This window comes from Pseudonocardia sulfidoxydans NBRC 16205 (assembly GCF_007989085.1).
GTDB lineage: Bacteria > Actinomycetota > Actinomycetes > Mycobacteriales > Pseudonocardiaceae > Pseudonocardia > Pseudonocardia sulfidoxydans.
The window spans coordinates 1-55,300 of record NZ_BJVJ01000042.1 but is presented as its reverse complement, the minus strand read 5'-3'; the positions used below and the strand labels follow the sequence as shown (position 1 = coordinate 55,300).

The window sequence follows — 55,300 nt, the reverse complement described above, 5'->3', positions numbered from 1 at the left end:
TGTGCCGTTCGTGCGCGTCCGGGCGCCGCCTTCTCAGGTTTGATTCAGGCAAATCGGGCACTTTGGGTGGGTGGCCGACTGGATTTTCGCGATCGTCGACCGGCTGGGCGCCGTGGGCGTGGGGCTGCTCATCCTGCTGGAGAACCTGATCCCACCCGTCCCGTCCGAGCTGATCCTGCCGCTGGCGGGGTTCCGGGCCCGGGCGGGCGCCATGGACGTCGTGCTGGTCTGGGCCTGCGCGACCGCGGGCTCACTGCTCGGCGCGGTGATCCTCTACGCCGTCGGCGCCGGGCTCGGATACGAACGGCTGCAACGGCTCGCGTCGAAACCCTGGTTCGTCCTCGTCAGCGTCACCGACCTCGAACGCGGGCGGCGGCTCTTCGACCGCTGGGGCGGCTGGATCGTGCTGATCGGCCGCTTCGTGCCCGTGGTGCGCAGCGTCGTCTCCGTCCCGGCAGGTCTCGCGCGGCAACCGATCGGCCGGTTCGTGCTGCTGACGGCGATCGGCAGCGGGATCTGGAACGCCGTCTTCATCGGGGCCGGCTGGACGATGGGGGAGCACTGGGACCAGGTCGAGGGCTGGCTCGGGCCGGCGAGCTACGTCGTGGTCGGGCTGGTCGTGGCGGGGGTCGTGTGGTTGGCGATCCGACGCCGCCGATCGGGCTACCAGGGCGTGCACCGCCTGCGCAGGTGAGGACTCGCGAGGTCGTGGGGTTCACCGAATCCGGGTACCTTGTCGAGCCGGGTGGCGTGGAGGAGAGTTCCGCCCGCGACGTTCGGCGATCGGAGTGGCGTGGCGACTGAGCAGGACTGGGCGAACGACCGCTACGCGTTCGTCGAGGGTCGTGAGGGAGCCTCGACGGGGCTGCTGGCCGGTCAGTTCGTGAGCCTTGCCGAGCGGTTGCTCGAGGCGACCACGGTTCACGACGTGCTGCGCCGCGTCGTCGACGCGGGCAAGGCCGTCGTCGCCGGGGCGGACCTGGTGAGCGTGACGATGCGGACGTCCAGTGGTGGGTTCCACACCCCCGTCGAGACCGACCCGCTGGCCACCCGGCTCGACGAGCTGCAGTACTCCCTCGACGAGGGCCCGTGCGTGGAGGCGACGCGCACGCCCGGCCTGGGCCTGGTCGCGAGCGCCGACCTGCAGGCCGGCGCCGAGTTCCCGCGCTGGGGTCCCGCCGCCGCGTCCGCGGGGGCGCGCAGCGTGCTGGCCGTCGGCCTGTTCCCGGCGGGGCAGACCCCCCGGCTGGGGGCGCTGAACTTCTACTCGTTCGCCGTCGACGGTTTCGCCGCCGCCGACCCGGACGTCGCGCTGGTGCTGGCGGCGCACGCGTCGACCGCGCTGGCCGGGGTGCACGGCACCACCGCCGCCGAGCTGGAGGTGGCCCAGCTGAAGGAGGCCGTGGCCAGTCGCGACGTCATCGGCCAGGCCAAGGGCATCCTCATGGAGCGGCGCGGGATCAGCGCGACCGAGGCGTTCGACGTGCTGCGTTCGGCGTCGCAGTCGCTGAACGTCAAGCTCGCGCAGCTCGCCCAGACGGTCGCGTCGCGCCGCGCTGAGCTGTGAACCGGAGCGGCAGCGGGCGGGTCGCCACCAGGTAGCCGACCGCGACGAGAGCCGACCACGCGGTGGGCTCCGCGAAGACGGCGAGCAGCCCGGCGTCGACGCGGGGGGCGAACCCGTGCGCGGCGAGCCCGAGCATCCCGCCCGCGGCCAGCACCAGCCCGGTGTACACCGCGACCGGGGAGGCGCCGCGGCGGCCGGCCGTCGTCGACCGGGACTCGAGCGACCCGAACGCGCGGACCAGCACCACGAGCACCACGAGCAGCCCACCGATCCACAGCGGGGCCCCGGCCAGCCACAGCGGCCCGAACGGGTCGGGGGTGTGCGAGCCGACGCCGAGCGTCAGCACCCCGACCCCGACGACGAGCGCGCTCATGTGCCACAGGAACACCGTCATCGTGCGCGGAGCCAGCACGGCGAGGCCGCGCTCCACGGGCCGCCACGCCGCGAACCGGACGAGGGCGGGCTTCAGCGCGAACAGCACGCCGAGCTGGGCGATCGCGAGCGTCACCAGGCACAGGGTCGGCGGGCTCATGTTGGAGACGGGCGCGCCCGGCATCCCGATCATCGACGCCGGGTAGGGCCCGAGTCCGACGAGCGCGGCCGTCGCGGCCAGCCCGGCGACCCCGACGAGCGCAGCGCCGCGGCGACCGAGACCGGCGAAGCGGCCGTCGGCGTAGGCCACACCGACCTGGTGGACGGCGACCCAGACCAGGATCGCGTTGACGTAGCCGACGAGCGGGACACCGGCGAAGCGCAGCACGTCGACCGCGGCCGCGCCCAGGACGAGCGGGACCAGCACGGCGAGCCCGAAGCGGCGGTGCAGTGCGACGGTCAGCGGGGTGAGCGCGACCAGGATCAGCTGGACGACGAGGAACCACAACAGCTGCGGCACGGTGCTCGCCGCGAGGTGCAGCGGCTGGCCGGGGACGCCGAGCGCGAGCAGCACGACCGGCAGCGGCAGCCACACCACGACCAGCGCGGCGACGGGCAGCACCAGCCGGTGCAGCCGGCCCACGAGCCAGCCCGCGGGCTCCCCACCCTTCGCCCTCGTCCGCGCCCACGAGATCGCGCCCGCCGCGCCGGAGGCGAAGAAGACCAGCGGCATGACCTGCCCGACCCACGTCCACGCCCACGCACCGGGCGCCGACAGGGCGTTGCCGGCGACGAGCGCGTCGCCGTCGCGGGTGATCACCGGCATCAGCCAGTGCTGGACGACGACGAGCGCGATCGCGCCGCTGCGGATGAGGTCCAGCAGCACGTCACGACCCCTACCGGGGTGTGCCGCGGCCGGGGACCGGGGCGGAGCTGCGGTCGGCGTCGTCATGCATCGAGCCTGTCGGCGGGGCTGCGGGAACACAGCGGGGCCAGCAGGCGTCGTCGCAGCGGCTGACCCGACGTGCGGGGTGGGGCTGGCCCCACCCCGTGGGTGTGGCGGGTCGCGTGTGGCACCGTGGGCGCGTGATCCGAAACGTTGTGGTGGGAACCGTCAAGGACGGCGTGACGACCGAGCAGATCGAACAGGCCCTCGCCGCCATCCGTGGGATGCAGGTCCCCGGCGTCGAGCTCGACGTGCACACCGGTGTCGACCTCGGCCTGCGCGAGGGGAACGCGAACTTCGCGATCACCGTCGATGTCGCCGACGAGGCGGCCTACCAGGCCTACGACGCCGACGACGAGCACAACCGCATCCGGCGCGAGCTGTTCGCCCCGATCAGCGCCTCGATCCAGCGGATCCAGATCCGTCTCTGACGGCTTGCACGCTTTCCGGCGGCCTTTGGGCTTCCGACGCCTTTGGGCGCAGCGCGACCGTCCGCCGGGCGCAGCGGGGGACCGATCGGTGCCGGGCCGGGGGCACGATGAGCGCGTGATGCGTCTCGAGGGGGTGCGCAAGCGGTACGGCCGGCGGTCGTCGGAGGTCCTCGCCGGGATCGACCTCGACCTGGAGCCCGGAGGCCCCGTCGTGCTCCGGGGCGGCAACGGCTCCGGCAAGTCGACGTTGCTGCGCATCGCCGCGGGCGCGGCGTCGGCGTCGGCGGGCCGGGTCGTGGGACGCCCGCGCGTCGTCGGCTACGTGCCCGACCGGTTCCCGGCGCAGCTGCGCATGCCCGTCGGGGTCTACCTGCGCCACCTCGCCGCCATCCACGGCGCCGGGCCGGGCGCCGTCCGCGACGCCACCGAGCTGCTGGCCGAGATGTCGTTCTCCGCGGGCGCCGGCACCCCGATGCTGCAGCTGTCCAAGGGCAACGCGCAGAAGGTCGGGCTGGCCCAGGCGCTCACCTGCGGCGCCGGTCTGGTCGTGCTCGACGAGCCGTGGTCGGGTCTCGACGCCGAGTCGTCCCCGCTGCTGTCGGCCCGTCTCGACGCGGTGGCCGCCGCGGGCACGCTCGTCCTGGTCGCCGACCACACCGCGCACGGTCCGCGGCTCACCGGCGCGACCATCCTGCGCGTCGACGGCGGCACGCTACGGCCCGAGAAGGCGCCACCCCCGGTCGACGAGGTGACCGTCATCGAGCTGGCCGGCGACGGCGACCCGCGGTCGGCGGTGGGGTCGCTGCCGCCGGGGTCGGAGTCGCGGGTCGTGCCCGGCCCGGGGCCGGCGTCGTGGCGGCTGCGGCTGCGGGTGTCGTCGGCCGAGGGCGACGCGGTGCTGGCTGCGGCGATCGCCCGCGGGGCGACGGTGCTGTCGGTCAGGCGGGAGCCCTCGGTGGTCCCCGCGCCGCCGCGGCGGCGGGTGGAGGCCCGGCCGTGAGCACGATCGCCGTCTCCCGGTTCCTGCTGTCCGACCTGTACCGCTCCCAGCGGGTGGTCGTGCCGGTCATCATCCAGGCCGCGATCCTCGCGGTCCTGTTCGGCGGCGACCCCGGCCCGCTGCCCGCGCCCTGGGCGGCGTCCGCGCTGGCGCTGTACCCGATCGCGGCGTGGCTGGGCATCGTCGTCGCCAACACCGAGGACCCGGTCCAGCGGCACGTCACCGTCGTCGCGGCGGGTGGCGTGGGGCGGGTCGTCGGCGGCATCCTCGCGCTCGCCGTGGTGGGCGACGTCCTGCTGTCGCTGATCTCGGTGGTGTGGCCGATGGTCGCGACGCACTACCCGCACCCGCTGCCCGTCGTCGCGCTCGGCCTCGGCGGGCACATGGTCTGCGCGCTCACCGGGACGGCCGTGGGGCTGCTGTGCGCGCGGCCCGTCATCGGCAAGGTCGGCTGGTCGCTGCTGGCGGCGGGCACGGTCGTCGTCGTGACGGGGACGCAGTCGCACGTGCGGCCGGTCGGGACGGTCGTGCGGGCGCTGACCTCGGGCGGGCCACCGGGGTCGGGCACGGTCGTCGTCACCGGGCTGGTGGTCGCCGTGGTGCTGGTCGTGCTGGCGGCGGGGGTGTCGGCGACCGTCGCGCTGCGCTCGGACTGAGCCGGGGTCAGTACTCGTACGGATCGTCCGGAGCCGGGATCACCGTCAGGTCGGTGACTTCCAACGCCGGCGACCAGCGGTTGTCCTTCGCCGCCTGCGCCACCACCGTGCCCCGCACCCGCACCCAGGTGTCGACGGGCAGCTCCGCCACCTCCGGCCCGCTGACCCGCAGCGTGTACGGGCGGGCGTCCGCCGCGCAGCAGGCGATCGTCATCCGGGCGACGACGATCTCGCCGCCGCGGTGGGCGAGGAAACCCGTGACGGTGAGGTCGCGGCCGTCGCCCAGCGAACCGTCGATCGACCGGGCCACGGCCTCCGCGACGCCCAGCTCCGCGGGCCCGGGCGGCAGCCGCGGCACGTCGGCGATGACTGCGGTGGGCGTGGGTGTGTGCCGGGCGATCGCGTCGGCGCCCAGCGCCGGCGGCGCGACCAGCGCGATCACCATCACCGGCAGCACCAGCAGCCACGGCGACGGGCCCGTCCGGTGCTCGTGCCCGTCGGCGGCGTGGACGTCGCGACCGCGCAGGTCGCGGACCGTCGCCACCACCGCGAGGACGACCATGACCACGCCCGCACCGATCAGCCACCACCGCTGCGCGGGGCGGACGTAGCGCAGGAACGTGTCGTCGGCGGCGATCCGTACCAGGGCGGCGCCGAGCAGGAACAGCACCGCGTGCTGGGTCTCGCGGCGCATCAGCGGACCCCTTCGTTCGAGCGGCGCATCAGCGGACCCCCAGCACCACGACGCCCGCGGCGAGACCGCACAGGATCGCGACGACGAACGTCGCCGGGGCGAAGCGGGCCGCGAACGCCCGGCCGAACGTGCCGGCCTGCAGCGCGACGAGCTTGACGTCGACCGCCGGGCCGACGACCAGGAACACCAGCCGCGGCACCAGCGGCATCGCCGACAGCGACGCCGCGACGAACGCGTCGGCCTCGCTGCACAGCGCCAGCACCACCGCCAGGACCGCCATGACCAGCACCGCGAGCAGCCACTGGTCGGCGAGCCCGGCCGTCCACGACGCCGGGACCAGCACCGACAGGCACGACGCCACCACGGCGCCGACGACGAGCAGCCCGCCCGCCGACACCAGGTCGTGGCGCGCCGACTCCGCGAACACCGCCCACCGGTTCCCGCCCCGCGCGACCGGTGTGCGCACCCGCTCCGCGATCCACTCGGCCTTCCCGGCGCGCTGCCACAACCAGCCCATGACGCACGCCGTCGCCAGCGACCCGGCCGCCCGCGCCACCACCATGCCCGGCGCCCCGGGGAACGCGACTGCCGTAGCCACCAGGACGACGGGGTTCACCGCGGGCGCCGCCAACAGGAACGCCAACGCCGCCGCCTCCGGCACGCCCTGCCCGATCAGCCTGCGCGCCACCGGCACCGACGCGCATTCGCACCCCGGCAACGCCAGCCCGGCCAGCCCCGCCACCGGCACCGCCGCGCCCGTCCGGCTCGGCAGCACCCGGCGCAGCGCCGCGGGCGACACGAACGCCGCGATCGCCCCCGACACCAGCACCCCCAGCACCAGGAACGGCAACGCCTGCACGCAGATCGCGACGAACACCGTCGCCACCGTGCGCACCACCGGCGCGCCCAACGTCTCCACGATCCACGGCCGCGCGACGAGAGCCACCACCAGCAGGCCCGCGAACACGTAGAGCGAGTTCACCCGGGCCGGGCGCTCGGTCGTCGTCACGGGACCGGATCGTGCCGCATCGGGCTGCCCGGCCGGCGCGGAACCGCCGAACCGGTCGCACACGAAAACCCTTGTGAGTGGCGATAGTCGCTATAGCGACTATCGCCACTCACAGGCTTTCGGTACTCAGTCGTTCACGATCACCAGGTCCGCGTGCTCGGCGGTGCGTTCCCGCGCGTGCCAGGCGTTCTCCTGCGCGGCCCAGCGCTCCCGGAACGGGGCGTAGCCCGGCCAGTCGGGCCGCGCCGCCAGTCGACGCGCCCGCGTCGCCGGGTCGCACTCCACCCAGATCGCGACGTCGGTGAACGGCCGCAACGCCGCCGCCCCCGCGCCGCAGCCCTCCAGCAGCACCACCGGCACCGGCGCCAGCTCCCGCGCCCCCGTCCGGACCCCGCGCGTCCAGTCCCACGGCCACCACCGCGCCGGCCGGCCCTGCGCCAGCGGACGCGCGATCCAGTCGACGGCCAGCGGCACCGCCGCCGCCAGACCGTCCCACCCCGGGTACAGCTCTTCCAGGCTCAGCACCGGCGCGACCAGCGCGAGGCCCACCGCGTTCGCGATCCGCGACTTCCCCGACCCGGAGAACCCGTCGACCGTCACCAACCGCGTCCCCTCGCGGGCACCGGCCCGCACGGCGTCGACGACCAGCGCGACCTGCTCGTCCAGCCGTGCCCGCGTCACGTCGCGATCCTCTCCCCCCGAACTGCGGCACGCTGAACCGGTCGGACCCACGATCCGTCTGCAGGGAGGTGACCGCGTTGCGCCGTCCGCCGGACCCGGCGGAGGAGTACCTCCGAACGCTCTACGAGCAGCTCGGCGGCCCCCTCCACGGCTACGCGCTCAAACTCACCGGCGACCCCGGCCGGGCGGAGGAGATCGTGCAGGAGACGCTGGTGCGTGCCTGGCGTCGTGCCGACCTCCTCGACGCCGACCCCGCCGCCCTGCGCGCGTGGATGTTCACCGTCGCCCGCAACCTCGTCACCGACCAGTGGCGCGCCGCCCGGGCCCGCCCCCGCACCGTCTCCGACGACGCCGCCCTCGACTCCACCGCCGCCCCCGGCGACGACGCCCTCGACCAGGCCGTCCAACGCTGGACCGTCGCCGCGGCGCTGGACCGGCTCTCGCCCGACCATCGGTCCGTGCTCGTCGAGACCTACTACGAGGGATGCTCCGTCGCCGAGGCCGCCGCCCGGCTCGGCATCCCGCAGGGGACGGTCAAGTCGCGGACCTACTACGCGTTGCGCGCGCTGCGGTTGGCGCTGGAGGAACTGGGGGCGGCGCGGTGACCGGGGACGACCCGATGCGGCTGGAGCTGGGTGCCTACCTGCTCGGCAGCCTCGCACCCGCGGAACGCGTGGCCGTCGACAGCCATCTCGCGACGTGCGCGGACTGCCGCGCCGAGCTGGCCTCGCTGGCGCCGCTGCCCGGGCTGCTGGGGCGGCTGACCCCCGACGAGGCCCGCGAAGGGCTCGTCCTGCCGCCCGCCGACCTCCTGCCCCGCACGCTCGTCGCCGTCGGCGCCGAGCGACGCCGGGAACGCCGGACCGTCCAACGGTGGCGGCTGCTGACCGCGGCGGCCGCCGTCGCCGCGCTCGCCGGGCTGGGGATCACGGTCGTCCCGATGCTGGCACCGGGACCCGCCTCGACACCGATGGCGGCGGTGGCGGGGGTCGGCGCGTCGGGGTCGGGGGTGTTGGAGGCCCGCGCGTGGGGGACGGCGCTGCAGCTCACGCTCAGCGGCCTCCCGCCCGCGGGCAGCTACCAGGCCTTCGCGACCGCGCACGACGGGCACACCGAGGTCGTCGCGTCCTGGGGGCCGACGCCGAGCGGGCGCGCCTCGATCCAGGGCGCCACGGCCATCCAGCGCGCCGACCTCGCGGAGGTCCAGGTGCGCACCGTCGACGGCCGCCCGCTGATGAGCCTGCCCTGCTGACTGCTGTGAGTGGCAATAGTCGCTATAGCGACTATTGCCACTCACAGGGTCGATCAGTGCTCGTGGACGATCACGCCGCGGACCAGCTCGCCCGCCAGCAGGTGCTCGTAGCCCTCGTTGATCTGGTCGAGGGTGTAGGTGCGGGTGAGCAGCTCGTCGAGCTTGAGCTGCCCGTCGCGGTAGAGGTCGAGCAGCCGCGGGATGTCGGTCGTCGGGTTGCAGTCACCGAACAGGCTGCCGCGCACCGTCTTGCGCCACAGCACCGCCTCGGTACCCGACAGCGTGATCGTCTTGTCCTTGAACGGGGCCAGCGCGGTGATCACCACCGTCCCGGACTTGCTGATCACCTCGAACGCGGCGTCGACGACGTTGGTCGTCACGTTGCCGACGGTGATGATCGCCGACGTGGCGCCGACACCGCGGGTGAGCTGCTTCGACAGCTCCAGAGCCTCCTCGGCGGTGGCGACGGCGTGGGTGGCGCCGAGGCTCATGGCGGTGTCGCGCTTGAGGACCGTGGGGTCGACGGCGATGACGTGACGGGCCCCGGCGAGGTGGGCGCCCTGGACGGCGTTGATGCCGATACCGCCGATGCCGTAGATCACGACGGTGTCGCCGGGCCGCACGTCGGCGGAGTTGACGGCCGACCCCCAGCCGGTGGGGACGCCGCAGCCGACGAGCGCCGCGACCTGCAGCGGGATGTCGGAATCGATGCGGACGGTGGAGCTCTCGTGGACGACGCCGTAGGTGGAGAAGGCGCCGACCATGCACATGGCCCCGTAGCGGCCCGCCTTGCCCGACAGCGGCCAGTTCCCCGAGGGGAGGTGCCCGCGCATCGTGTAGGCGCCCATGTCGCAGAGGTTCTGCCGGCCGATGGAGCACCAGTGGCAGGTGCCGCACGTGGGGAGGAAGGAGGCGACGAAATGGTCGCCGGGCTTCACCCGGGTGACCCCGGGGCCGACCTCCTCGACGACGCCCGCACCTTCGTGGCCGAGCACGATCGGCAGCCAGGCACCCATGTCGCCCTGCTGGATGTGCAGGTCGGAGTGGCAGAGGCCGGTGTGGGTCCAGCGGACCTGGACCTCGTGGTCGCCGGGTGCGGCGAGATCCAGCTCCTCGATCTCGAGCGGCTTGCCGACCTCGTGCAGCACCGCAGCAGTCGTCTTCACGGTCGTTGACCTCCTCGTCGCGACGCCTCGATCCTGCCCCGATCATCGACGTGTGTCCTGCGCTGGGGCCCATCCCGGGGACGTGGTCGTCGTCACCCATGGGGCGCGCCGGCACCGTAGAGTCGGGGCGCCTCCGACCCCCGGGAGTCGCCGTGACCCGTGTCCGCAGGCCCGCCCGACGGGCCGCCGCGTGACCGCGCCGGGTCCGGGCCGGGACGCGCGGATCGCGGCGGGGATCGTCGTGCTGCTGGTCCTGGGTGCCGCCGTCGCGGGCGCGCTGCTGCTGCGCGGCGGTGGTCCGACGACGGCGGTCGTGGGCCAGGCGAGCCCGCAGGCGGGCGGGACGCGCGGAAGCGACGGGCCGCCACCGGCCGCGAGCGGGGTGCGGGCGTCGGCGACGTGCACGTCGGCACCCAGCCGTGCCTCCGACGGGACACCGACCACGTTCGAACCGGGCAACGCCGTCGACGGCAGGCCCGACACCGCGTGGCGCTGCGACGGCGACGGCGCCGGGCGGCAGCTGGTCCTGCGGCTGCCGGAGAAGGCGCGGGTCTCGGAGCTGACGATCATCCCCGGCTACGCGAAGATCGACCCGGGCGACGGGTCGGACCGCTACGCGCAGAACCGGCGCATCACGTCGATGACGATCGACACCGGGTCCGGGCCGGCGACGTCGGTGTCGCTGGACTCGTCGCCGACGCGCCGCGAGCCGCAGACGGTCCGGTTCCGCGCGGCCGAGACGTCGACGGTGACGGTGACGATCCTGACCACGGATCCCGGCCGGCCGGTGGGGGCGCAGCCGGCGTCGGACCGCGTCGCGATCTCGGAGATCACCTTCCCCGAGCTGCGCTGACGTCGTGCGACGTGCCCGTCAGGTCGTTGCGCGGAGCTGCTGGACCAGCCCGGCCAGCACGATGTCGAGGCCCTCGTCGAGCTCGGCGCGGCCGTCGAAGGTCGCCAGCTCGTGGGCGAGCGCCCGGATCCGTGGGAACTCCTTGGAGGGCAGCCGGTGCAGGCCGAGCCGGAGCAGGTCGTCGGTCTCGTCGGGGTCGGCCACCTGCTCCTGCACCTCGTTGAGCACGTGCCCCTGCAGGAACCCCATGAACAGCCGGTAGCCGTGCAACGCGCCCTTCGGGTCGAACCCGGCCCCGATCAGCAGGTCGAGGATCGCCTCCAACGGGCGCAGCGTGCCTTGGGGCCGCAGCCCCAGCGGGGTGCTCAGCGGCCGCGTGACCAGCAACGGAACCGTGTGTGGATGGGCCAGCGCCAGCTCGCGGAAGCTGTGCGCGCACCGGCGCAGCACCGCCTCCCAGTCGGACGCCGCGGCCGGTGAGGGCACCTCCAGCTCCGCCAGGACCAGCTCGACGACGTCGTCGAGCAGTTCGTCCTTGCTCGCGGCGAACCGGTAGAGCCGCATCGGGTCGCGGCCCAGCGCCCGTCCCAGTCGGCGCATCGTCAGCGACTCGACGCCGTCCGCGTCGATCATGCGCAGTGCCTCGGTGAGAACGGTCCGCCGGTCGAGCGTGCCCCGGCGTCCACCCGCCGTGCCCGTCGCCCCCTCGGCAGCCATCGAAACCCCCTCCCCGGTCGCCGCGGCGGGAGATCCGGACCCCCGGTCGCGCGGCTCGACCGGTCGCCCCCCGGCTTGACAGTCGAACGCTACGGCGTAGCTTCTACACCGTAGCGCTACACCTGCCGTCGACGATGCCGCGCAGGCGCCCGGGTCCTCCGGTCGACTCTGCGCACACCCGGCAGGAGGTCGGCATGGTCGGCGACACCGTCACCTGGTTCGACCCGTCACGGGGGATCGGCGCGACCGCACCGGTCGCCGCTCCCGAGGCGCCGCACGCCGTCGACGTGTCGGCCCCGTGACAGTTCCCGAATCCGAGGAGAACCCTTCACCGTGACGACTGCGACCGCGCCGGTCCCCACCGGCCGCGGCCCTAAACCCCTGCTCGACGGACGCCGCCCCCACGGCCAGGTCGCGCTCGTGTACGTCGCCGTCATCGTCCCGATGCTCGCCGTGCTCGCCGCCGTCCCGCTCGCCTGGGGATGGGGCCTGACCTGGACCGACCTCGGGCTCGCCGCGGGGTTCTACCTGGTCTCGGCGCTGGGCGTCACCGTCGGCTACCACCGGCTGTTCACCCACCGCTCGTTCAACGCGAACCGCCCCCTGCGCATCGGGCTGGCGATCGCCGGCAGTCTCGCGCTGCAGGGCGACGTCCTGACCTGGGTGGCCGACCACCGCCGCCACCACGCGTTCTCCGACAAGGAGGGCGACCCGCACTCCCCGTGGCGTTTCGGCACGTCGCCCGTGGCGCTGGCCAAGGGTTTGTGGTGGTCGCACGTCGGCTGGCTGTTCGAACCGGCGCGCACCAACGCCGACCGGTTCGCCCCCGACCTCGTCGCCGACCGCGACATCGACGCGATCAGCCGGCGCTTCGGCCTGCTCACCCTCGCGAGCCTGCTCGCCCCGGCACTGCTCGGCGGCCTCATCAGCATGTCCTGGTGGGGCGCGGCCACCGCGTTCGTCTGGGCGGGCCTCGTCCGGGTCGCCGTCCTGCACCACGTGACCTGGTCGATCAATTCGATCTGCCACGTCCTGGGCGACCGTCCGTTCGCCAGTCGCGACCGTTCGACCAATGTGTGGCCGCTCGCGATTCTGTCGATGGGCGAGTCCTGGCACAATCTCCATCACGCCGACCCGACGTGCGCGCGACATGGCGTGCGCCGGGGCCAGATCGACATCTCGGCGCGCGTCATCTGGGTGTTCGAAAAACTCCGATGGGCCGACTCGGTCCGTTGGCCCACCCCGGTACGCCTGGAGCGGCTGGCCCGCTCCACCGCATGACACCGGCCCTCCCCGGAGGACCGGCGCACGACCCGCTCGAAGTTCAGAGTTCAGGAGAAGGCAAATGGCACAGGGCACCGTGAAGTGGTTCAACGGCGAGAAGGGCTTCGGCTTCATCGCCCAGGACGGAGGCGGCGCCGACGTGTTCGTGCACTACTCCGAGATCGAGGGCAGTGGCTTCCGCAACCTCGAAGAGGGCCAGCGCGTCGAGTTCGAGATCGGCCAGGGTCAGAAGGGCCCGCAGGCCCAGGGCGTTCGCGCGCTCTGACGTTCCCTTCGTAGTACGCAGGAGACCCGGCCCCCTCGGGGGCCGGGTCTCCTGTCGTTGCGGGGTCGGACGTCAACGGCCGGCGGAGTCGTTCCCGCGACGCGGGGTGAGTGGGGCGGCACCCGTGCCGGGATCGACATCGTCAGGGAAGTGAGTCGCCTTCCGCCGCGGCGCGCGGCTCCGCCTCCGGGCGCGTCCGCGTGAGGACGACGCCCGCGAGGATCAGCGCCCCGCCCGCGAGCTGCCACGGTCCCGGCAGCTCGCCGAGCAGCAGCCACGTCACCAGCGCGGACGCGACGACCTCCAGCAGCGCGACCAGCGACCCCCGCGTGGCGCCGATCCGCGACACCGCGCCGACGCCCGCCCCGTAGGCCAGCAGCGCGCAGACCAGCGCGAGCACCGCCGCCGGCAGGACCCAGCCGACGTCGGCGCCCGCCAGCAGGACGGGACCGTCCGGCGGGATCGCGACGACGACGGGCACGATCCCGACGAGCCCGCACAGGGCCACGACGACCGTCCCGATCACCATGCCGACACCGACCAGCACCAGCGGCGGCGTCCGCGCCCCGGCCCGGTCGACCACCAGGAAGTACGACGCCCAGCACACCGCGCCGAACAGCCCCCACGCGACGCCACGCCAGTCGAGCGCACCGGCCGACCAGATCTGCAGCACCATCAGCAGCCCGGCAACCGCCAGGACCGCGCCGACCACCGTCATCCGGCTCGGCGGCCGGCGGCGCACCAGCCAGACCCAGACGATGACCAGGACGGGGCCGAGGTACTCCAGCAGCAGCGCGACCGCGACGGGCACGTACCGCATCGCCGAGAAGTACCCGACCTGCACACCGGCGACGGCCAGCGCGCCGTAGACCAGCAGCGCCGGCCCGTCGGCTCGCAGCGCGGCGAGGACCCCTGGGCGGGCGATCGCGAGCACGACCAGCAGCACGAGGGCGGCGCCCCCGATGCGCACGAGCACCGCGCCCGCGGACGACCAGCCCGCGTCGATCAGAGCCTTCGCGACGGGGCCCGCCACCCCGAACGACGCCGCCGAGACGAGCCCCAGCGCGAGGCCCGTCGTCGTGCGGCTGCGTCCCGGGCTCGTGCCCGTGGCGTCAGCTGACGGGATCATCCTGGGGTCCGCTCGTCGTGCGGGGCGGGGTCGACGATCGGCGGCGGGTCGGCCGGTGCGGTCGCGGTCGGGCCCGACCGGGTCAACACGATGCCGAGCAGGATCAGCACCCCGCCGGCCAGCTGCCACAGCCCCGGCAGCTGGTCGAGCAGCAGCCACGACGCGATCGTCGAGACCACGACCTCCAGCAGTGCGACCAGCGACCCGCGCGCCGCGCCGATCCGCTCGATGGCCGCGACACCTGTCAGGTAGGCGATGACCGTCGACACCAGGACGAGCAACGCCGCCGCGACGGGCCAGCCGACCTCGGCGCCCGCCAGCAGCACCGGCCCCGCCGTCGGTGCGGTCACGACGATCGGCAGCACACCGACCAGCCCGAGCACGACGACGACCGCCGTCCCGATGGTCATACCGACGCCCGCCAGCACCATCGGGGGCGTCTCGGTCGCCCGGTCGGCCAGCAGGAAGTACGACGCCTGGCACGCGGCGGCGGCCAGTCCCCACGCGATGCCCGCCGGGTCGAGCGCGCCACCCGACCACACCTGCACGACCAGCAGCAGGCCGACGATCGCGATCAGCCCGCCCAGGATCGTCCGCCGCCCCGGCGGCTGCCGGCGCACCAGCCACACCCAGGCGATCACCAGGACCGGCCCGAGGTACTCCAGCAGCAGCGCGACGCTCACCGGCAGGTAGCGGATGGCGTTGAAGAACGCGACCTGCACACCCGCGACCGCGAGTGCGCCGTAGACGACCAGCGCCGGCCCGTCGGCACGCAGCGCCCGCAGCACCCCGGGGCGGGTCGCCGCGAGCAGCACCAGCAGCACCGCCGCGGCGCCGCCGATGCGCACCAGCACCGTGCCCGCCGACGACCAGCCCGCGTCGATCAGCGACTTCGCGAACGGCCCCGACAGGCCGAACGCGGCGGAGGACGCGACGGCGAGGCCCAGCCCGGAGGAGGTGCGGGTGTTCACGTCCGGGGCACCGCAGGATTCGTCATGACCCCGACGAGCCTGCCATCCGGGGCCGACGGATGTCCGTCGGGCGGGATGGACCTCTCAGCCGTCTCAGCGCTCTCCGGGGCGGCGGCACTCCCGCCGGCCGGGTGACGTGACACGCCACCCGATCGAGGGGGGTGCGGTGACGCGCGGCCCGTCGACCTCGTTGGACCGTCATGGGGAATCCGGAGGACACGCGGGGGATCGCCGCAGGTGGCGAGCACATCCCGATCAACTCGAGGCCCGGCACGGGTGAGACGGTCGAACTCGGCTGCCGCTGCCCGGTGCTCGTGAACGGGCCGGCGACGCCGTCGGCGGAGCTGCTGGTCGCGCCCGACTGCGGGATGCACGCCGTGGTGTGAGCCGCGGGGCGCCCTGACCGTTCGGTCAGGTCCCGGACCCGGTGCTGACCATCGGCGGTGCGGTGACCCGCGGTGCACCGTCGCGCCGGGTCGCCCGCAGCACCCGGACGACGAAACCGGGCCGCAGGAGCGTCTGCGGCGGGTCGACCAGGCCGGTCACCTGGATGAAGGCGCGCGCGACGACGGGGTCGGTCCCGGCGGCGCGCTGGACGCGGGCCACCCACCGGCCGATCAGCCTGTCGGCACGTCCGTGGTGCACCTCGACGCGGGGGTCGACGGAGTCGGCGCCGACGGCGTTGTCCCAGCCGGCGGCGGTCGCCCGCATGAGGCGCCGGTGGGTGCCGCGGGGGTGTGGGTCGGGGTTGCGGGCGAGGATCCGGCGCAGCTCCTCGGCCTGCAGGGCGGCCATCGTCATCCCCTGGCCGTAGACCGGGTTCACCGAGCACAGGGCGTCGCCGACGAGGAGGAGCCCGCGCGGACCGTCGACGGTGTCGGGGCGGCGTCGCCGGTTCTCGACGAACCGCATCGTGCGCAACGGCTCGCGCAGCTCGGCGCCGCCGAGGGCGTCGGCGATGTCGGGGAAGGGGAGCGTCGCCGCGTACCGGTGGAACCCGTCGAGCTCGGTGGGGGCGTGCTCGCCGAACGTCCCGCTGAGGGAGACGAGGTGCTCGCCGCCTTCGACGGGGAACACGGCACCACTGCGGCTGTTGCCCGGGACGCCGGAGACGAGGACGACGTGGTCGCCGTCGAGAGCGTCGTCGCGGAGGCGGAACCGCCCGCACGTGTAGGCCACCTCCACGCGCACCGACTCCCCGGGCGACACGGGGAAACCGAGGTCCTCGAGCCAGACGTCGGTCCGGGAGGTGCGGCCGCTCGCGTCGACGACCAGGTCGGCGGCGACGGTACCGCCGGGATCGACCTGCACGCCGGTGATGCGTCCCCGATCGGCGACCAGGCCCAGCACGGTGCGGCGGTCGAGGATCGTCACACCGGGCAGGGCGCCGACCGCGGCGCGGACGTGCGCCTCCAGCAGGGGCCGGCCGGCCAGCAGCGACCCGCCCTCGGAGAAGCGGGCGAACCGGGTCCCGGCCAGCAGGAACCGGAAGCGCTCGACCGAACCCTCGGTCGCGCCGTCGCGCAGCAGACCGTCGACGAGGTCGGGGAACAGGTCGTCGAGGATCTGGCGGCCGCGGGGCAGCAGCGCGTGGGGGAAGGGGCCCTGCGGAACCCCGCGCCGTGGTTCGGCGCCGTCGGGGAGGGTGTCGCGGTCGAGGACGGTGACGCGGTCGAACGTCTCCGACAGGACGCGGGCGGCGAGCAGCCCGGCCATCCCGGCTCCGAGGACGACGGCGTGTGCGGGCATCGGGACCTCCTGTGTCGTGGAAGACCGGACGGTCCCGCCGCCCGCTGCTCACCTGCCAGACTAGGAACTGCTCAGTTCCTGTCCACGAGGGCCGCGGCGACGAGCGAGGCGACCCGCACTATGGCGGCGGCGAGGTGGCGTCGGTAGGTGGAGAACGGCAGGCCGAGCACCTCGGCGGCCTTCTCCTGGGTGCCGGCGGGGCGCACGAAGGTCCGGTCGAGGACGCGGTGCAGCCGGGCGTCGCGGGGATCGGCGCGCAGGGCGTCGATCGCGGTGAGCAGGGCGGCGCGGAGGTCGTCGCCCGTCGTACCGGTGGTCGTGGCCAGCCCGGACGCGGCGAGCCGGTCCGGCCGGTGCAGGTCGCGGAGCGCGGCCCGGACGGCGTCGGGGTCGACGCCGGCAGGGCCCGGGGCGGGGCCGCCGACGATGTCGCTGAAGGAGTTCGACGGCCGCGTGCGCACGTCGAGGACGTAGGTGGCGGTCTCTCGGGTGCCCTGGACGGCGTCGAGCTCGGGGATGCGGGCGAACCCGATCGTCTCCAGGAGCGGGCCGTTGAAGGCGGGGTCGGCGGTCATGGCCATGTCGAACGCCAGGCAGGACCGCGTGGCGACCTCGCGGATCGTCCGTACGGACACGACGTCCTGCATCGGCGACCGGCGTTCGGCGTGCTCGCGGTGGGCGAGGAAGCGCACCGCGGTGACCTCGTGGTCGGGGCGCAGACCTCGGCTGCACGCCCACTCGCGGGCGCGGGCGGCGAGGGGGTCGGTACGCAGGATGCGCCGGCTCGCGTCGTGCAGCGTGATCGACACCATCGCGCCGTCGACCTGCCCGCGGTCGCCGATGACGACGACGCCGCCGGGCTGCTCGTCGACCCAGGCGAGCACCGCCCCCGCGGCCTCCGGGCCGACGTGTCCGACGACGATCTCGCGGAGCGCGGGGAGCTCGTCGGGCTCGATGGGTCGGCCTCTGACCAGGCCGAACGTCGACCAGTCGTACCAGGTCGCCATGCGGCGGGTGTGCCGGAACTCGAACAGCAGGTCGAGCATCGCCTGTTCCCGGGTGCCGGCCGAGGCCGTCCGGACGCGCTCCACGGTCCACTGTCGCAGCCGTTGGTAGAGGGACTCGGCGGCGTCGGGATCACGCCAGCGCAGGTCGGCGACGAGGACGTCGCGGACCAGATCGTGTGGCACGAGCCCGCGGTCGCCGACCTCGACCCACGACCTGGCGCGCAGCCAGTCGAAGAGCTCGCCGGCGCCGGGGCCGTGGCCGTCGGGGACCACGTCGCGCAGCAGGGCCTCGGTGGTCGTGCGGGCGGTGGCGCAGACGCGCAGCGCGTCGCGGTGCCGCGGGCCGGGCGCGGCGTCGACGAGGCGTGGGACGAGCGTCTCCAGCAGAGCGGGCCCGACGACCGGCGTCCCGTGGCCGGGCCCGGCGGCGAGTTCGGCGGCGACGGTGAGGGCCAGCGGGTGGCCGCGGGCCAGCGCCAGCACCTCGGCGCGGGTCCCGGCGGGCAGGTCGGCGGAGGTGAGGAGGCCGGCGGCCTCGTCGGCGTCGAGCGGCCCGAGCCCGACGACCCGGGACAGCGCCCGCCAGGCCGGGTCGTCCAGCCACCCCTGTGACGGCGGCTCGCGGCCGGCGAGGACGGTCAGCGCGTCGCCGGGCAGGGCGGGAACCAGTTCCTCGCGCACCCAGCCGTCGAGCGGGCCCAGCAGCTCGTAGGCGTCGACGAGCAGCACCAGCCTGCCGTCGGCGGGGGCGCGGGCGGCGTCGCGGATCGCGCGCGGGTCGGGGGTGTCGCGGCCGTCGATGCGGACGACGGTCGCCCCCGCGGCCCGCGCGACGTCGCCGTACATGCGCAGCAGTGCGCTCTTGCCGATCCCGCCGGGCCCGTGGACGTGCAGTACCGCGAACGGTGGTTCGACGCCGGTGGGCAGCTCGACGGCCTGCCGGAACAGCTCCAGCTCCCGGTGCCTGCCGACGAACGCGCCGCGTCGGGCGGCGGCCACCCGTCCGGCGACCGTCGCCCGGCCAGCGCTGGCACGCCGTTCCGGCACCGGTCGGACGGTAGCGGTCGGACAGAGCGCCGAGAAGGGACGAACGGTCCGCGGGTGGGGTTGGCCCCCGGCGGAGGACGGGGGTGCGCTCCGCCGGGTGGGGGGCCGACACGGTCGTCGTGACCTGGGCAAACGGGCAAAGTTCTTGTCACCGGAGCAACAGCTCGGACAACGGGAAAGACCCGAGACGGAAACGAGGCCTGAAATGTTCAAGAGCCAGTGTCACAGCAGCAGCAAGTGGGACCGCGACGACAGCGACTGGGGCGGCTACGGCGGCGGCTACAAGGACAAGAACTGCTGGGAGCCCCGCGAGAAGTACGAGGAGTGCTACGACAAGAAGAACGACTGCGACGACTACGACAAGTGGGACTGCGACGACAAGTACTCGAAGTGCGACGACGACAAGTACGGCTGCGACGACAGCTACGACTACTGCAACAGCTGACCGGCTCGTGGTGACCGGGAGCGCGTACTGGCGGTGATGCGCCGGTGCGCGCTCTCGTGCGTCCGGGGGAAGGGCTCTGCGCGCCGACGACCCGATCGGGTTATTGTTCGAGCCGATGGCCACGGGATCGGACGGTGGCGCGTCACTGCAGGTGGCGCCGCCTCTGCAGCCGACCCGGAGCTTCGACACGGCGTGTGCACGCGTGATCGACTATCTGTGTACGGCGATCCCGATGGGTACATGGGCGGTCACGCGGATCGTCGACGGACGCCAGCTGATCCTCACTGTGCGTGGCGACTCCTACGAGGTCGGCGACGGGACCTCGCTGCCGTTCAGCGACTCGATGTGCCGCGTCATGGTGGCGGGCGACGCCCCGCGGATCGCGCCCGACGTCGCGGGGGTCCCGGCCTACGCGCGCATCGCCGGCGAGCTCCCGTTCGACATCAACGCCTACGTCGGCACCCCGATCGTCTGGCCCGACGGGACGCTGTTCGGCACGGTCTGCGGCTTCGACCCGGCGACGAAGCCCGACGGCCTGCGGGCCCACATACCGCTGCCCGACCTGCTGTCGAGCCTGCTGTCGTCGGTCCTGGAGGCCGACCTGGGCGCGACGTCGGCGGCGAGGGCCGCGGAGATCGCCCGCCGCGAGGCCGACGTCGACCCGCTGACCGGCCTGCTCAACCGGCGCGGCTGGAACCGCTTCCTCACGCAGGAGGAGCACCGGTTCCGCCGGTTCGGCGACTCCGCGAGCGTCGTCGTCATCGACCTCGACAACCTCAAGGCCGTCAACGACACCTGGGGGCACGAGGCCGGCGACGAGTACATCCTGCGGGCCGCACGCGCGCTGGCGTCGACGGTCCGCTCCGGTGACGTCCTGGCCCGCCTCGGTGGCGACGAGTTCGGCGTGATCGCGGTGGGCTGCACACCCGAGCAGGGGGCCGAGCTGGTGGTACGGGCGTCGCGCGCGCTGTCGGACGCGGGCGTGTCCGGCTCGTTTGGGCACGCGCCGTACAGCATCGTCGCCGGGTTCCCGGGGGAGTGGCGCGCCGCCGACGAGGCCATGTACGAGCAGAAGCGTCGCCGCCGCGGAGGTCCGCCGCGCCCGCACCGGCGCAGCTGACCCCCGAGGTCAGCGGGCCGCGGCCCGGGCCGCCGCCTTCACGTAGGGGACGACCGGGCTCAGCTGCAGCGCCCGGCGGACCCGCCCGACCGCGTCGCGCGACCCGTCGAGGTCGACGAGCCCGGACCGCGCGGCGCTCGACAGGTCGATCCGGCCCTCCCAGATCTGGTACAGCACGCCGAGGGACGAGCGCAGGGTCACGTCGACGTCGTGCCCGGGATCGGTCAGGCACAGCGACACGTCCTGCGGTTCGACGACGAACCAGAAACGGCGACGGCGCGCGTCGGGCATCTCGACGTGCAGCACCGCGCGCCGGCCGTCGAACGGTGCCGGGTCGATGCCGGCGCGGATCCACCACATCAGCACCATCGGATCGAGCTCGTCGGGCCGCGGCTCCCCGAACGCCCAGCGGGCGCCCCACTCGGCCAGCCCGAACACGACGGGACGCAGGTCCTCGCAGGCGGGGGTCGGCGTGTAGGCACCGTCGGTGTGGACGACGAGCCCGTGCCGCTGGAGCTGGTCGAGCCGCTTGGACAGCAGGCCGCGGGACATCCCCGGCAGCCCGCGGGCCAGCTCGTTGAACCGGGTGGCGCCGACGAGGAGGTCGCGGATCACCAGCAGCGTCCACCGATCGCCGAGGACCTCCAACGACCGGGTGATCGGGCAGTACTGACCGTACCGGGACACGCGGCCATGGTCCTCCGACCGGTTCAGATTGGGAACTATCGACGTCGTCCGATCCGCCGGACGCTCACTCCCATGACATCGACTCTCACGCCGACCACCTCTCCGACCGACGCCGACGTCCTCGCGCTCGCCGCGCACGTCGGTGCCGCCGCGGCCGCCCACGACGCCCTCCACGACCGCGACGCCACGTTCGTCGCCGAGGCCTACGCCGCGGCCGCCGACGTCGGCTACCTGCGGCTCGCGGTACCGGCCGAGTTCGGCGGGCTCGGCGCCACCATGCGGCAGGTGGTGCTCGCCGAGGAGGAGCTGGGGTCGCGCTCGGGCGCGACCGCACTCGCCGCGGCGATGCACCTGTACCTGAGCCTCGTCCAGTGCTGGCGACGACGGCGCGGCGCCGCCGACGCGGAGACCGCGTTGCGCCGCATCGCCGGCGGGCTCGTCGTCGCCACCAGCGGCGGGTCGGACTGGGTGTGCCCCACCACGACCGCCATCGAGGTCGACGGCGGCTACCGGTTCGACGGCCGCAAGACGTTCTGCAGCCAGGCGCCCGTGGCGGGGGCGATCTCGACGTCGGCGACCCTCGGCGACGGCCCCGACGCCGTCGTGCTGCACGCGACGGTGCCGCTGTCGGCGCCGGGGGTCCGGATCGTCGAGACCTGGGACACGCTCGGGATGCGCGGCACCGCCAGCCACGACGTGGTGTTCGACGGGGTGCACGTGCCCGCGGCGTCGATCACCGGGACCCGGCCCTACGGCGTGCTCGCCGGCCCGCTGCTGGCCGCGGCCGTGCACTTCGCGCCGGTCGCCGCGGCCGCCTACCTGGGGATCGCGCGCGGCGCCGCCGAGGAGGCGGGCCGGATCGCGAAGCCCGGCTCGGCCCGGCTGCTCGGCGAGATGCAGGCGCGGCTGCGGGTCGCCCGCTGGGCTTTGCACTCCGCGGTCGCCGAGATGGGCGACGACCCGACCGTCGACGAGGACACCCTCGCGACCGTCATGACGGCGAAGCGGCACGTGGTGCTGGAGGCGCGGACGGTCGTCGACATCGCACTGGAGGTCGCGGGCGGGCGCGGGTTCTTCCGCTCCTCGCCGCTGGAACGCGCCTACCGCGACGTCCGGGCCGGGATGTTCCATCCGCTCACCCCGGAGGACACCCTGACGCTGCTCGGCCGGCGTGCGACGGAGGCGGCGGGCGTCAGCGCCCGGTGACGCCGTCGATGCGTTCCCGCAGCATGTCGGCGTGACCGAGGTGGCGGGCGTACTCGGTGTGCATGTGCAGCAGCACGGCGCGCACCGACATCGCCCGCCCGCGGAAGTCGATCTCGTGGTCGAGGGGGACGCGGGCCAGGGCGGCGTCCGCGAGCGGGAGTTCCGCGACGAACACCGCGACGTCGCGCTCGGCGGCGGTGGGGTCGGCGTCGTCGAAGTCGCTGTCGCTTCCCGGCCCGCCGTACAGCGGGGCGACGTCCTCGCCGGCGACGCGCTGCCGCAGCCAGATCCGTTCGACCTTGGCCAGATGACGGACGAGGCCGAGCAGCGACAGCGTCGACGGCGGCAGCGCGCGTTCGGCGAGCTGCGCAGGCGTCAGCCCGGCGCACACGTCGAGCAGGCAGGACCGTTGCCGGGCGAGCATCCCGACCAGGATCGGGCGTTCGTCGCCCGTGATCGGGCCGTCGGTGATCGGCAGGGCGGGCGGCTCGGTGGGGAAGGGCGACGTCCAGGTCACACCGTTCATCCTCGCCGACCACCGATGAGTTCCGGGCGTCGGTGCGGTCGGACGGGCATGACCGACGTGCGCAGCCGTGATGCTCTGTGGGACGCGATCCGGACCGAGCGGGGTGTACTCGCCGACGATCTCGCCGACCTGGCCCCGGAGGACTGGGCACGCCCGTCGCTGTGCGGCGCCTGGACGGTAAAGAGGTCGTCCCGCACCTGACGTCGGCGGCGAGCATCGGCCGCTGGGCGTGGATCCGCAGCATGGTGGGGGCCCGCTTCGACTCCGACGTGCACAACGCGCGTCGCCTCGCCGAGTACCGCGGTGCCACGCCAGCCGAGACATTGCAGCGGTTCCGCGCGGTCGTCGACCGGCAGACCGCGGCGTCGGGACACACCGCGGCGTGGCTGGGCGAGGTCGTCGTGCACGCCCACGACATCCGGCGCCCGCTCGGCATCGAGCACACGTTCCCGGTCGAGTCGCTGATGGCCGTCGCGACGTTCTTCGCGGCCCGCGACTTCGCCGTCGCCAGCGCCACGGTGTCGAAGGGCCTGCGTCTGGACGCGACCGACGGCCCCTTCACCGCGGGCGACGGCCCGCTGGTCAGCGGCCCGACTCTTGCGCTGGTCATGGTGATGGCGGGCCGTCGCGCGTACTTGGACGACCTCACCGGCCCGGGCGCAACGACGATCACCCAGCGCCTCGACGTCTGACGCCGACCCGACGGCCCGACCCGCAGGATCCGGCGTCGAACTCCTGCGGCCTCCGCCCGCGTCGCGCCGACCACAACACAGTCGCGGATCCGCTCGACCTCATCAATCCGGAGGTGCCGGGTACCTCGGGCGGGAGCAGGCTCACGCCGAACTCGGCGGAGCATCGGTGACTAACAGCACACTGCCACTCGAATGGACGGTGACGGTACTCAAGCGGCTCGACATAGTAAGGCTACTGGTCAGACCAGTAGCCGAGGTGGACGTCGAGCGAGCCGGGGAGCGACCCGTGAACGACGGTGGGACCACGAACACCACGAAGGAACGGCCGGAACCGCGGACCGATGCAGAGGCCGGGCCTGCTGGGATGCGTGCTGTGCGCGACATCGCGACGCGCTACGGCCTGGTCGCCGTCTGGATCGTCATGATCGTTTCGTTCACGATCCTCGCCCCCGGCCGGTTCCTTGTGGCTCAGAACATCGGCAACATCTTCGGTTCGCAGGCTGTCCTGTTGATCCTCGCGCTGGGTCTGATGTTTCCCGTCATCGCCGGCGAATGGGACCTGTCGGTGGGTGCGATGTTGGGCCTCTCGCTCACCGTCGTTGGCTTCTTCAACGCGGTGCTCGACCTGCCGATCTGGGTCGCGATCCTGGTCGCGCTGGTCATCGGACTCGTCGTCGGCCTGCTCAACGCGTTCTTCATCGTCATCGCGGGCGTGCCGTCGCTGATCGCCACGCTCGGCATGGCGACACTGCTCGGCGGCGTTACCTACGCCATCTCCAACTCGACCATCTCAGGACTCGACCAGGGCTTCGTCGACCTCGGGCAGCACTCCGTCCTCGCGATCCCGACGCCGTTCTACGTCGCGATAGCGATGGCGTTGATCGCCTGGTACGTACTGCGGTGGACCCCGGGCGGCCGATACCTGTTCTTCGTCGGCTCCAACCGCGATGTCGCCCGGCTCTCCGGCATCCGTGTGGGCCGCGTGCGGGTTACGGCGCTCGTAGTGTCGGGTGTCGTCAGCGCGTTCGCCGGCGTCGTGCTCGCCGCGTCGCTGGGCGCCTCGGGTCCGACCATCGGCGCGCCCTATCTGCTGCCGGCGTTCGCGGCGATCTTCCTCGGCGCCACCGCCGTCACCCCCGGTCGGCTCAACGTCTGGGGCACCGTGATCGCCGTCTATTTCCTGATCACGGGCGTCACCGGTATGCAGCTGCTGGGCGCGCCGTCGTGGGTCCAGGACGTCTTCTACGGCGCCATCCTGCTCGCTGCCGTCGCGCTGAGCCTGCTCGCAAGACGACGCCGATGAACCGGCCGGTGGGCCATCCGAACCACGGCCCCGGCACGGCGCCGGGCCCGGAGCACGTCCCCGCAGTTCCCGTCCGTCCCGGTGAGGAGCAGCAATGAGAACAGGACCGCAGCAACGTCGCCGCGGCGCGACCAGGGCGCTCGGGGCGCTCGCCACCGCCGCCGCACTGACCGTGCTCGCCGCCTGCGGCGGCCAGGGAGGCGGATCGGGAGGCGACTCCGGTGGCGCCGCTGACCCGGCCGCGGTGCAAGAGGCTATGGACTCCACGACCGCGCTCAGCGCGCCGCCGAGGTTCGGGCTCACCGACGCCGACAAGGTCGATCCCGCGGCGGCCTCCGGCAAGAAGCTGTGGATCATCGACATCTCGTCGTCGATCCCGCTCGTCCAGGTCAGCGACGCGGCCACGACCCAGGCCCTAGGCCTGGTCGGCGCGACCGTCAAGACGTACGACGGCAAGGGCTCGGTCACCGAGTACACCCGCGGCATCCAGGCCGCGATCGCCGACAAGGCTGACGTCATTGCGCTCTACGCGATCGACCCGAATCTCGTCGCCGGCCCGATCCAGGCCGCGGCCGTCGCCGGCATCAAGGTGATCGTCGTGCAGTACGGCGACCCGGGTGCGCAGCTGCCCAAGAACGTCGCCGCGCAGGTCACCTACCCCTACACCGACGCGGGCGCGGCGATGGCGAACTTCATCGTCTCCGACTCCAAGGGTGCGGCGGTGGGCGTCGAGTTCATCTCGGCCTCGGACGTCAGCAACTCGAAGGCGATCGTCGACGGCTTCCAGGACACGCTGAAGGCGGCGTGCCCGAACTGCTCGCTGACCGTCGACGACGTGCCCGTCGCCGACTGGCAGACCAAGATCACGACGCAGGTCAACTCGGCGCTCAACAGCCACCCGGACATCAAGTACGTCGTCCCGGTCTACGACGGCATGGCCACGTTCGCGGTCCCGGCGATCAAGACGTCCGGCAAGAAGGACGTGAAGCTCGTCAGCTTCAACGCCACCAAGTCGATCATGCAGAACCTCAAGGACAACGACACCGTCGCCGCCGACGTCGGGTCGCCGCAGGCGTGGGAGGGCTGGGCGCTCGCCGACCAGTTCATCCGTATCGTCACCGGCTCGAAGGTGCTCGACGACACGAAGGTCGGGCTGCGCATGTTCACGGCGCAGAACATCGGGCAGATCGACCTCTCCGCGCCCGAGTCGACCTGGTACGGCGTCGACTACGAGAGCGGGTACAAGAAGCTGTGGGGCGTCGGCCAGTAGTCACCCCCATACAGACAGGAAATCGACGCATGAGCGACCCGGGCCCCTTCAGCCAGGTCAAGCCGGTCAGAGCGTACGAGGCGATCGTCGCGCAGTTCGACGAGGCGATCCGCTCTGGCGCGATCCGGCCGGGCGACCGGCTGCCGTCGGAACGGGAGCTCATGCGGCAGTTCGGGGTCGGGCGCTCCACGGTGCGCGAGGCATTGCGCGTCCTGCAGAGCAACGGGATGGTCCGGTCCCGGCCCGGCGACCGGCGCGGCCCCGAGGTCGTGTCGTTCTCCACCGAGCTGCTGCACCGGCCGATGGAGGCGCTGCTCAACGTCGGGCAGGTGACCCTCTACGAGCTGATCTTCTTCCGGATGGTGACGGAGGGCAGCCTCGCCGGGCTGGCCGCGACGCGGTCCGGGGTTGACCCGGACGGCGTCGCGCAGCTGTGGTCGCTCGTGCAGGACCTGAAGGACGGGGCGGCCCGCGGGATGCAGCACTTCCTCAAGGCCGACTCGGCGTTCCACGAGGGGGTGTCGCGGGTGGCGGGCAGCAACTTCCTGGCCGTGCAGAACGACGTCGTCCGCAACGCCGCGCGCAACTACCTCGCGACCAACATGGACACGCCGGTCCGCAGGTCGGACTACATGACGCGGGCGATCGAGAGCCACGAGCTGCTCGTGCGGCACATCGAGGCGGGTGAGCAGCACGCGGCCACCCGGATGAACCACCACACGATCCTGGCGCACTACTCGGTGTTCTTCACCGACGACGAGGCCGCCCGGCTGCGGGCCTTCTTCGTCGACCCACCCGGGGGTGGCGGATGAGCGACGTCCTGCAGGTCACCGACCTGACCGTGCGGTTCGGCTCGACCACCGCGCTCGACGGTGTCACCCTTACGCTGCGCGGCGGCGAGGTGCACGGACTGTTGGGGCACAACGGCTCCGGCAAGTCCACACTGATCAAGACGTTCGCCGGCGTGAACACCCCGGAGTCGGGGGCGATCACGTCCAACGGCGAAAAGCTCGCGCTGCCGGTGAGCCCGACGGCGGCGCGGGCGAGCGGGCTGGCGTTCGTCCACCAGGGGCTCGGGCTCGCCGAGGACCTCAGCGTCCTGGAGAACATCGCCGTCGTCGCGTTCGACACCGGACGGGCCGGCCAGATCCGGTGGGGCCACGAGGCCCGCAAGGCGCGCGAGGAGCTGGCCCGGTTCGGTGTCTCGATCCGGCTCGACACCCTGGTGCGCGACCTGCCGCCCGTCGAGCAGGCGATCGTCGCGATCGTGCGGGCGCTCGCCTCGGTCGAGGGGCCGCCGGGCGGGCGGCTGCTGGTGCTTGACGAGCCGACCGTCTACCTGCCGCGCGACCAGGTGCAACGCCTCTTCGACGCGGTCCGCGGGTTCGTCGCGGGCGGCGACGCGGTGCTCTTCGTGTCCCACCGCATCGACGAGGTCCTCACCCTGACCGACACCATCTCGGTGCTGCGCGGCGGCCGCCTCGTCGCGACCGAACCCACCGACGCGCTCGACGAGCGGCGCGTCGTCGGGTTGATCGTCGGTCGCGAGCTCGCCGCCGTCGCCCCCGACACCCACCAGGCCACCGGCGAGGTCGCCGCCACGTTCGACGACGTCAGCGGCGCCGTCCTGCGGGGCATCTCGTTCACGGTGGCCCGCGGGGAGATCCTCGGCGTCACCGGGCTCGCGGGCTCGGGCTTCGACGAACTGCCGTATGTCCTCGCCGGCGCCCTGCCCGGCTCCGGGACCGTCGCGATCGGGGACAGGAGGATCGACGTCGCCGGGCTCGACCCGCGCGGCGCGATCGCCGCCGGGATCGTGCTCATCCCCGCCGACCGCGCCCGCCTCGGCGTGATCGGCGAGGTCAGCATCCGGGAGAACGTGGCACTGCCGCGCATGCGGCGGTTCTTCCGCGGCGGCCTGCTGCGCGAGGGCGAGGAACGCGACTGGGTGCGCCGGCTCGTCGATGGCTCCGGCGTCCTGCACGGCGGCGTCGACCGCGAGATGAACACCCTCAGCGGCGGCAACCAGCAGAAGACGGTCCTCGCGAAGTGGCTCGCCGGTGACCCGGACCTGATCCTGCTGCACGAACCCACGCAGGGTGTCGACGTCGGCGGCCGCTTCGACATCTACCGCCGGCTGCGGGAGGCCGCCGACCGCGGTGCGGCCGTTGTCGCCGCCGGTGAGTCACCCGAGGAACTCGCCGAGCTGTGCGACCGGGTGCTGATCGTGAAGGACGGCGTGCTGTTCGGCGAGCTCCGCGGGGCGCGCGTGGACAAGCACACGATCGTCGACGCCACGTTGTCCGAGACCCCACTACCCCTGTGAGCGGCGATGGTCGCCATAGCGACCATCGCCGCTCACGACCGACTCGACCCGGTACGAGCCTCGAACCCGTACGAGAAGGAGTGACCATGCTCGACCTCGCGCTCACCGGCGGACTTGTCGTCGGCCCGACCGAGACCTCCGCGCTCGACGTCGGCATCGCCGACGGCCGCATCTCGATGCTCACCTCGCCCGGCGGGTTGCCCGAGGCCCGCGAGAGCGTCGACGTCTCCGGGCTGACGCTCGTCCCGGGCGGCATCGACCCGCACGTGCACTGCGACCTCGCGATCGAGCACGAGGGCCACGAGCCGGCCGTCTCGTTCGGGCCGGACGTCGTCGGCTCCGCTGCGCTCATCGGCGGCACGACGACGTTGATCGACTTCGTGTGGCTGAACCCCGGTGAGGCCATCCCCGACGGGATCGAGCGGTTCTCGCGGCGCTGGGAGGAGGTCAGCCCGATCGACTTCTCGTTTCACGTCGTGCTCCGCGGTGGGGTCGGGCGCGAGCTGCTGGCCCAGATGCCGGGCGCGATCGAGGCCGGGTTCCCGAGCTTCAAGGTGTTCACCACCAACGTGTTCCCGAGCGCCCCGATCGGCGGCATCCCGCTGATGGTCGACTTCGGCTCGCTGCAGGAGATCCTTGAGACCGCCGCGGAGAACGGCGGCATCACGATGATCCACTCCGAGGACGACGACATCGTCCAGCACATGTACCGCAAGCTCCTCGCGGACGACCGCATGGAGTACACGAACCTGCACGAGGTCCACAACTCGCTGTCGGAGGACCTGTCGTTCCGCCGCGCGATCCGGTTGGCGCACAAGGTCGGCGACGCCCCGATCTACTTCGCCCACGTCAGCGCCAAGACCGGCGTCGACGCCATGGCCGAGGCCCGGGCGGAGGGCCGTCCGGTGTTCGGCGAGACCCTGCACCAGTACGCGCTGCACACCTACCACGACTACCGCGAGCCCGACGGCATGAAGTACCACACCTACCCGTCGCTCAAGGACCACGAGGACACCGAGCGGCTGTGGTCGGGCATCGGGCAGGGCGTCCTGTCCTGCTTCGCCACCGACGCCCAGGCCACCACCTACGCGGTGAAGACGCAGGGCCGCCGGGTCGACGACGTCGTCGGCGGCAACACCGGGCTCGAGCCGCGGATGGCACTGCTCTACACCGAGATGGTCAGCAAGCGCGGCATGACGTTGCAGCAGTACGTCGAGGCCACCTCGGCCAACGCGGCGAAGATCCACGGCCTCTACCCGCGCAAGGGCCTCCTGGCCGTCGGGTCCGACGCCGACATCCTCGGCCTGTCGACCGGGGTCGAGCGGACGATCACCCACACCGACCTGCACGAGTCCGACTACACGCCGTGGGAGGGCTGGGCCGTCACCGCGTGGCCACAGCTGACCCTGTTGCGCGGCAAGGTCGTCGCGCGCGACGGGCAGTTCGTCGGCGACCCGACGGGTGGCCAGGTGGTCCCCCGGAAGATCGCCGACGCGATCACCACCGGTCCCCGGTACGCGTGATGGGACTGCCCCGCATCGGGATCGCCGCGTGCGGCGGGACCATCGCCGCGACCGCGTCCGGGGACGGCACCGCCACGCCCCGGCTCGGCGCGGCCGACCTGCTCGACGCCGCGCCGTGGCTGCGCGACATCGCCGACCCGCAGGCGCGGACTGTCATGACGAAGGCGTCGCCGGACATCACGGTCGACGACGCCGTCCGGCTGCACGCCGAGCTGGTTGCGTTCGTCCGGGACGAGCGACTCGACGGCGTCGTCGTCACGAGCGGGACCGACACCCTCGAGGAGGTCGCGTTCACCCTCGACCTCCTGTGGGACTCCGACGTCCCCGTCGTGGTGACCGGCGCGATCCGTAACGCCAGCAAGCCCGGTACCGACGGCCCGGCGAACCTGACCGCCGCCGTCGCCACGGCGGCGTCGCCGGCGGCCCGCGGGCTGGGCGCGCTGCTCGTGATGAACGACCACATCCACGCCGCGCGCTACGCCCGCAAGGGCAACTCCGGCAACGTGGCCGCGTTCGTCTCGCCGACGATCGGGCCGGTCGGCTACCTCGCCGAAGGGGTGCCGGTGATCCCGATGCGGGTCTCGCGGACGCCGCGCGTCGAGCCACCTGCCGTTCCGGTGACGGCGCGGGTCGCGCTGCTCACCACGTTCATGGGCGACGACGGGGCCCTGCTCCCCGCTGTGGTCGCGGACGGGTTCACGGGGCTCGTCGTCGCCGGGTTCGGGGGTGGGCACCTGCCCGCGGCCGTCGCCGAGCACCCGGCGTTCGAGGAGCTGCTCGCGACCGTGCCGGTGGTGCTCGCGTCGCGGGCCAACTCCGGGGAACCGTTGCGCGCCACGTACTCCGGGTTCGCCGGATCGGAGACGGAGCTGGCCCGCCGCGGCGTCATCAGCGCCGGGTCGCTCGACGCCCCGAAGGCCCGCGTCCTGCTCACCCTGCTCACGGCCGCAGGACGGCCGCCGGACGGGGTCCGCGCGGCCTTCCGCCGGTTCTCCGCACTTCCGTAGTCCCTGTCTTGGAGGACACCCGCATGCGCACCCACAACGTCGCCGTCATCGGTGGCGACGGCATCGGCCCCGACGTCACCGCTGCCGCCCTCGCTGCGATGCGGGCGGCGGCCGATCGGTTCGGATTCACCCTGTCCACCAGCGACGTCGACCTCGGTGCCGCCCGCTACCACCGCACCGGCGTCGCGCTCGACGACTCCACGGTGGAGCAGCTGCGCGGCCACGACGCGATCCTGCTCGGCGCGATCGGTGACCCGAGCGTCGCGCCCGGGATCCTGGAACGCGGCGTCGTGCTCGCGCTGCGGGTGGCGCTGGCGCAGTCGGTCAACGTCCGTCCGGTCCGGCTCTACCCGGGCGTGCAGAGCCCGGTCCGTGGGATCACGCCACAGCGCTGTGACATGGTGATCCTGCGGGAGAACACCGAGGGCCTCTACGCCGGGGGCGGCGCCCTCGTGCACCAGGGCAGCGACAACGCCGTTGCGCTGCAGCAGTCGGTGACGACGACGGGCGCGACCCGCTCGATCGTCGACGTCGCGTTCCGGCTCGCGGCGGCACGGCGGGGACGGCTCGCGTTGTGCCACAAGTCGAACGTCCTCACCTACGCCGGGCGGCTGTGGGGCGAGGTCGTCGAGGAGGTCGGTGCGCGGTACCCGGACGTGGAGCGCGACTACGTCCACGTCGACGCCATGTGCCAGCACCTGCCGTTGAGCCCGGAGCGCTTCGACGTCGTCGTCACCGACAACTTGTTCGGGGACATCATCAGTGACCTCGGCGCCACCGTGCAGGGCGGCCTCGGGCTCGCGGCCAGCGCGAACCTCAACCCGACGGGCTCGGCGCCGAGCATGTTCGAGCCCGTCCACGGCTCGGCGCCCGACATCGCGGGCAAGGGCTGGGCCAATCCGGTCGCCGCGGTGTTGTCGGCGGCGCTGTGCCTGGCCTCGCTCGGGGAACGCGAGGCCGCGCTGGCGTGCGAGGCGGCAGCTGCGAACGTCGTTGCGGAGCTGCCGGCGCTCTCCGGCGCGGCGATGGGGGCGTCGACGGCCGAGGTGGGGGAGCGCATCGCCGCCCGCGTCGCGACGGCCGACGCCGCGACGATCGGCGACCCGGCGACGTCGCTGATGAGCGCGATGGCGGCGATCACCCCCGCCGCGGCCTGACCCATCCGCCGCGTTCGACACCAGCCTGGTTCCCGAGCCATCGGGGCCAGTCCGACGTCGAACTCGGCGAGGGTCTGTGCTCAGCGCAGGCCGACGATCACCCGGTCGTCGCCCTGCTGCCACACGGTGCCGGTCTCGGTGAACCCTGCGTCGCGCAGGAACTGCAGGTAGTCGTGGACGGTCGGCTTGTCGTCGACGGCGTGGTCGAAACCGCCGGCGCGGGCTTCGACGAGCGCGGCCAGCTCGGGCGCCTCGTCGACGGCTCGCCACCACGCCTGCCAGTCCTCGGGCCGGTCGATCCCGGTCCGGGCGGCCTGGCGGGTGGTGAGGACCTTGGACAGCGCGTCGAGGCGGGGTGCGGTCTCGCCCTCGTAGAGGTGGTCGCCGTCGACGAACACCCCGCCCGGTGCGACCTCGGCGCCGCAGCGTGAGATCAGGGCGCGCAGCGGTTCGCGGTTCATCCAGTGCAGCGCGGTGGTGCTGACGAACGCGTCCGGTGCCCGGTCGAGGTCCAGGGTCTCGAACCAGCTGTCCTCCCGGAGATCGCCCGCGACGGTGCGCAGCCGGTCGGATCCGTGCGCGAGGTCGGCGAGGCCGCGCAGCAGTGGGTCGGCGTCGATGCCGACGACGCGTGCTCCGGGGATGCGTTCGAGCAGCCGGACGGCCAGCGAACCGGGCCCGATGCCGAGGTCGACGACGAGCGGGTCGGGCCGGTCGACGAGGACGTCGACGACGTCGGCGATCACCGCGAACCGCTCCTCGCGGTCGGGCATGTAGTGCTCCTGCTGGCGGTCCCAACGGTCCAGCCAGTACAGGGCCCGCTCGCGGCTCAGCATCCTCACGACTCCCCTCGGCCCGGGTGACCCGGGCGACATCTGACCAGGTGCTCAGTTGGATCATTCTACGATTCCTCCGTTGTCGACGGAGTCGTCCGGAGGTTCCCGTGCCTGTTTCCCGCCGTTCGTTCCTCGCCGGGCTCGCCGGTGCGGGTGCAGCCGCCGCCACGCTGGTGGCCTGCGGCACCGGTGGCGGCGAGGGGAGCGGGTCGGGGGAGCGCGGCGGCCGCCTGCGTGCCGCGTTCGTCGCCGGCGGGTCCACGGAGACGCTCGACCCGGCCACGCTGCCGCAGTTCGTCGACCAGGCCCGGGCCAAGGCGTGCTTCGACACGCTGGGCCGCTGGGAGCAGGACATGTCGTGCACGCCGCGGCTCGCCGAGTCGTGGGAGGCCGACGCCACCGGCACCCGCTGGCGGATCACGCTCAAGGACGCGACGTTCCACGACGGCCGTCCGGTGCGGTCGGCCGACGTGCTCTACACCTATCGCCGCGTCGCCGACCCGGCCACGACCGCGAGCGCCGCCGCGCTGTTCAGCACGGTCGACTTCACGGCCAGCCGCGCGATCGGCGACCGCGAACTGGAGATCGTCCTCGGCGCACCCAACTTCCTGTTCCCGGTCGCGCTCGGCGCGCTGGGCAGCGAGATCGTGCCCGAGGGCACCACGAACTTCGCCGCACCCGTCGGATCCGGTCCTTTCAGGTTCGTCTCGTTCACCCCCGGCGGCCCGGCGCTGTACAAGCGCAACGACGCCTACTGGGACGGCGCCCCGCTGCTCGACGAGCTCGAGTTCGTCCCGGTCGCCGACGAGAGTGCCCGCGTCGGCGCCCTGCTGTCCGGGCAGGTCCAGTACGCCCACGACATCCGCGCCACCAGCGCGCAGCAGCTCGAGTCCGACTCCCGGACGAACGTCCTCGTGGCGCCGCTCGCCGCGTTCCAGTTCCTCTACGTCAAGCACGACCGGCCGCCGTTCAACGACCCGCGGCTGCGCGAGGCGCTCGTCCTCGGCCTCGACCGGGAGGCGCTCGCCCGGGTCGCGCTGCTGGGCCGCGGCCGGCCGGGCAACGACATGTTCGGCACGGGCCTGCAGTACTACCCGGACGCGGTGCCGCAGCGCACCCGCGACGTCGAGCGGGCGAAGACGCTCGTCCGCGAGTCCGGTGTCACCACGGTCGAGCTGTCCACCGGCGTCACCGACCCGTCGTGGGCGTCGGCGACGCAGCTCGTCGTCGCGCAGCTCGCCGAGATCGGGTTGACCGTGCAGGTCAAGACCGTGCCGCCGGAGACCTACTTCGCCGACGTCCGCAAGAACGCGACGATGCACTTCGGGCGCACCGGGACCTTGCCGATCCAGAACTGGATCGCCACCACCCAGCTGTCGACGATGATCGACAACAGTTTCGGCAAGGTGAACGACCCCGAGATCGACCGCCTCTACAACGAGGCGTTGAGCAGCTCCGACGAGGCCACGCGCAGCGCCGCGATCGGCACCGCGCTCACCCGCATCCACGACTCCGTCGCCGCGCCCGTGTGGGGCATCAGCGACTGGAACGTCGGCGTGAGCGCCAACGTGAAGGGGCTGTCGGGATCGCGGCCCAACACCTACGACTGGGCGAACTTCAGCAAGGCGTCGCTCGGGTGACCACCCGGGCCGGGGTGCGGATCGGCGTCGCGCTGCTGCAGCTCGTCGTCGTCTGCGTGGGTGTCTTCGTCCTGACGACGTTCCTGCCCGGCGACACGGCCGAGGTCGTCCTCGGCCCGCTGGCCACCGTCGACCAGATCGACACCCTGCGCGGGCAGCTCGGCCTCGACCGACCCGTCGGGGAACGCTTCCTGGACTGGGCGGGCGGGCTGCTGCACGGCGACCTCGGCACCTCGCTGGCGACGGGTCGGCCCGTCGTCGACGACATGGGGGACCGGCTCTCGGTGACGGTGCTGCTGGCCGTCCTCGCCGTCGTCGTGCTGGTCCCGCTCGCGGTGGCGCTCGGCTGCTACGGCGGCCGCCGCCCCGGCTCCCCGGCCGACCGGATCATCACCGCGACGACGACCGTCGCCCAGGCCGTCCCGGACTTCGCGCTCGGGCTGCTGCTCGTCGCGCTGTTCGCGCTGCAGCTCGGCTGGCTCCCCGCGACCGCCGCGGGCACCGTCGGGCTGTCCGGACTCACCGTCGCCATGCTGGTGCTGCCCGTCGCGGTCCTCGTGTCCAACCAGCTGAGCCGCCTCGCCCGGCAGGTCCGGATCGGCGTCGTCGAGGCCGACGCGGCCGAGCACGTCGTGCACCTGCGCCGGCTCGGGCTCGACGAACGCACCGTCGTGCTGCGCCACGTCCTCCCGGGCGGGGTCGTGCCGTCGGTGCAGCAGTTCGCCCGGACCGTCGACGGGCTGCTCGGCGGGGTGATCGTCGTCGAGGCGCTGTTCGCGCTGCCCGGCGTCGGGTCCGGGTTCGTGCAGGCCGTGCAGACCCGCGACCTGCCCGTCGTTCAGGGCTACGCGGTGCTGTTCGCGCTGACGACGGTCGTGGTGAACCTGGCCGCCGACCTCGTCTCGGCGAAGCTCGTCCCGCAGGCGGTGCGCCTGTGACCGTGCTCGGTATCGAGCCCCCTCCCGTCGTACCCCGGCGGGCGCGGCGGCGCGGCACGGTCACCCGCCGCGCGCTGCGGGTGCTCGGGGTCGTGCTGCTCGCGGTCCCGCTGCTCGCAGCCCTCGTCGGACCGTTCTTCGCCCCGTCGACGGCTGCGGGCGGCGTCCCGCTGCAGGCTGCGAGCCCCGAACACCTGCTGGGGACCGACGTCCTGGGCCGTGACCTGCTCGGGCTGCTGCTGCAGGGCGGGACGACCGTCGTCACCCTCACCGCGGCCGCGCTGCTGCTGGCCTACCTGGTCGCGATGCCGATCGGGCTGGTCGTGGCCGCGCGGGGCCGCATCGTCGAGACCGTCACGATCGGGCTGCTCGACGTGCTGCTCGCGCTGCCGTCACTGCTCGTGCTCATGGTCCTGGCCGCGACGGGCCGGCGCAGCGTCGTCTGGCTCGTCCTCGCGGTGGCGTTCGTGCAGCTGCCCTACGTCGTGCGGCTGGTCCGTGGCGCCGCGGCGGCACCCGCGTGCCTCGCCGCGCTCGAGACCATGACGATGACCGGAGAGCCGTGGTGGCGGGTGCGGATCGTCGAGACCGGGCGCCGCGTGCTGCCGCCGACGATCGTCGACGCCACGACCCGCGTCTGCGGCGTCGTCGGGCTGCTGTCGTCGGCGAACTTCCTGGGGGTCGGGCTCGACCCGTTGGTCGTCGACTGGGCGGTCGTCGTCGACCAGAACATGACCGCGCTGTTCCTGCGCCCGTCGGTCGTGCTGCTGCCCGCCGGGCTGCTGGTCGCCCTGTGCGCGGGCACGAACCTGCTGGTCGACGACCTGCTGGAGCGTCGATCGTGACCGTCCTGGAGATCACCGGGCTGTGCGCCGATGCGGGGGAGCACCGGCTCCTGCACGACGTCGACCTCGTCCTCGACCGCGGCGAGGTCCTCGCTGTCCTGGGTGAGTCGGGCGCCGGGAAGAGCACCCTCGGCCTGGCGCTGCTGGGCGAGTCCGCCCCGGGCGTAGAGCTCTCTGTGAGCGGCGATAGTCGCTGTCGCGACTATCGCCGCTCACGACCGAGCGGAAGCGTCGCGCTGCTGCCCCAGCACCCGGGCGCCGTGCTCGACCCCGTCCGGCGGGTCGGGCCGGTGCTGCGGGAACTCGCCGCGCTGCGCCACCGCGACCGCGCGGGCCGCGCCACCGCGATCGCCGACGCGTGCGAGGCCGCCCGGTTCGACCCGACCCTGTTGCGCCGCTTCCCCCACCAGCTCTCCGGCGGCCAGCAGCAGCGCGCCGCGCTCGCGCAGACCCTCGTGACCGGACCCGACGTCGTCGTCCTCGACGAACCCACCACGGGACTCGACCCGGCGACGTCCGCCGAGCTCGTCGAACGCCTCGACGTCCTGCGCGCCAGGGGGACCGCGCTCGTCCTGCTCACCCACGACCTCGACGTCGCCCGCGCCCTCGGCGGCCGCGCCATGCGGCTCGACCACGGCCGTGTCGTCGCCCGCGGGACCGTCGCCGAGCTCCTCGGACCCGCTGCGCCGCACGAGGTCCCGACGGGACGGCTCATCGGGGACGTCCGCCTGCAGGTGCGTGGCCTCGCGATCGCCGACCGCACCGGACGCCCCGTCCTGCACGGCGTCGACCTCGACGCCCGCGCCGGGGAGCTGCTCGGCGTCGTCGGACTCTCCGGCGCAGGCAAGACGACACTCGGGCGATGCGTCGCCGGACTCGCCCCGGCGCGCGGCACCGTCCGCGTCGACGGCGCGCTGCTCTCGGCCCGGATCGGGCGCCGAAGCCGCGCCCAGCGCCGCGCCGTGCAGTACGTCCACCAGGACCCGCGCGCGACGTTCCTCGCCCACCGCAACGTCGTCGACCAGGTCGCCCGGCCCGCCGTGCTGCTACGCAACGTCCCCACCGCCGCGGCCCGCGACGAGGCCCACGAGCTGCTGACCCGGCTCGGCGTCGCACCCGAGGTCGCCGCCCGCCGGCCCGGCACCCTGTCCGGCGGGCAGCTGCAACGGGCCGCCGTCGCCCGCGCCCTGCTCGCCCACCCGTCCGTCCTTGTGTGCGACGAGGTCACCTCGGCCCTCGACGCCGCGCACCGCGACCACCTCCTCGCCGCGATCGACGCCCTGCGCCACGACCACGACACCACCGTCCTGTTGATCTGCCACGACCTGCCGCTGGTCGAGCGCGTCGCGGACCGGATCGTGGTCGTCGATGACGGGCGGGTACGCGCCTAGACGCCCGCCGCCACGAGCGGGCCGCGCCGCCCGATCGCCCACACCACCAGCGCGAACGTGCTCGCCACCGCGCCCGCGACCGAGATCGCCGTCCAGCCGCCCGCCGACCACAGCAGTGTCGCCGCCGCCGACCCGACGGCGCCACCGACGAAGGTGCCCGTCACCAGCGCCGTGTTGAGCCTGCTGCGCGCCTCGTGGGAGATCGCGAACACCCGCGCCTGGTTGAGGATGTTCTGCGCCTGGATCGCGACGTCGAGCAGCACGACGACGACCAGCACCAGCACGATCGAGTGTCCCGCGAACGCCGACACCACGAACGTCACCACCGCGAGCGCCCACGCGACCGCACCGGCCTGCAGCGACCAGCCGCGATCGTGGAGCCGCCCCGCCCGCTGCGCCGCGAACGCCCCCGCCAACCCGGCGAGGCCGACCAACCCGATCACCGTCACCGGCAGGTGGAACGGCGGGCCGCTGAGCAGGAACGTCAGCGCCGTCCAGAACATCGAGAACACCCCGAAGCCCGTCGCCGCGATCACCAGTGTCCAGCGCAGCACCCGCTCGTGCACGACAGCCCGGCCCACCGACGCGATCAGCGCCGGGTAGCTCATCCGCGCCTTCGGTTCCAGCCGCGGGATCGCCCGGTACAGCAGCACCGCCAGCACGGCGGTCAGCACCGCTGCCGCGGCGAAGATCGCCCGCCAGCCCGCGACCCCCGCGACGAGCCCGCTGATGGTGCGCGACACCAGGATCCCGGTCAGCATCCCGGAGATCACGGTACCGACGACGCGTCCGCGCACCGCCGGACCCGACAGGTCACCCGCCAGCGGCGCCAGGATCTGCCCCGCGACCGTCGTGACCCCGAGCAGCGCGATGGCCGCCAGCAGGAACCCCATCGACGGCGCGAGCGCGCACGCCACGAGCGCCGCCGTCGCGCACAGCATCATCAGCGGGACCAGCCGTCGCCGGTCGAGGACGTCGCCCAGCGGGACGATCAGCAGGATGCCCGCCGCGTAGCCGACCTGCGTCGCCGTCACGAGCCAGCCTGCGAGCGCCGTGGGGGCGTGCAGGTCGTCGGCGATGAAGTCCAGCAGCGGCTGCGCCCAGTACAGGTTGCCGACGGCCGCGCCGCCCGCGACCGCGAACAGGAACGTGAGGCCGCGCGACATCACCGCCGGGGCGTCGGCACGGACCGGGATGCCGCTCACGCGGCGGCGCACGTCGACGTCACCCGTCGATCCTGCGCCGTCGACCGTCGGTGTGCGTCGTGGGCTGCGGCACACACGCTCCGCACCTGACCTGCCGTCGGTCCTCGACCAGCCGGGTTGTTCGCGCCGGATCCGTTCCCGAGATCTTCCCGCGAGGTTGAACCGGCCATACGCTCGCACCGGGTCGGGGGGTCCGCTCTGGAGGCATCGATGCCGGCACGTCGTCGTCTGGCCCGCTCGCTCGCGGCACTCCTCGCCGTGCCCCTCGTCCTCGTCGCGTGCTCCGGCGCGCCCACACCGTCGCCCGCAGCGGAATCGTCGCCCGCGGCGGAATCGTCGGCGCCGCCGTCCGCCCCGCCGGTCCCGACGGGAGGCATCGATCCGTCGACGGCGTTCACCCCCGTCTCCGCGACGACGCTCACCACCCCGGCACCCGTCACCGGCACCGACGGCAAGACCCACCTGGCCTACGAGCTGCTGCTCACCAACGCCACGTCGGCGCCGCTGCGTCTCGACAAGGTCGACGTCCTCGACGCCGGCAACCAGAACGTCCTGCTCTCGATGAGCGGCGCGACGTTGGGCGCATCGAGCAACCTCGTCGGTGCAGCCGCGGAGGAGGGGGCGCCCCCACCGACGGCCGCCCCGCCCGTCCCCGGGGCGGCGACCGTCATCGTGTGGCTGGACGTCACCGTCGACGGTGCCCCGCCGGCCGCGCTCACCCACCGCGTCAACGCCACCATGACCACCCCCGCGGGCGACCGGCCACTGGAGTCGACCGTCGGGCGCGTCGAGGTCAGCACCGCGAAGGCGCCCGTCCTCGGCCCGGTCATGGCCGGCGGCCCCTGGTACGCCAGCGACGGCTGCTGCGTCGACGACTCCCATCACCGCCGCGGCCTCGCCCCCATCGACGGCAGGCTCCTCGTCCCGCAGCGCTACGCCATCGACTGGTACCTGCTCGACGACCAGCACCGCGCCTGGACCGGCGACCCGAGTAAGCCGACCAGCTTCTACGCCTACGACAAGCCCGCCCTCGCCGCCGCCGACGGGGTCGTCGTCGACGCGACCGACGGCTTCGCCGAGACCACGTCGCTGCCCGACCCGCCGCCGATCCCGCCGATCAAGGAGACCGTCGGCAACCACGTCACCGTCATGATCGCGCCCGGGGTGTATCTGCTGTACGCGCACTTCAAGACGGGCAGCGTCGCGGTCAAGACCGGGCAGACCGTCAAGCGTGGCGACGTCCTCGGCCACATCGGCAGCTCCGGCAACTCGACCGCGCCGCACCTGCACTTCCAGGTCATGACCGAGGGGACCTTCTTCCCGACCGACAGCACCCCGTTCGCCTTCGAGTGCTTCACCGTCAACGGCCAGGTCACCGAACGCATCTGGGACGACGTCCTCGCCCTCCAGCCCGACCCGGTGCTGCCCTACACGGCCTCGACCGACACCAGCCAGCGTCGCGGGCAGATGCCGTTGGACCGCAACGTCATCACGTTCTGCTGAGCTACGGTGGGCAGGTGGGGGACGAGGTTGCTGCGCGGGACCTGCGGGTGTCGCACGCCGAACGCGAACACGTCGCGCGCCTGCTGGCGGCGCACTTCGAGGCCGGCCGGCTGAGCCCCGACGAGTACGAGACCCGCAGCGGCGCCGCGGCCGTCGCCGTCACGCGGGCCGATCTCAACCGGCTCCTGCTCGACCTGCCCGGTGCCGAGGCGGTCCGGTCGCGCGAGATCCTCGAGTGGACCAGCAACCACGGCGACCTGGCACGCAACGGCGACTGGCTCGTCCCGGCGAAGATCGTGGTGCGTTCCCACTTCGGCGACGTCAAGCTCGACCTGCGCGAGGCCCGCTTCATGACGCCGGTCGTCACCCTCGACGTGGACATGTGGGTCGGCGACGTCGACCTGCGGCTCCCTCCGGGCGGCAGCGTCGACGTCGACGAGGTCCGCGTCCACGTCGGGAACGTGACGAACAAGATCACTCCGGTGCCGCACCGGGGTGATCCTCATGTCGTCGTCCTCGGGAAGCTCTACGTCGGGGACGTGAAGATCCGGAGCTGATCAGCGGTCGGCGGGGAACGTGCCGGTGAACGACGGTGCCGGCGCGAACCCGGCGTCGTCCAGCGGGCGGCGGCCCGTCCGGTGGTCGTGCATCCGGCTGTCGAGCAGGAACAGCACCGCTGCCAGCATCAGCAGACCGACCACCACCGCCATGTGAACCGTTGCGGCACAGACGATCGCGATGCCCGCGCCGATCAGCACCGCCGCCAGCCGGACGCCGGGGTGGCGACGAGCCGGCTCCGGCGGCTCGCCCTGGGTTCCGGTGGTGACGGGGGGCGTGACGGTGGCGTTCATGACGCGATCTCCTCGCTGGGTCCGGGGGTCCTTCCCGATGGCTCCAGGTTCGTCCCGATCCCGCCTCGGCACCGTCGGCCCGCCGGTGGGTGCAGGGGACGACGCCGGTGTCCGTCGATCGGAGGACAGCCCTGACATGCCTCGGGCCCGGCACGTGGCCGGGCCCGGAGAGGCGGTGCGAGTGTCAGCGGACGAGTGGAAGGTTCCCGGCCATCGGGGCCGAGGGGCGGAACTGCTCCAGCCGCAGCGGGCGACGCCCGGAGCGGTGCCCCTGCACGACGGCGCCGACGACGAGGAGCAGCGCGGCGAGCATCAGGAACGACACGGCGGCGGCGGTGTGGGCGCTCGTCCCCAGGGCGACGGCGAGTCCGGCGCCGACGAGGAGCGCGACACCGCGGGCGGCGTTCTGCCCGGCGGTGCGGGTGGGGGCGGAGCCGTTGCGGTCGATGGGGGCGAAGGGGTTGGTGGGGGTGGAGGGCGTGTCCATGGTCCGGTCTCCGATCCTGTGGCCCGGGGCTGTTTCCCCGATGCCTGAAGGTTCGTCCCGAACACGCCTGCGCACCCTCGGTCGGCCGGTGGGTGCGGGGGACCCCGCGGGTGTCCTCCGATCGACCGACGGTGCCCGAGCCTCGCGGACCGGACAGCCTGTGAGCGGCAATAGTCGCTACAGCGACTATTGCCGCTCACGAGTCCTGGCCGAGGGCATCCCCGAGGCCGGTTCAGGGTCGTTCCCGGATGTCCGGGACGACCGTCGTTCGTAGTGTTCTCCGCATGACGGACGAGATCGCTCCCCAGGACCTGCGCGTCTCCCACGAGGAGCGCGAGCACGTGACGACGCTGCTGGCGGCCCACTTCTCGGAGGGTCGGCTGACCGTCGACGAGTACGGCGAGCGGACCGGCGCCGCCGCGAACGCGGTGACCCGGGCCGACCTGAACCGGCTCCTGCTCGATCTTCCCGGCGCCGAGGGCGCGCGGGCCCGTGAGGTGCTGGAGCTGTCCAACACCGCGGGCGACCTGAAGCGGGGCGGGGAGTGGACGGTCCCGCCGAAGATCGTGGTGCGCAGCCGCTTCGGCAACGCGAACCTGGACTTCCGGTCGGCCCGCTTCACGACGCCGGTCGTCACGGTGGAAGCGGACCTCCTCGTCGGCAACGTGGAGATCCGGCTTCCCAAGGGCGCCACCGTGGATCTCGACGAGGCGAGCGTGACGGTGGGCAACGTCGTCGACAAGATCGGGCCGTCGGCGGGGCGGGGCATGCCGCACGTGATCGTGCGCGGCGGCACATGGATGGGCAACGTCCGGGTGCGCTGAGACCCGCCGAGCTCGACGCCAGACTGGTTCGATCATGGCCCGGACCAGGCTCCTGTCGAACTCGGCGAGCTCGTCGGTCGGCAGTTCGTCAGTCGGCGGTCGCGGCGCCGAGGCGTCGGTCGAGCTCGTCGGCGAGGTGGTCGAGCGCAGCGGACGCGCGGCGGGAGAGGTGCCGGCCGGCGGGATACATGGCGACGACGTCGGCGCGCGGGGTGGGGACCTCGCGCAGGACGCGGACGAGGACGCCGTCGCGCAGCAGGGGGCCGACGTGCCAGAGCGAGCGCATGAGCAGCCCGTGGCCGTCGACGCACCAGCGGGTGGCGACGTCGCCGTCGTTGGTGATCATGGTCCCGGGGACGCGGACGGTGGTCTCGGCGTCGTCGTCGCCGAAGCGCCACACGGTGTGGTCGGTGTCGATCTCGCGGATGACGATGCACTGGTGGTCGGCGATGTCGCCGAGTCCGTGCGGGGCGGCCCGCGAGGCGAGGTAGCCCGGCGAGGCGCAGACGACGCGGCGGTTGGGCAGCAACGTCCGGGAGAGCAGGGACGTGTCGTCGCGGCGGCCGACGCGGACGGCGAAGTCGAACGGGCTGCCCGCGACGTGCAGCGGCAGGTGGGAGAGTTCGAGCTCGACGGAGACGCCCGGGTTGGCGGCGGCGAAGGCGCCGAGGGCGGGTGCGACGTGGGAGCGGCCGAGGCCCATGGTGGCGTGGACGGCGACGCGTCCGCGGAGGGCTCCGCGGCGGCGGCCGACGTCCTCTTCGAGGTCGCTGATCAGGGGGAGCAGTCGCCTGGCGCCAACTGCGTAGCGCTCGCCCTCGTCGGTGAGGCTGAGCCGGCGGGTGCTGCGCCGGACGAGCTGGGCGCCGAGGCGGCGTTCCAGTGACGCGAGGCGTTTGCTGACGGCCGATGTGGACACTCCCCAGCGGCGGGCGGCCTCGGTGAGGGTGTCGGCGGTGGCGATGCCGTCGAAGAACTCGAGATCGTCGAGGTCGGAGAGGTCCACCTCGGCAGGCCTTTCTTTCGGGCGACGCAAAGGTCTTGGCGCGAATCGCGTCTGGAACCGGGGTTTTGTGCCGCCTACGCTACAGGCGGCAGGGTCGGCGATCCAGGAAGGGAACGTTCGTGACGAATCACCGCATCGCTGTGATCCCGGGTGACGGCATCGGCAAGGAGGTCGTGCCCGAGGGCGTGCGGGTCCTGCGGGCCGCGGCCGCGAAGTTCGGCTTCGACGTCGAGCTCGCCGACTTCGACTTCGCGTCCGCCGACTACTACTCCCAGCACGGCGCGATGCTGCCCGACGACTGGTTCGAGACTCTGCGCGGTTTCGACGCGATCTTCTTCGGCGCCGTCGGCTGGCCGGAGGTCGTGCCGGACCACATCTCGTTGTGGGGCAGCCTGTTGCAGTTCCGGCGCCGGTTCGACCAGTACGTCAACCTGCGTCCGGTCAAGCTGCTCGACGGCGTGCGCAGCCCGCTGGCCGACCGCGAGCCCGGCGACGTCGACTTCCTCGTCGTCCGCGAGAACACCGAGGGCGAGTACTCCAGCGTCGGCGGCAAGATGTTCGAGGGCACCGACCGCGAGACGGTGCTGCAGGAGACCGTCATGACGCGCGTCGGCGTCGACCGGATCCTGAAGTACGCCTTCGATCTGGCGCAGGCCCGCCCGGCCCGGCACCTCACGTCGGCGACGAAGAGCAACGGCATCTCGATCACCATGCCGTACTGGGACGAGCGCGTCGTCGAGGCCGCTGCCCGCTACCCGGACGTGCGCGTGGACAAGTACCACATCGACATCCTGACGGCGCAGTTCGTGATGAACCCCGACCGTTTCGACGTCGTCGTGGCCAGCAACCTGTTCGGCGACATCCTGTCCGACCTCGGCCCGGCCTGTACCGGCACGATCGGCATCGCGCCCAGCGGCAACATCAACCCGGAGCGCACCTACCCGAGCCTGTTCGAGCCCGTGCACGGCTCGGCGCCCGACATCGCGGGCAAGGGCATCGCCAACCCCGTCGGTCAGATCTGGTGCGTGTCGATGATGCTCGAGCACCTCGGTGAGACCGAGGCCGCGGCCGCGGTGATGCGCGCGATCGAGACGGTCCTGGGCCGCGGCGGCGCCATCCTCACCCCCGACATGGGCGGCACCGGGACGACCTCGGCGCTGGGCGCAGCGGTGGCCGCAGAGCTCGCCTGATCCGCCACGTCATGGCTGGTCCTCGGGTTCGTCGGCGGTGCGGGACGTGTGCGCCAGCTCCGCGCCCAGCACCGCCGACGCGACGAGCAGCACCCCGAGGACGACCAGCCAGGACAGCAGCACGGTGGCGACGCCGAGCAGCCCGAGCCGCTCGGCCGCCCGGGACGCGGCGACCGGCACGATGAACCCGGACGCCGTCACCAGCAGCGCCTGGCCGATCCCGGTGACGATCGCGCCCGGCAGCAGGGCCCGCCAGGCCACCCGGCCCCGCAGCAGCAGGAACTGGATGGGCCACCACAGGATCAGCGCGGTCGTGGCGTAGACCACCAGCGACACGAGGGGGCTACCGACCAGCCAGCCCAGCAGTGGCGCGAGCAGCACCAGTACCGCGAGCTCGAACACGAGCGCGGCCGACGCGGTCAGGCTGCGCCCGTAGCCGCGGATGCCGGTCGGGGGCAGGTCCCACGCGGCGGTGTAGGCCCGTTGCAAGGAGCGCACGAACCCGAGCACCGAGATCACGAGCAGCGCGCAGCCCAGCACCGTCAGGGAGTGGTCGACGGAGTTGCGGTCGACGAGGTCGCCGACGGTGCCGGCGGCCGAGCGGGAGAAGCCCAGGCTGTTCGCCAGCTCCGTCAGTCCGCCCGACCCGCCGAGCCCCTCGGACAGCACCAGCACCGCAGGGACGAGCGCCACGAACGCCTGCGACGCGAGCGCGAGCGCCCGGTCGTAGCCGTCGACGGCGATCATGCGGCGCCACACCCGCGCCACCAGCCGGTCGCCCACGAGCGCGCTGATCCGCTCGACGATCCGGTCAACCGGGTGCGACGTCATCCCGGGGTCCCTCGGCGGTCGGCGGCGCTGTGTCGAGCGCGGTGGCCGGCGGCGCTGTGTCGAGCGCGGTGGCCGGCGGCGCTGTGTCGAGCGCAGTGGCCGGCGCGGCGTCGGGCGCGGTGCCGACGGCAGCGGGCGTCGGCGTCCTCGGGGCGCTGCCGCCGGCGAGCAGCCCCGACATCCACCGCGTCCCCGGGTCCGCGTCGACCAGCAACGCCTTGGCCAGCAACGTCAACGGGACCGCGAGGACCGCGCCGATGGGTCCGATGACGAACGACCAGAACACCACGGACAGGAACGTCAACGTCAGCGACAGGTTCACCGAGTTGCTGATGTACTTCGGCTGGATCACCGAGGCGAAGATGAAGTTGAGGACGCAGTAGCCGATGATCACGAAGATCATCAGCTTGGGTCCGCCGGTCAGCAGCCCGAGCAGCGCCGGCGGGACGAGCCCGATGATGAAGCCGATGTTCGGGATGTAGTTGGTGACGAACGCGAGCAGCGCCCACAGCACGGGCAGCGGGACGTCCAGGATCACGAGCAGGATCCCGTCGAGGACGGCGATGATCACGCCGAACACCGTCGACACCACGAGGTAGGAGCGGGTCCCGCGCACGAACCCGCCGATGGCCAGCGCCATGTCCGACCGCGACTCCCCGGCCTCCTCCATGCGCCGGGAGAACGTCGCCGCGTCGATCCCCATGAACACGACGACGAACACGATGAACACCAGGTCGGTGAGGACGCCGACGAGACCCGTCAGCAGCTCCGTGACCAGCCCGGCGAGCCGGCCGAAGTCGAACTGCGACAACACCGACTGGAGCTGCTCCTGGCCGACGCCGAGCGTGCCGAGCCAGCGGCGTGTGTCGGTCAGCAAGGCGGCGAACTGGCCCTGGTAGGTCGGCAGGACGGTGGCGAGCTGGGCCACCGCGAGGGCCAACGACAACGCCAGGCCGACGATGATCGCGAATGCCACGATCATCGTGATCAGGACCGCGAGCCATTGCGGCACACCACGTCTGCGGAGCGCACCGGTGATGGGGTGCACCCCGATCACGAGCACCAGGGCGAGGAGCACCGGCGCGACGACGCCCGACAGCTCCTTGAGCGCCAGCACCGAGACGAGCAGGCCGGTCGTCCCCAGGACGACGACGAGCCCCCGGGGCAGAACAGTCAGTGCGGCGACCCGAGGAGGGGCGTCGGGTGATCCGGTGTCCGCCATCGTGTCCCCTCGGTGGGCCGTACCGGGCCGGCGGCGCCTGCCCCGGATGATCACCGGCAGCGTGGCACCGACCGCCCCCGATGTCACGCGTCACGCACCTGTGAGCGGCAATAGTCCGCTGTAGCGACTATTGCCGCTCACGACCCTGCGGGGCCGTGGCGGCGCAGGGAGGAACCGGCCGCCCGGCCGCCGGACCTGCTCGGTCAGGGGCGGTCGTCAGCAGGCTCCCGCGCCCGCCAGTGCGACGGCCCTCGGGTCGCCGCCGGCGGCACGGTGGGCCGCCGTCCACGGGAACGCGTCGGCCTTCGAGCGGATGCCCTGCACCGTCCGGGAGCGGTTGGGCTCGTCGAGCTCGGCGAGCAGGTCGGTCGACAGCGCCGCCAGTGCCACCAGCCCGGCGGGGTCGAGCCACGACGGGCGTAGCGCGAACAGCAGGTCCTCGGTCGAGGTGTTGCCGCTCGCCCCCGGGGCGAAGGGACAGCCACCGAGGCCGCCGAGTGCGCCGTCGACGACCTGGGCCCCGGCCGCGACCGCGGCGAGGGTGTTGGCGACGCCCTGCCCCCACGTGTCGTGGCCGTGGAACACGATCCGCCGGCCGGGGGCCTCCCGGGCGACGCGGCCGACCAGCGACGACACCTCGGCGGGCGCGGCCTGGCCGAGGGTGTCGCACAGGACGACGTCGGCGGCGCCGTCGGTGCGCGGGTCCCCGACGATCGCCAGCACGCGGTCGGGGTCGACGGGGCCGTCGAACGGGCAGGTGAACGCCGTCGCGAGGCAGAGCTGGATGCGCCCGCCCGCGGCGAGAGCCGTCTCGACGGCCTCGGGCATCGCGGCGAGGCTGGCGTCGGTGTCGCGGCCGATGTTGGCGCGGTTGTGGGCGTCGGACACCGACAGGCAGTACTGCACGTTGAGGGCCCCGGCGTCGACGGCGCGGGCGACGTGGCGCGGCGTGGCCACCCAGATCCAGCAGCGCTCCAGCTCCTCGGGCGTCAGCGCGGCGACGACCTCGAGGGTGTTGGCCAGCGGCGGCACCAGGTCGGGCCGGGCGAGCGACCCGATCTCCAGGCTGGGCACGCCGAGGGCGAGCAGCTCGCGCACGATCTCGACCTTGCGTTCGGTCGGCAGCGTCTTGCCGGTGAGCTGCAGACCGTCGCGCAGGGTCACGTCGCGCAGGATCACGTCGCTGGTCATCGGGCACCTTCCGGCTGGTCGACGGGGGTCAAGCCGATCTCGGCGAGCACCTCGGCGGTGTGTTCGCCGAGGTCGGGCCCGGGGTGGCGCACCGGCAGCGACCGGTCGCCGATGACCGGCACGATGCCCGGGAAACCGACGCGGCGCGGGGTGCCCTCGCCGGTGTCGACGTCGAAGTACTGGATCATGTTGCGCGCCTTGAACTGCGGGTCGTCGACAATGTCGCCGGCCGTGTAGATCGGGCCCGCGGGGACGCCGGCCTCCTCCAGGGCGACGAGCACGTCGGCGCGGGGGAGGGTGGCCGTCCACGCGCCGATCGCGTCGTCGAGCTCGTCGCGACGGGCCCAGCGCTCGGCGTTGGTCTGCAACGACGGGTCCTCCCCGAGGTCGGCGCGTCCGGCCGCGGCCATCAGTCGTCGGTAGATCCCGTCGCCGTTGCCCGCGATGACCACCGACGACCCGTCGGCACACGGGTAGGCGTTGGAGGGGGCGATGCCCTCCATCCGCCCGCCCACCCGCTGCCGGTCGACGCCGTAGGCCAGGTGGTCGGGGACGAGCGACTCCATCACCGACAGGACGGCCTCGTTGAGTGCGACGTCGATCGTGCGCTGCACCAGCGTCGGCCGGTCGCCACCGCGGGCCTTCTCGCGCTGGAACAGCGCCATGACGATGCCGAACCCGGCGTAGAGCCCGGCGATGGAGTCGCCGATCGAGACGCCGGTGCGTGACGGCGGCCGGTCGGGCTCACCGACGAGGTCGCGCAGCCCGCCCATCGCTTCGGCCACGGCCGCGAAGCCCGGCCGCTCCGAGAGCGGTCCGGTCTGCCCGAACGCCGAGACGCGCGACAGGATCAGGTCGGGGTTGACGGCGTCGAGCTCGGCCGGGCCGAGGCCCCACTTCTCCAACGTGCCCGGCCGGAAGTTCTCCAGCACCGCGTCGCAGGTCGCGACGAGCCGCAGCACCGCGTCGCGACCCTCAGGGCTGCGCAGGTCCAGCACGACGGACTTCTTGCCGCGGTTGATCGTCCGGTAGAGCATCGAGGTGTCGCCCGCGTAGAGGCGCCAGTTGCGCACCTCGTCGCCGGTCCGTGGGCGCTCGACCTTGATCACTTCCGCGCCGAAGTCCGCGAGCAGTCGCCCGGCCGTGGGTGCGGCGATGTAGTTCCCCAGTTCCAGCACCCGAACCCCCGCGAGCGGCAGGGCACGGCCTTCGGCGACGGACATGGATCTCCTTCGGTGGTGCGGGCGTCGCTCGCCTCGGACGACGAGCGGCAACCGATGATCAGTGCCGATCGGGCACGTCCTCAGTGTGCCCTTCGGCAGCTGTCCCATCAGCGACCGCAGCCGTCGTATCGTGAGGTGGTCGCTCACATTGTGGGTCGACGTGGCGGCTCTGACAACATGGGATGGTGGTCGCGAGGCTCCTCGTACCTCGACGCGGCGCCGATGCCGGCGCTCCGCTGCCGACTCGTCGACGAGGTCGCGATGGACGTCGCACTCGTCGTCACGGGGGAGGGGTGCGGCACTTCGGCTCACATGCCGGGACCGTCCTGCTGCTCGACGACCCCGGCCAGGTCGCCCAGGGTCCGCACTACACCGTCGCCAGGTGACGCACCTTCTTGCGCAGTCTCCTGCTCCGGCGGGTGACGTCGGAGGCGGCGTCGCCGATCTCCTTCACCCTGAACCCCTTGCGCAGTCCGCGCCGCACGTCGGCCTTCCGGGGGAGCAGCAGCGTCACCGCGTACTTCCACAGTTTCACGGCGAGGAACCCCAGCGGGACGCCGAGCGGGAGCAGGACGAGCGTCACGCACAACACCAGCGCGACGACCAGTAGCAACGTGCCCAGCACCATCAGCAGGACGGCGCTCACGGCCCGCAGTGCTCTCATCGGCAGTCATCTCCTGGGGCGGCTCGGTGCTACCCGCCCGGAACGGGACGCAAACCACCACCCGCACCGGGTCGGGGACGCCGGGCGCCGAACGTGTCGTCGGCGCGCGGGAGCGGCTCTGGTGACACGTCGCGCGGGGCAGCCACCGGCGAACGTGTCGTGAGCGTTGTCGGGACGCCCTCACGACACGTTCGGCGGCCCTGGTTGGCGCGGCCACCAGCGGTCGGGAACCATCAGCGGCCAAGACCGGGTGCCGTGCTGGGGCGCAACCACACGGTCGCGAACGGGCCGCGGGACGACGGTGAGGTTGCGCGCGGGAAGGTGCCCCGCGGCGTCCGGCCAGGTCCGGTCGGCGTAGTGGTCGACCGGCGGGACCGCCGAACCATGCACCGCCGACCTCTCCTCGGATCGCGTCGTGTGACAACGTGCGAGGGTGTTCACGCCCCTGCGGCGCCTGCGGCGGTCCGTGCGCGGTGGCCGGTCCGACGCACCGGGACCGGCGATCGACGCGCTGGGGCGGATCGGCCTCGTCTCGTACGGGATCGTCCACGTCGTCGTCGCCTGGCTCGCCGTGAAGATCGCGCTGGGATCTCCCGGAGCGCAGGCCGACGCGCAAGGAGCGGTCGCCGAGATCGCCGGCAGCGGGGCCGGAGCGGTCGGACTCGTCGTCATCGCTGTCGGACTGGTGGCGTTCGCCGTCTGGCAGCTGGCAGCGGCGTCGCTGGGATTCCGCTGGGTGTCCGGCGGCGAGCGGCGGCGGAAGCGGGTGGGGGCGGTCGCGAAAGCGATCGCGATGCTGGGGCTCGCGGGCGTCACGACGGCGTTCCTGGTCTCGGGCAGGCGGTCCGGGGACCGCGGCATGCGCGACGTCGTCGCCGACCTGCTGCGGCTGCCCGCAGGGCGGCTCCTCGTGCTGCTCGGCGGCGTCGCGATCGTCGTCGTGGCGATCACCATGACGTACACCGGGGTCCGTCGGACGTTCATGGGAGACCTGGACCTGCGGCGCGTCCCACGCGCGCTGCGCCTGCCGCTCGAAGTGGTCGGCGCGGTCGGGCACCTCGCGCGGGCCCTGGCGCTCGCGGTCGTGGGCGTCCTCGTCGGGACCGCGGCAGTCCTGTCCGACGCGGACCGGGCCGGCGGGCTCGACGCCGCCCTGCGAACCCTGGCGGAGACGCCGTTGGGGCCGGTCCTCCTGGTCGTCGTGGCGCTGGGGTTCGGCGCCTTCGGCCTCTACTGCGCCGCCGACGCCGCGTTACGACGCGCCTGAGCACGACGCGCCTCAGCATCGTCGGTCCTGGTCGGTGACCGCCCCCAGCAGGATTGTCAGGCGCTCTGATCGACACCGCTCACACCAGGACTGGTTCCACAGCGCCCTCAGACGGTCACGCGGCGCCAGGCGGTGGCAACTGCGTCTGCTGCCTCTCCGGCGCTGATCGTCAGCCTGACTTGGCCACCGAGATCGCGTTCCCAGTGGCGCTGTTCGGGTGCCGTTTCGTAATCGTCTGGGTCTGGCGCTCGGTTGGTCGGACCGAGGCGAGCGTAGAGACGAGCCGCCTCGACGTCGAGGTGGCCACGCGCTGCGAGCGCCCACAGGTCCCAGAGATCGCGGGAGGCGCGTCGGTCACGCCAGGCGCTCGCCTTCGCTGCGGCGAACCCAGCAGCGGTCGGGACGGAGAGTCGGGCCGGCGGCGCGTCGGAGTAGCGCTGAACGAGATCGACCCGCTCGGTCGGCCATCGCGGGTAGCCGGTGGCGCTCAGGAGCTGGATGCGGACGATGGCACCGTCGGGGCTGTGCGCGGTCGCGGGCTCCTGTTCGCGAACGGCCGTCGGCGCCGGATTCCATGTCAAACCCGGGAATTCCTTCCGTAGCGCGCGTGGGACGAGATCGGTCAGGCGTGCGGCGGCCTCGGAGCGGTTGCGTGTAGCCAGTAGATCGATGTCCTCGGACAGGCGGCCATCTGGAACAAGGCTGCGAGCAAGTGCGGTCCCCCGAAGAAGACCACGTCGTCGGGCAGCTGTTCGCTGATGGCGGCGAGCATGTGCGAGATGAGGTGGTCGCGCGCTACCTGGCTCTCGGCGACCCCGAATGTAGAGGCGACATCTTGCAGCTCGGCTGGGTCGAGCATCGTCAGACCTGTCCGTGACCAGACAGCTCGTGATCGAGTGCGCTGCGCCGGCGCTGTTGAGTTGCGAGATCGCGGAGGAGGATCATGTCCGCTCGGGGCAACAGAGCACCGATGGCTTCGTGCGTGGCGTCGGGGACGTCGCCGAGCTCGGGTCTGGCGATGAGATCGAGGAGGGTCTGCTCGAGGCTTGTGACCCAGCCTTGTCCGAGTTCGGTTCGATGACGCTGAACGTCGAGTCGAGTGACGTCACGGCGGACGAAGAGGATCGTCGCGTTGCGATCGGTGAGCTGAAGGGTGCGGCGGTGGCGCTGCACAGCAACGACCGCGACATTGAGCGCGCGGGGAACGGCTCCGTGTACGCGGGCAGCGCTGATGCCCATCAGAGCACTGTCAGCGGCGTGGCCCCCGGCTCCTGCGACGCCGAGCGCGACGTCTTCCAGCATGGGAAGCCAATCGCGCCCCACGCGGTCGTCGGGCACCGCTGCGAAGAGGCCGGGAGCGAGCCGGTGAAGTGCCCCGGCGTGCTCGAGGCGTGCGAACTGTGCGCGAGGGTGTTTGTAGACATCCTCAGCGTCGACGGGCCGGAGAACGCGACCTTGCCGTAGTTTCTCGGGCGGCACTCGGGGAGCGACGCGAGCCATCACTGTCACCTCCGTACCTTTGAAGAGTACGTTCGTGCCAGTCTTGCAGACAAGGCTGCTGATGTCTGCCCCAGTCGGCCGACAGGCTGTCCGGAGGTACGGTCTGTCTGCTCAGTTGACGCTCTGAGGGTCGGACATCCGCCGTTCGCCCTCGACGATGAGTGGACCCGTCACGACTGCGTCATCATCGGAGCCGGCTTCGCCGGTGTCCGCGCGCTGATCGAAGCGCGCGGGCGGGGAATGAACGCGCGGCTGATCGAGACGGGGACCGATGTCGGCGGGACCTGGTACTTGAACCGCTGGCGGGCGCCCGGACGGACTGGACGCCGGCACCCGACCGACCGCGGCGCGCGGGACCGTACAGCACAGGAGCAGGTCCAGGATCACCCTCGCATCCCCGGCTCGACGATCACGTTGCCCTCCGGCCGGTTCTCCGCGGCTTCGTGGGCGGCCGCGATGTCGTCGAGCCCGAAGACCGCGGCGATCGACGGGACGAGGGTGCCGGCCGCGAGTGCGGTGCCGATGTGCCCGACGGCGCGAGCGCGCTGGTCCGCCGGCATGGTGAAGACCTGGATCGTGCGGAGTGTGGCGCCCTTGAGCTGGAGCGCGAAGTAGGGGACGACAGGTTCGGGGTTCGAGGTCGAGGAGTAGCTCGCAATCGTTCCGTAGGGAGCGAGGACTTCGGTGTCAGTGTGGACGTTGGCGGCGAAGTCGACCTCGACGACGCGGTCCACCCCGCCGGGTGCGTGGTCCCGTACCGCGGTGCGGACGTCGGTCGTCCGGTAGTCGATGACGTGGTGCGCTCCGGCCGCGCGGGCGCGCTCTGCCTTCGACGGCGAACTGACGGTGGCCAGCACCGTCGCACCCGCCTGCACCGCCAGTTGGACCGCCACTTCGCCGACCGACCCGGCCCCGCCCTGGACCAGGATGGTGGCGCCGTCGACGGGGCCGTCGCCGAGGACCGCGGCGTAGGCGGTGAAGGCGGGCACGCCGAGGCAGGCCCCGACGTCGAAGCCGACGGTGTCGGGGAGCGCGGCGAGGTGGTCGACGGGTATGGCCACGAGCTCGGCGGCGGTGCCGCTCTCGCCGGGTTCGGAAACCCCGTACCCGTGGCGGTTCACCGCGTTCCAGAGCCAGACACGCCGACCGATCCAGTCTCGCTCGACGCCGTCGCCCGTCGCCACCACGGTGCCGGCGCCGTCGCTGTGCGGCACGCATCGGCGCGTGGGCGCCACCGAGCTGCGCCGCTTGTGGTCCGACGGGTTCACCCCCGACGCCGCGACCCGGACCAGGGCCTCACCCGCACCGGGCGCCGGGTCCGGCAGCTCGCCGACCACCAGCACGTCGCGCGCGGGGCCGGGACGGTCGTACCACGCCGCGCGCATCAGTCGACCGCCGCGACATCGAGGTCGCCCATCGTCGATGGTGCGAGCTGCGGGAAGCTCTCGTCGCGTTTGCGCAGCCAGTGGGCCGTGCGCGGGGGAGCGGCCGCGTAGGGGTCGGTGACGCCGAGCTTGCGGGCCGCGTCGAGCGGCCAGTTCGGGTTGTGCAGCAGCTCCCGCCCGAGCGCGACGAGGTCGGCGTGGCCGCGGGCGACCACCTCCTCCGCCTGCCGCGCGTGCACGATCATCCCGACGGCCATCGTGGGCGATCCGGTCCGCGCGCGAACCTGCTGGGCGTAGGGCACCTGGTAGCCGTAGCCGACGGCGGGGGCCTCGGGAGCGGGTCGCCCGGTGAGTCCGCCGCTGGTGCAGTCGATGACGTCGACGGCGTGGCGGCGTAGCTCGTGCACGAGCTCGACGGTCCGGTCCATTCCCCACCCGACGTCCACGCAGGAGAGCCGGACGAACAGGGCCTTGTCGCTCGGCCACTCGGCCCGGATCGCGTCGACGACCTCGATCAGCAGGCGGGCGCGGTTGTGGGCGGAACCGCCGTAGGCGTCGGTGCGCCGGTTGGTGAGCGGGGACAGGAAGGTGTGGAGGAGGTAGCCGTGGGCGGCCTGCACGTCGATGACGTCGTAGCCGGCGTCCCGGGCCCGTCGCGCGGCCTGCGCCCAGCTGCGCACCGTCTCGTCGATGTCGCGCACCGACATCACCTCGGGCATCGCCGCGCCCGGGATCGGGACGGGGATGGCGCTGGGGGCCAGTACCGGCCAGTCCGCCGGGTCGGGGGCGGGTTGGTCCGCGGGGGTCCAGGGCGGGTTTCGCCGGCCCTTGCGGCCCGCGTGGATGAGCTGGATCCCGGGGACGGAGCCGCCGGCCCGGATGACGTCGACGAGTCGCGCGTGTGCGGGGACCAGGTCGTCCTGCCAGAGGCCCAGGTCGCCGACCGTGCCGCGGCCGCGCCGGTCGACGGTGGTCCCCTCCACGATCGTCAGTCCCGGGCCGCCCTCGGCGAGGCGGCCGAGGTGCACCGTGTGGGTGGCGGTCGGCGCTCCGTCGATCCCGGCGTACTGCCACATCGGCGACACGACCACCCGGTTCCGCAGGGTCACACCGCGGATCTCGAAGGGGCTGAACAGTTGTGGGGTCACGGATGCTCCCGGCTGGGTCATGGTGGTCGTGTCGCCGCTGTCGGACCGTCGCCGGCGTGAACGCGGAGCCCGTGAACAGAGAGCCCGTGGACAGA

Annotated in this window: 59 protein-coding genes; 33 read left to right on the top strand and 26 right to left on the bottom strand. The window is 73.0% G+C overall.

All coding sequences use genetic code 11. The features are described from left to right. The first annotated feature begins 70 nt into the window (after positions 1-70). Positions 71-694 (top strand): DedA family protein, encoded by a 624-nt coding sequence (locus PSU4_RS19455; protein WP_246115219.1) that lies wholly within the window; start codon positions 71-73, stop codon positions 692-694. A gap of 99 nt (positions 695-793) precedes the next feature. After that, positions 794-1,567, top strand: coding sequence for a GAF and ANTAR domain-containing protein (locus PSU4_RS19450; RefSeq protein WP_147110312.1), 774 nt, complete (start codon positions 794-796; stop codon positions 1,565-1,567). Here PSU4_RS19450 and PSU4_RS19445 read toward each other — a convergent pair. After that, on the bottom strand, positions 1,515-2,825 hold the full coding sequence (locus tag PSU4_RS19445) for an acyltransferase family protein (RefSeq protein WP_222596326.1): 1,311 nt from the start codon (positions 2,823-2,825) through the stop codon (positions 1,515-1,517). The two genes, PSU4_RS19450 and PSU4_RS19445, sit on opposite strands and share 53 nt — an antisense overlap. A 200-nt stretch (positions 2,826-3,025) precedes the next feature. Here PSU4_RS19445 and PSU4_RS19440 point away from each other — a divergent pair, with 200 nt between their 5' ends. From PSU4_RS19440 to PSU4_RS19430, 3 genes are all read left to right on the top strand, one after another. Next, positions 3,026-3,316 (top strand): Dabb family protein, encoded by a 291-nt coding sequence (locus PSU4_RS19440; protein WP_147110310.1) that lies wholly within the window; start codon positions 3,026-3,028, stop codon positions 3,314-3,316. Between the two features lie 118 nt (positions 3,317-3,434). Then, entirely contained in the window at positions 3,435-4,316 is an 882-nt protein-coding gene (locus PSU4_RS19435; RefSeq protein WP_246115222.1) for an ABC transporter ATP-binding protein, read from the top strand. Then, the gene (locus tag PSU4_RS19430; protein WP_147110307.1) at positions 4,313-4,972 is read left to right on the top strand and encodes a hypothetical protein; all 660 of its coding nucleotides are present in this window, start codon (positions 4,313-4,315) and stop codon (positions 4,970-4,972) included. The genes PSU4_RS19435 and PSU4_RS19430 overlap by 4 nt, the downstream gene beginning before the upstream one ends. A gap of 7 nt (positions 4,973-4,979) precedes the next feature. On the opposite strand, the gene PSU4_RS19425 is transcribed toward PSU4_RS19430, so the two are convergent. From PSU4_RS19425 to PSU4_RS19415, 3 genes are all read right to left on the bottom strand, one after another. Then, entirely contained in the window at positions 4,980-5,666 is a 687-nt protein-coding gene (locus tag PSU4_RS19425; protein ID WP_147110305.1) for a TIGR03943 family putative permease subunit, read from the bottom strand. Positions 5,667-5,694: 28 nt separating this feature from the next. Next, positions 5,695-6,675: a permease gene (locus tag PSU4_RS19420; RefSeq protein ID WP_147110303.1), complete on the bottom strand. Its 981-nt coding sequence runs from the start codon at positions 6,673-6,675 to the stop codon at positions 5,695-5,697. A gap of 126 nt (positions 6,676-6,801) precedes the next feature. Beyond that, the gene (locus PSU4_RS19415) at positions 6,802-7,356 is read right to left on the bottom strand and encodes a nucleoside/nucleotide kinase family protein (protein ID WP_147110302.1); all 555 of its coding nucleotides are present in this window, start codon (positions 7,354-7,356) and stop codon (positions 6,802-6,804) included. A 77-nt stretch (positions 7,357-7,433) separates the two neighbouring features. Here PSU4_RS19415 and PSU4_RS19410 point away from each other — a divergent pair, with 77 nt between their 5' ends. Both PSU4_RS19410 and PSU4_RS19405 read left to right on the top strand, forming a co-directional pair. Further along, complete coding sequence (locus tag PSU4_RS19410; RefSeq protein WP_147110300.1) at positions 7,434-7,961, top strand: sigma-70 family RNA polymerase sigma factor; 528 nt, start codon at positions 7,434-7,436, stop codon at positions 7,959-7,961. Then, entirely contained in the window at positions 7,958-8,608 is a 651-nt protein-coding gene (locus PSU4_RS19405) for an anti-sigma factor family protein (protein ID WP_186817060.1), read from the top strand. The genes PSU4_RS19410 and PSU4_RS19405 overlap by 4 nt, the downstream gene beginning before the upstream one ends. A gap of 53 nt (positions 8,609-8,661) precedes the next feature. Here the strand turns inward: PSU4_RS19405 and PSU4_RS19400 are convergent, their stop codons facing one another. After that, positions 8,662-9,774, bottom strand: coding sequence for a Zn-dependent alcohol dehydrogenase (locus PSU4_RS19400; protein ID WP_147110295.1), 1,113 nt, complete (start codon positions 9,772-9,774; stop codon positions 8,662-8,664). A gap of 190 nt (positions 9,775-9,964) precedes the next feature. Between PSU4_RS19400 and PSU4_RS19395 the strand changes: the two genes are divergently transcribed. Beyond that, positions 9,965-10,627, top strand: a complete 663-nt coding sequence (locus PSU4_RS19395; RefSeq protein WP_147110293.1) for an NADase-type glycan-binding domain-containing protein — start codon at positions 9,965-9,967, stop codon at positions 10,625-10,627. 18 nt (positions 10,628-10,645) lie between these two features. Here the strand turns inward: PSU4_RS19395 and PSU4_RS19390 are convergent, their stop codons facing one another. Continuing rightward, positions 10,646-11,344 carry a TetR/AcrR family transcriptional regulator C-terminal domain-containing protein gene (locus PSU4_RS19390; RefSeq protein ID WP_147110291.1) on the bottom strand — a complete coding sequence of 233 codons (699 nt, stop codon included), beginning with the start codon at positions 11,342-11,344 and terminating at the stop codon, positions 10,646-10,648. A gap of 333 nt (positions 11,345-11,677) precedes the next feature. Between PSU4_RS19390 and PSU4_RS19385 the strand changes: the two genes are divergently transcribed. Both PSU4_RS19385 and PSU4_RS19380 read left to right on the top strand, forming a co-directional pair. Continuing rightward, positions 11,678-12,625 (top strand): acyl-CoA desaturase, encoded by a 948-nt coding sequence (locus tag PSU4_RS19385; RefSeq protein ID WP_147110289.1) that lies wholly within the window; start codon positions 11,678-11,680, stop codon positions 12,623-12,625. 64 nt (positions 12,626-12,689) lie between these two features. Continuing rightward, entirely contained in the window at positions 12,690-12,893 is a 204-nt protein-coding gene (locus PSU4_RS19380; RefSeq protein WP_147110287.1) for a cold-shock protein, read from the top strand. 142 nt (positions 12,894-13,035) lie between these two features. On the opposite strand, the gene PSU4_RS19375 is transcribed toward PSU4_RS19380, so the two are convergent. Together PSU4_RS19375 and PSU4_RS19370 are read right to left on the bottom strand one after the other, a co-directional pair. Further along, complete coding sequence (locus PSU4_RS19375) at positions 13,036-14,022, bottom strand: EamA family transporter (RefSeq protein WP_147110284.1); 987 nt, start codon at positions 14,020-14,022, stop codon at positions 13,036-13,038. Continuing rightward, positions 14,019-14,993, bottom strand: coding sequence for an EamA family transporter (locus tag PSU4_RS19370; protein ID WP_147110282.1), 975 nt, complete (start codon positions 14,991-14,993; stop codon positions 14,019-14,021). The genes PSU4_RS19375 and PSU4_RS19370 overlap by 4 nt, the downstream gene beginning before the upstream one ends. A gap of 200 nt (positions 14,994-15,193) precedes the next feature. On the opposite strand from PSU4_RS19370, the gene PSU4_RS19365 reads away from it, so the two are divergent. Then, entirely contained in the window at positions 15,194-15,379 is a 186-nt protein-coding gene (locus PSU4_RS19365) for a hypothetical protein (RefSeq protein WP_147110280.1), read from the top strand. A 25-nt stretch (positions 15,380-15,404) separates the two neighbouring features. On the opposite strand, the gene PSU4_RS19360 is transcribed toward PSU4_RS19365, so the two are convergent. Together PSU4_RS19360 and PSU4_RS19355 are read right to left on the bottom strand one after the other, a co-directional pair. Next, complete coding sequence (locus PSU4_RS19360; protein ID WP_147110278.1) at positions 15,405-16,742, bottom strand: NAD(P)/FAD-dependent oxidoreductase; 1,338 nt, start codon at positions 16,740-16,742, stop codon at positions 15,405-15,407. A 71-nt stretch (positions 16,743-16,813) separates the two neighbouring features. Further along, positions 16,814-18,796, bottom strand: a complete 1,983-nt coding sequence (locus PSU4_RS19355) for an ATP-binding protein (protein ID WP_147110276.1) — start codon at positions 18,794-18,796, stop codon at positions 16,814-16,816. Between the two features lie 205 nt (positions 18,797-19,001). Between PSU4_RS19355 and PSU4_RS19350 the strand changes: the two genes are divergently transcribed. Together PSU4_RS19350 and PSU4_RS19345 are read left to right on the top strand one after the other, a co-directional pair. Then, positions 19,002-19,241: a hypothetical protein gene (locus PSU4_RS19350; RefSeq protein WP_147110274.1), complete on the top strand. Its 240-nt coding sequence runs from the start codon at positions 19,002-19,004 to the stop codon at positions 19,239-19,241. 232 nt (positions 19,242-19,473) lie between these two features. Further along, positions 19,474-20,361 carry a GGDEF domain-containing protein gene (locus tag PSU4_RS19345; RefSeq protein ID WP_246115218.1) on the top strand — a complete coding sequence of 296 codons (888 nt, stop codon included), beginning with the start codon at positions 19,474-19,476 and terminating at the stop codon, positions 20,359-20,361. Between the two features lie 9 nt (positions 20,362-20,370). Here the strand turns inward: PSU4_RS19345 and PSU4_RS19340 are convergent, their stop codons facing one another. After that, the gene (locus PSU4_RS19340) at positions 20,371-21,048 is read right to left on the bottom strand and encodes a winged helix-turn-helix transcriptional regulator (RefSeq protein ID WP_147110270.1); all 678 of its coding nucleotides are present in this window, start codon (positions 21,046-21,048) and stop codon (positions 20,371-20,373) included. Between the two features lie 72 nt (positions 21,049-21,120). On the opposite strand from PSU4_RS19340, the gene PSU4_RS19335 reads away from it, so the two are divergent. Continuing rightward, the gene (locus PSU4_RS19335; RefSeq protein WP_186817059.1) at positions 21,121-22,254 is read left to right on the top strand and encodes an acyl-CoA dehydrogenase family protein; all 1,134 of its coding nucleotides are present in this window, start codon (positions 21,121-21,123) and stop codon (positions 22,252-22,254) included. Here the strand turns inward: PSU4_RS19335 and PSU4_RS19330 are convergent. Continuing rightward, the gene (locus PSU4_RS19330) at positions 22,241-22,780 is read right to left on the bottom strand and encodes a DinB family protein (protein ID WP_147110266.1); all 540 of its coding nucleotides are present in this window, start codon (positions 22,778-22,780) and stop codon (positions 22,241-22,243) included. The genes PSU4_RS19335 and PSU4_RS19330 overlap by 14 nt on opposite strands. Positions 22,781-22,828: 48 nt before the next feature. On the opposite strand from PSU4_RS19330, the gene PSU4_RS32500 reads away from it, so the two are divergent. The 9 genes from PSU4_RS32500 to PSU4_RS19290 all read left to right on the top strand — a co-directional run bounded on the left by PSU4_RS32500 (position 22,829) and on the right by PSU4_RS19290 (position 32,058). Further along, entirely contained in the window at positions 22,829-22,981 is a 153-nt protein-coding gene (locus PSU4_RS32500; RefSeq protein WP_246115217.1) for a maleylpyruvate isomerase N-terminal domain-containing protein, read from the top strand. Then, on the top strand, positions 22,942-23,472 hold the full coding sequence (locus PSU4_RS19325; RefSeq protein WP_246115216.1) for a maleylpyruvate isomerase family mycothiol-dependent enzyme: 531 nt from the start codon (positions 22,942-22,944) through the stop codon (positions 23,470-23,472). The genes PSU4_RS32500 and PSU4_RS19325 overlap by 40 nt, the downstream gene beginning before the upstream one ends. Before the next feature lie 286 nt (positions 23,473-23,758). After that, positions 23,759-24,775 (top strand): ABC transporter permease, encoded by a 1,017-nt coding sequence (locus PSU4_RS19320; RefSeq protein WP_147110264.1) that lies wholly within the window; start codon positions 23,759-23,761, stop codon positions 24,773-24,775. A 94-nt stretch (positions 24,776-24,869) separates the two neighbouring features. After that, entirely contained in the window at positions 24,870-26,045 is a 1,176-nt protein-coding gene (locus tag PSU4_RS19315; protein ID WP_147110262.1) for a sugar ABC transporter substrate-binding protein, read from the top strand. 29 nt (positions 26,046-26,074) lie between these two features. Beyond that, entirely contained in the window at positions 26,075-26,857 is a 783-nt protein-coding gene (locus PSU4_RS19310; protein WP_147110261.1) for a FadR/GntR family transcriptional regulator, read from the top strand. Next, positions 26,854-28,371, top strand: coding sequence for a sugar ABC transporter ATP-binding protein (locus tag PSU4_RS19305; protein ID WP_147110259.1), 1,518 nt, complete (start codon positions 26,854-26,856; stop codon positions 28,369-28,371). The genes PSU4_RS19310 and PSU4_RS19305 overlap by 4 nt, the downstream gene beginning before the upstream one ends. An 86-nt stretch (positions 28,372-28,457) precedes the next feature. Next, a complete protein-coding gene (locus PSU4_RS19300) occupies positions 28,458-29,894 on the top strand; it encodes an amidohydrolase family protein (protein ID WP_147110257.1) in 1,437 nt (478 codons plus the stop codon). Continuing rightward, entirely contained in the window at positions 29,894-30,901 is a 1,008-nt protein-coding gene (locus PSU4_RS19295) for an asparaginase (protein ID WP_147110255.1), read from the top strand. Before PSU4_RS19300 ends, PSU4_RS19295 begins: the two co-directional genes overlap by 1 nt. A gap of 23 nt (positions 30,902-30,924) precedes the next feature. Further along, a complete protein-coding gene (locus tag PSU4_RS19290) occupies positions 30,925-32,058 on the top strand; it encodes a 3-isopropylmalate dehydrogenase (RefSeq protein WP_147110253.1) in 1,134 nt (377 codons plus the stop codon). 80 nt (positions 32,059-32,138) lie between these two features. Here the strand turns inward: PSU4_RS19290 and PSU4_RS19285 are convergent, their stop codons facing one another. Then, entirely contained in the window at positions 32,139-32,894 is a 756-nt protein-coding gene (locus PSU4_RS19285; protein WP_147110318.1) for a class I SAM-dependent methyltransferase, read from the bottom strand. A 107-nt stretch (positions 32,895-33,001) separates the two neighbouring features. Here PSU4_RS19285 and PSU4_RS19280 point away from each other — a divergent pair, with 107 nt between their 5' ends. From PSU4_RS19280 to PSU4_RS19265, 4 genes are read left to right on the top strand one after another with little or no spacing between them, the layout of a single operon-like run. Next, positions 33,002-34,534 carry an ABC transporter substrate-binding protein gene (locus PSU4_RS19280; protein ID WP_147110251.1) on the top strand — a complete coding sequence of 511 codons (1,533 nt, stop codon included), beginning with the start codon at positions 33,002-33,004 and terminating at the stop codon, positions 34,532-34,534. Beyond that, positions 34,531-35,472: an ABC transporter permease gene (locus tag PSU4_RS19275; RefSeq protein WP_147110249.1), complete on the top strand. Its 942-nt coding sequence runs from the start codon at positions 34,531-34,533 to the stop codon at positions 35,470-35,472. Before PSU4_RS19280 ends, PSU4_RS19275 begins: the two co-directional genes overlap by 4 nt. Beyond that, the gene (locus tag PSU4_RS19270; protein WP_246115215.1) at positions 35,469-36,317 is read left to right on the top strand and encodes an ABC transporter permease subunit; all 849 of its coding nucleotides are present in this window, start codon (positions 35,469-35,471) and stop codon (positions 36,315-36,317) included. Before PSU4_RS19275 ends, PSU4_RS19270 begins: the two co-directional genes overlap by 4 nt. Beyond that, positions 36,314-37,708, top strand: a complete 1,395-nt coding sequence (locus PSU4_RS19265) for an ABC transporter ATP-binding protein (protein ID WP_147110247.1) — start codon at positions 36,314-36,316, stop codon at positions 37,706-37,708. Before PSU4_RS19270 ends, PSU4_RS19265 begins: the two co-directional genes overlap by 4 nt. On the opposite strand, the gene PSU4_RS19260 is transcribed toward PSU4_RS19265, so the two are convergent. Beyond that, the gene (locus PSU4_RS19260) at positions 37,705-38,913 is read right to left on the bottom strand and encodes an MFS transporter (RefSeq protein WP_147110245.1); all 1,209 of its coding nucleotides are present in this window, start codon (positions 38,911-38,913) and stop codon (positions 37,705-37,707) included. The two genes, PSU4_RS19265 and PSU4_RS19260, sit on opposite strands and share 4 nt — an antisense overlap. A 210-nt stretch (positions 38,914-39,123) precedes the next feature. On the opposite strand from PSU4_RS19260, the gene PSU4_RS19255 reads away from it, so the two are divergent. Continuing rightward, entirely contained in the window at positions 39,124-40,416 is a 1,293-nt protein-coding gene (locus PSU4_RS19255; RefSeq protein ID WP_147110243.1) for a M23 family metallopeptidase, read from the top strand. Between the two features lie 14 nt (positions 40,417-40,430). Next, positions 40,431-40,973 (top strand): DUF1707 SHOCT-like domain-containing protein, encoded by a 543-nt coding sequence (locus PSU4_RS19250; protein WP_147110241.1) that lies wholly within the window; start codon positions 40,431-40,433, stop codon positions 40,971-40,973. Here the strand turns inward: PSU4_RS19250 and PSU4_RS19245 are convergent, their stop codons facing one another. Continuing rightward, positions 40,974-41,267 carry a hypothetical protein gene (locus tag PSU4_RS19245; RefSeq protein WP_147110239.1) on the bottom strand — a complete coding sequence of 98 codons (294 nt, stop codon included), beginning with the start codon at positions 41,265-41,267 and terminating at the stop codon, positions 40,974-40,976. A 184-nt stretch (positions 41,268-41,451) separates the two neighbouring features. Then, positions 41,452-41,754 (bottom strand): hypothetical protein, encoded by a 303-nt coding sequence (locus PSU4_RS19240; protein WP_147110237.1) that lies wholly within the window; start codon positions 41,752-41,754, stop codon positions 41,452-41,454. A gap of 284 nt (positions 41,755-42,038) precedes the next feature. On the opposite strand from PSU4_RS19240, the gene PSU4_RS19235 reads away from it, so the two are divergent. After that, positions 42,039-42,578 carry a DUF1707 SHOCT-like domain-containing protein gene (locus tag PSU4_RS19235; protein ID WP_147110235.1) on the top strand — a complete coding sequence of 180 codons (540 nt, stop codon included), beginning with the start codon at positions 42,039-42,041 and terminating at the stop codon, positions 42,576-42,578. 88 nt (positions 42,579-42,666) lie between these two features. Here the strand turns inward: PSU4_RS19235 and PSU4_RS19230 are convergent, their stop codons facing one another. After that, positions 42,667-43,584, bottom strand: a complete 918-nt coding sequence (locus PSU4_RS19230; protein ID WP_147110232.1) for a LysR family transcriptional regulator — start codon at positions 43,582-43,584, stop codon at positions 42,667-42,669. Between the two features lie 119 nt (positions 43,585-43,703). On the opposite strand from PSU4_RS19230, the gene PSU4_RS19225 reads away from it, so the two are divergent. Continuing rightward, positions 43,704-44,774 (top strand): tartrate dehydrogenase, encoded by a 1,071-nt coding sequence (locus PSU4_RS19225; RefSeq protein WP_147110230.1) that lies wholly within the window; start codon positions 43,704-43,706, stop codon positions 44,772-44,774. 9 nt (positions 44,775-44,783) lie between these two features. On the opposite strand, the gene PSU4_RS19220 is transcribed toward PSU4_RS19225, so the two are convergent. The 5 genes from PSU4_RS19220 to PSU4_RS19195 all read right to left on the bottom strand — a co-directional run bounded on the left by PSU4_RS19220 (position 44,784) and on the right by PSU4_RS19195 (position 49,905). Continuing rightward, a complete protein-coding gene (locus tag PSU4_RS19220; protein WP_147110229.1) occupies positions 44,784-45,605 on the bottom strand; it encodes a YhjD/YihY/BrkB family envelope integrity protein in 822 nt (273 codons plus the stop codon). Further along, positions 45,586-46,827: an AI-2E family transporter gene (locus PSU4_RS19215; protein ID WP_147110227.1), complete on the bottom strand. Its 1,242-nt coding sequence runs from the start codon at positions 46,825-46,827 to the stop codon at positions 45,586-45,588. Before PSU4_RS19215 ends, PSU4_RS19220 begins: the two co-directional genes overlap by 20 nt. A 216-nt stretch (positions 46,828-47,043) precedes the next feature. After that, positions 47,044-48,018, bottom strand: a complete 975-nt coding sequence (locus tag PSU4_RS19210; protein WP_186817058.1) for a hydroxymethylglutaryl-CoA lyase-like TIM-barrel protein — start codon at positions 48,016-48,018, stop codon at positions 47,044-47,046. Then, a complete protein-coding gene (locus tag PSU4_RS19205; RefSeq protein ID WP_147110225.1) occupies positions 48,015-49,241 on the bottom strand; it encodes a CaiB/BaiF CoA transferase family protein in 1,227 nt (408 codons plus the stop codon). The genes PSU4_RS19210 and PSU4_RS19205 overlap by 4 nt, the downstream gene beginning before the upstream one ends. A gap of 367 nt (positions 49,242-49,608) precedes the next feature. After that, on the bottom strand, positions 49,609-49,905 hold the full coding sequence (locus PSU4_RS19195) for a hypothetical protein (RefSeq protein WP_147110223.1): 297 nt from the start codon (positions 49,903-49,905) through the stop codon (positions 49,609-49,611). Between the two features lie 433 nt (positions 49,906-50,338). Here PSU4_RS19195 and PSU4_RS19190 point away from each other — a divergent pair, with 433 nt between their 5' ends. Continuing rightward, complete coding sequence (locus tag PSU4_RS19190; RefSeq protein ID WP_147110221.1) at positions 50,339-51,172, top strand: DUF1206 domain-containing protein; 834 nt, start codon at positions 50,339-50,341, stop codon at positions 51,170-51,172. Between the two features lie 107 nt (positions 51,173-51,279). On the opposite strand, the gene PSU4_RS19185 is transcribed toward PSU4_RS19190, so the two are convergent. Both PSU4_RS19185 and PSU4_RS32495 read right to left on the bottom strand, forming a co-directional pair. Next, a complete protein-coding gene (locus PSU4_RS19185; protein ID WP_246115221.1) occupies positions 51,280-51,834 on the bottom strand; it encodes a nucleotidyl transferase AbiEii/AbiGii toxin family protein in 555 nt (184 codons plus the stop codon). Continuing rightward, complete coding sequence (locus PSU4_RS32495; protein WP_246115214.1) at positions 51,795-52,031, bottom strand: hypothetical protein; 237 nt, start codon at positions 52,029-52,031, stop codon at positions 51,795-51,797. The genes PSU4_RS19185 and PSU4_RS32495 overlap by 40 nt, the downstream gene beginning before the upstream one ends. A 14-nt stretch (positions 52,032-52,045) precedes the next feature. On the opposite strand from PSU4_RS32495, the gene PSU4_RS33055 reads away from it, so the two are divergent. Further along, positions 52,046-52,636 (top strand): hypothetical protein, encoded by a 591-nt coding sequence (locus tag PSU4_RS33055; protein WP_373866077.1) that lies wholly within the window; start codon positions 52,046-52,048, stop codon positions 52,634-52,636. A gap of 419 nt (positions 52,637-53,055) precedes the next feature. Here PSU4_RS33055 and PSU4_RS19170 read toward each other — a convergent pair whose 3' ends face one another. Continuing rightward, entirely contained in the window at positions 53,056-54,057 is a 1,002-nt protein-coding gene (locus tag PSU4_RS19170; RefSeq protein ID WP_147110217.1) for an NADPH:quinone reductase, read from the bottom strand. Continuing rightward, a complete protein-coding gene (locus PSU4_RS19165) occupies positions 54,057-55,205 on the bottom strand; it encodes an oxidoreductase (RefSeq protein ID WP_186817057.1) in 1,149 nt (382 codons plus the stop codon). Before PSU4_RS19165 ends, PSU4_RS19170 begins: the two co-directional genes overlap by 1 nt. Positions 55,206-55,300: the final 95 nt, after the last annotated feature.

Coding starts and splice junctions, on each gene's coding strand:
- PSU4_RS19335 (WP_186817059.1), top strand. CDS start 21,121: ATGACATCGACTCTCACGCCGACCACCTCTCCGACCGACGCCGACGTC.
- PSU4_RS19365 (WP_147110280.1), top strand. CDS start 15,194: ATGGGGAATCCGGAGGACACGCGGGGGATCGCCGCAGGTGGCGAGCAC.
- PSU4_RS19255 (WP_147110243.1), top strand. CDS start 39,124: ATGCCGGCACGTCGTCGTCTGGCCCGCTCGCTCGCGGCACTCCTCGCC.
- PSU4_RS19360 (WP_147110278.1), bottom strand. CDS start 16,742: ATGCCCGCACACGCCGTCGTCCTCGGAGCCGGGATGGCCGGGCTGCTC.
- PSU4_RS19220 (WP_147110229.1), bottom strand. CDS start 45,605: ATGACGTCGCACCCGGTTGACCGGATCGTCGAGCGGATCAGCGCGCTC.
- PSU4_RS19215 (WP_147110227.1), bottom strand. CDS start 46,827: ATGGCGGACACCGGATCACCCGACGCCCCTCCTCGGGTCGCCGCACTG.
- PSU4_RS19170 (WP_147110217.1), bottom strand. CDS start 54,057: ATGCGCGCGGCGTGGTACGACCGTCCCGGCCCCGCGCGCGACGTGCTG.
- PSU4_RS19330 (WP_147110266.1), bottom strand. CDS start 22,780: ATGAACGGTGTGACCTGGACGTCGCCCTTCCCCACCGAGCCGCCCGCC.
- PSU4_RS32495 (WP_246115214.1), bottom strand. CDS start 52,031: ATGCTCGACCCAGCCGAGCTGCAAGATGTCGCCTCTACATTCGGGGTC.
- PSU4_RS19435 (WP_246115222.1), top strand. CDS start 3,435: ATGCGTCTCGAGGGGGTGCGCAAGCGGTACGGCCGGCGGTCGTCGGAG.
- PSU4_RS19210 (WP_186817058.1), bottom strand. CDS start 48,018: ATGACCAGCGACGTGATCCTGCGCGACGTGACCCTGCGCGACGGTCTG.
- PSU4_RS19285 (WP_147110318.1), bottom strand. CDS start 32,894: ATGCTGAGCCGCGAGCGGGCCCTGTACTGGCTGGACCGTTGGGACCGC.
- PSU4_RS19245 (WP_147110239.1), bottom strand. CDS start 41,267: ATGAACGCCACCGTCACGCCCCCCGTCACCACCGGAACCCAGGGCGAG.
- PSU4_RS19195 (WP_147110223.1), bottom strand. CDS start 49,905: ATGAGAGCACTGCGGGCCGTGAGCGCCGTCCTGCTGATGGTGCTGGGC.
- PSU4_RS19310 (WP_147110261.1), top strand. CDS start 26,075: ATGAGCGACCCGGGCCCCTTCAGCCAGGTCAAGCCGGTCAGAGCGTAC.
- PSU4_RS19290 (WP_147110253.1), top strand. CDS start 30,925: ATGCGCACCCACAACGTCGCCGTCATCGGTGGCGACGGCATCGGCCCC.
- PSU4_RS19240 (WP_147110237.1), bottom strand. CDS start 41,754: ATGGACACGCCCTCCACCCCCACCAACCCCTTCGCCCCCATCGACCGC.
- PSU4_RS19315 (WP_147110262.1), top strand. CDS start 24,870: ATGAGAACAGGACCGCAGCAACGTCGCCGCGGCGCGACCAGGGCGCTC.
- PSU4_RS19300 (WP_147110257.1), top strand. CDS start 28,458: ATGCTCGACCTCGCGCTCACCGGCGGACTTGTCGTCGGCCCGACCGAG.
- PSU4_RS19295 (WP_147110255.1), top strand. CDS start 29,894: ATGGGACTGCCCCGCATCGGGATCGCCGCGTGCGGCGGGACCATCGCC.
- PSU4_RS19375 (WP_147110284.1), bottom strand. CDS start 14,022: ATGATCCCGTCAGCTGACGCCACGGGCACGAGCCCGGGACGCAGCCGC.
- PSU4_RS19380 (WP_147110287.1), top strand. CDS start 12,690: ATGGCACAGGGCACCGTGAAGTGGTTCAACGGCGAGAAGGGCTTCGGC.
- PSU4_RS32500 (WP_246115217.1), top strand. CDS start 22,829: ATGACCGACGTGCGCAGCCGTGATGCTCTGTGGGACGCGATCCGGACC.
- PSU4_RS19350 (WP_147110274.1), top strand. CDS start 19,002: ATGTTCAAGAGCCAGTGTCACAGCAGCAGCAAGTGGGACCGCGACGAC.
- PSU4_RS19235 (WP_147110235.1), top strand. CDS start 42,039: ATGACGGACGAGATCGCTCCCCAGGACCTGCGCGTCTCCCACGAGGAG.
- PSU4_RS19345 (WP_246115218.1), top strand. CDS start 19,474: ATGGGTACATGGGCGGTCACGCGGATCGTCGACGGACGCCAGCTGATC.
- PSU4_RS19205 (WP_147110225.1), bottom strand. CDS start 49,241: ATGTCCGTCGCCGAAGGCCGTGCCCTGCCGCTCGCGGGGGTTCGGGTG.
- PSU4_RS19425 (WP_147110305.1), bottom strand. CDS start 5,666: ATGCGCCGCGAGACCCAGCACGCGGTGCTGTTCCTGCTCGGCGCCGCC.
- PSU4_RS19390 (WP_147110291.1), bottom strand. CDS start 11,344: ATGGCTGCCGAGGGGGCGACGGGCACGGCGGGTGGACGCCGGGGCACG.
- PSU4_RS19305 (WP_147110259.1), top strand. CDS start 26,854: ATGAGCGACGTCCTGCAGGTCACCGACCTGACCGTGCGGTTCGGCTCG.